This is a genomic window from Erythrobacter sp. (assembly GCF_023653175.1).
GTDB lineage: Bacteria > Pseudomonadota > Alphaproteobacteria > Sphingomonadales > Sphingomonadaceae > Erythrobacter.
The window spans coordinates 1-47,843 of sequence record NZ_JAMNXL010000008.1; the positions used below are offsets into that span (position 1 = coordinate 1).

At 68.0% G+C, this 47,843-nt stretch carries 41 protein-coding genes, 2 tRNA genes and 1 pseudogene; 22 read left to right on the plus strand and 22 right to left on the minus strand.

Going from position 1 to position 47,843, the window contains the following annotated elements; translation table 11 throughout:
- The 4 genes from NBV68_RS01890 to NBV68_RS01905 form a co-directional block, all read left to right on the plus strand.
- A partial coding sequence (locus NBV68_RS01890) for a polysaccharide biosynthesis tyrosine autokinase (protein ID WP_296306745.1) occupies positions 1-1,896 on the plus strand: 1,896 nt, incomplete at its 5' end.
- Positions 1,893-2,489, plus strand: coding sequence for a hypothetical protein (locus NBV68_RS01895; protein WP_296306746.1), 597 nt, complete (start codon positions 1,893-1,895; stop codon positions 2,487-2,489). The genes NBV68_RS01890 and NBV68_RS01895, both read left to right, overlap by 4 nt.
- Entirely contained in the window at positions 2,486-4,297 is a 1,812-nt protein-coding gene (locus NBV68_RS01900; protein ID WP_296306747.1) for an ABC transporter ATP-binding protein, read from the plus strand. Before NBV68_RS01895 ends, NBV68_RS01900 begins: the two co-directional genes overlap by 4 nt.
- On the plus strand, positions 4,294-6,222 hold the full coding sequence (locus tag NBV68_RS01905; protein WP_296306749.1) for an acyltransferase family protein: 1,929 nt from the start codon (positions 4,294-4,296) through the stop codon (positions 6,220-6,222). Before NBV68_RS01900 ends, NBV68_RS01905 begins: the two co-directional genes overlap by 4 nt.
- On the opposite strand, the gene NBV68_RS01910 is transcribed toward NBV68_RS01905, so the two are convergent.
- Positions 6,207-7,157, minus strand: coding sequence for a glycosyltransferase family A protein (locus tag NBV68_RS01910; RefSeq protein WP_296306751.1), 951 nt, complete (start codon positions 7,155-7,157; stop codon positions 6,207-6,209). The two genes, NBV68_RS01905 and NBV68_RS01910, sit on opposite strands and share 16 nt — an antisense overlap.
- A 71-nt stretch (positions 7,158-7,228) precedes the next feature.
- On the opposite strand from NBV68_RS01910, the gene NBV68_RS01915 reads away from it, so the two are divergent.
- Positions 7,229-8,308, plus strand: a complete 1,080-nt coding sequence (locus tag NBV68_RS01915; protein ID WP_296306752.1) for a glycosyltransferase family 4 protein — start codon at positions 7,229-7,231, stop codon at positions 8,306-8,308.
- Here NBV68_RS01915 and NBV68_RS01920 read toward each other — a convergent pair.
- The 3 genes from NBV68_RS01920 to NBV68_RS01930 are packed head-to-tail and all read right to left on the minus strand — an operon-like array spanning position 8,284 to position 11,242.
- Positions 8,284-9,408 carry a glycosyltransferase family 1 protein gene (locus tag NBV68_RS01920; RefSeq protein WP_296306755.1) on the minus strand — a complete coding sequence of 375 codons (1,125 nt, stop codon included), beginning with the start codon at positions 9,406-9,408 and terminating at the stop codon, positions 8,284-8,286. The genes NBV68_RS01915 and NBV68_RS01920 overlap by 25 nt on opposite strands.
- Positions 9,405-10,490 (minus strand): glycosyltransferase, encoded by a 1,086-nt coding sequence (locus tag NBV68_RS01925; RefSeq protein ID WP_296306757.1) that lies wholly within the window; start codon positions 10,488-10,490, stop codon positions 9,405-9,407. Before NBV68_RS01925 ends, NBV68_RS01920 begins: the two co-directional genes overlap by 4 nt.
- Entirely contained in the window at positions 10,487-11,242 is a 756-nt protein-coding gene (locus NBV68_RS01930) for an FkbM family methyltransferase (protein ID WP_296306808.1), read from the minus strand. Before NBV68_RS01930 ends, NBV68_RS01925 begins: the two co-directional genes overlap by 4 nt.
- Before the next feature lie 165 nt (positions 11,243-11,407).
- Between NBV68_RS01930 and asnB the strand changes: the two genes are divergently transcribed.
- The 5 genes from asnB to NBV68_RS01955 all read left to right on the plus strand — a co-directional run bounded on the left by asnB (position 11,408) and on the right by NBV68_RS01955 (position 18,208).
- Positions 11,408-13,351 carry an asparagine synthase (glutamine-hydrolyzing) gene (asnB, locus tag NBV68_RS01935; protein ID WP_296306759.1) on the plus strand — a complete coding sequence of 648 codons (1,944 nt, stop codon included), beginning with the start codon at positions 11,408-11,410 and terminating at the stop codon, positions 13,349-13,351.
- Positions 13,345-14,442, plus strand: coding sequence for an EpsG family protein (locus tag NBV68_RS01940; protein WP_296306760.1), 1,098 nt, complete (start codon positions 13,345-13,347; stop codon positions 14,440-14,442). The genes asnB and NBV68_RS01940 overlap by 7 nt, the downstream gene beginning before the upstream one ends.
- Positions 14,436-15,542 (plus strand): glycosyltransferase family 4 protein, encoded by a 1,107-nt coding sequence (locus tag NBV68_RS01945; protein WP_296306763.1) that lies wholly within the window; start codon positions 14,436-14,438, stop codon positions 15,540-15,542. Before NBV68_RS01940 ends, NBV68_RS01945 begins: the two co-directional genes overlap by 7 nt.
- A 63-nt stretch (positions 15,543-15,605) precedes the next feature.
- The gene (locus tag NBV68_RS01950; protein WP_296306765.1) at positions 15,606-16,904 is read left to right on the plus strand and encodes a nucleotide sugar dehydrogenase; all 1,299 of its coding nucleotides are present in this window, start codon (positions 15,606-15,608) and stop codon (positions 16,902-16,904) included.
- Complete coding sequence (locus tag NBV68_RS01955; protein ID WP_296306767.1) at positions 16,901-18,208, plus strand: sugar transferase; 1,308 nt, start codon at positions 16,901-16,903, stop codon at positions 18,206-18,208. Before NBV68_RS01950 ends, NBV68_RS01955 begins: the two co-directional genes overlap by 4 nt.
- An 88-nt stretch (positions 18,209-18,296) precedes the next feature.
- Here the strand turns inward: NBV68_RS01955 and NBV68_RS01960 are convergent.
- Together NBV68_RS01960 and sppA are read right to left on the minus strand one after the other, a co-directional pair.
- Positions 18,297-18,371: transfer RNA gene (locus NBV68_RS01960), tRNA-Val, on the minus strand.
- 87 nt (positions 18,372-18,458) lie between these two features.
- A complete protein-coding gene (gene sppA / locus NBV68_RS01965) occupies positions 18,459-20,366 on the minus strand; it encodes a signal peptide peptidase SppA (protein ID WP_296306769.1) in 1,908 nt (635 codons plus the stop codon).
- Between the two features lie 119 nt (positions 20,367-20,485).
- Between sppA and NBV68_RS01970 the strand changes: the two genes are divergently transcribed.
- Together NBV68_RS01970 and NBV68_RS01975 are read left to right on the plus strand one after the other, a co-directional pair.
- Positions 20,486-21,502: an aspartate carbamoyltransferase catalytic subunit gene (locus NBV68_RS01970; RefSeq protein WP_296306771.1), complete on the plus strand. Its 1,017-nt coding sequence runs from the start codon at positions 20,486-20,488 to the stop codon at positions 21,500-21,502.
- The gene (locus NBV68_RS01975; protein WP_296306773.1) at positions 21,499-22,734 is read left to right on the plus strand and encodes a dihydroorotase; all 1,236 of its coding nucleotides are present in this window, start codon (positions 21,499-21,501) and stop codon (positions 22,732-22,734) included. Before NBV68_RS01970 ends, NBV68_RS01975 begins: the two co-directional genes overlap by 4 nt.
- Positions 22,735-22,802: 68 nt before the next feature.
- Here NBV68_RS01975 and NBV68_RS01980 read toward each other — a convergent pair whose 3' ends face one another.
- The 3 genes from NBV68_RS01980 to NBV68_RS01990 are packed head-to-tail and all read right to left on the minus strand — an operon-like array spanning position 22,803 to position 25,750.
- Positions 22,803-24,221 (minus strand): SPOR domain-containing protein, encoded by a 1,419-nt coding sequence (locus tag NBV68_RS01980; RefSeq protein ID WP_296306775.1) that lies wholly within the window; start codon positions 24,219-24,221, stop codon positions 22,803-22,805.
- A 56-nt stretch (positions 24,222-24,277) separates the two neighbouring features.
- On the minus strand, positions 24,278-25,006 hold the full coding sequence (locus NBV68_RS01985) for a hypothetical protein (protein WP_296306777.1): 729 nt from the start codon (positions 25,004-25,006) through the stop codon (positions 24,278-24,280).
- Between the two features lie 18 nt (positions 25,007-25,024).
- Positions 25,025-25,750 (minus strand): ParA family protein, encoded by a 726-nt coding sequence (locus NBV68_RS01990; RefSeq protein ID WP_296306779.1) that lies wholly within the window; start codon positions 25,748-25,750, stop codon positions 25,025-25,027.
- A 285-nt stretch (positions 25,751-26,035) separates the two neighbouring features.
- Between NBV68_RS01990 and NBV68_RS01995 the strand changes: the two genes are divergently transcribed.
- The 4 genes from NBV68_RS01995 to bfr all read left to right on the plus strand — a co-directional run bounded on the left by NBV68_RS01995 (position 26,036) and on the right by bfr (position 29,756).
- On the plus strand, positions 26,036-27,133 hold the full coding sequence (locus NBV68_RS01995) for an SPOR domain-containing protein (RefSeq protein WP_296306781.1): 1,098 nt from the start codon (positions 26,036-26,038) through the stop codon (positions 27,131-27,133).
- A gap of 97 nt (positions 27,134-27,230) precedes the next feature.
- Entirely contained in the window at positions 27,231-28,517 is a 1,287-nt protein-coding gene (locus NBV68_RS02000) for a DUF418 domain-containing protein (protein ID WP_296306783.1), read from the plus strand.
- 418 nt (positions 28,518-28,935) lie between these two features.
- Positions 28,936-29,136, plus strand: a complete 201-nt coding sequence (locus NBV68_RS02005) for a hypothetical protein (protein ID WP_017663857.1) — start codon at positions 28,936-28,938, stop codon at positions 29,134-29,136.
- A 137-nt stretch (positions 29,137-29,273) separates the two neighbouring features.
- Positions 29,274-29,756 (plus strand): bacterioferritin, encoded by a 483-nt coding sequence (gene bfr / locus NBV68_RS02010; protein WP_296306786.1) that lies wholly within the window; start codon positions 29,274-29,276, stop codon positions 29,754-29,756.
- 66 nt (positions 29,757-29,822) lie between these two features.
- Here the strand turns inward: bfr and NBV68_RS02015 are convergent, their stop codons facing one another.
- From NBV68_RS02015 to NBV68_RS02030, 4 genes are all read right to left on the minus strand, one after another.
- Entirely contained in the window at positions 29,823-30,314 is a 492-nt protein-coding gene (locus NBV68_RS02015) for a DUF2721 domain-containing protein (protein WP_296306788.1), read from the minus strand.
- Positions 30,311-30,898: a hypothetical protein gene (locus NBV68_RS02020; RefSeq protein WP_296306789.1), complete on the minus strand. Its 588-nt coding sequence runs from the start codon at positions 30,896-30,898 to the stop codon at positions 30,311-30,313. The genes NBV68_RS02015 and NBV68_RS02020 overlap by 4 nt, the downstream gene beginning before the upstream one ends.
- Before the next feature lie 8 nt (positions 30,899-30,906).
- Positions 30,907-32,319, minus strand: a complete 1,413-nt coding sequence (gene der / locus NBV68_RS02025; protein ID WP_296306791.1) for a ribosome biogenesis GTPase Der — start codon at positions 32,317-32,319, stop codon at positions 30,907-30,909.
- Between the two features lie 64 nt (positions 32,320-32,383).
- On the minus strand, positions 32,384-32,695 hold the full coding sequence (locus NBV68_RS02030) for a DUF3297 family protein (RefSeq protein WP_296306792.1): 312 nt from the start codon (positions 32,693-32,695) through the stop codon (positions 32,384-32,386).
- Between the two features lie 136 nt (positions 32,696-32,831).
- Between NBV68_RS02030 and NBV68_RS02035 the strand changes: the two genes are divergently transcribed.
- Together NBV68_RS02035 and tig are read left to right on the plus strand one after the other, a co-directional pair.
- A tRNA-Leu gene (locus NBV68_RS02035) sits at positions 32,832-32,916 on the plus strand.
- A gap of 63 nt (positions 32,917-32,979) precedes the next feature.
- Positions 32,980-34,548, plus strand: a complete 1,569-nt coding sequence (gene tig / locus NBV68_RS02040) for a trigger factor (protein WP_296306793.1) — start codon at positions 32,980-32,982, stop codon at positions 34,546-34,548.
- A gap of 137 nt (positions 34,549-34,685) precedes the next feature.
- On the opposite strand, the gene NBV68_RS02045 is transcribed toward tig, so the two are convergent.
- Entirely contained in the window at positions 34,686-36,209 is a 1,524-nt protein-coding gene (locus tag NBV68_RS02045) for an amidase (protein ID WP_296306794.1), read from the minus strand.
- 161 nt (positions 36,210-36,370) lie between these two features.
- Between NBV68_RS02045 and NBV68_RS02050 the strand changes: the two genes are divergently transcribed.
- The 3 genes from NBV68_RS02050 (at position 36,371) to NBV68_RS02060 (ending at position 39,127) form a co-directional block, all read left to right on the plus strand.
- Positions 36,371-37,075 (plus strand): ATP-dependent Clp protease proteolytic subunit, encoded by a 705-nt coding sequence (locus NBV68_RS02050; protein WP_296306796.1) that lies wholly within the window; start codon positions 36,371-36,373, stop codon positions 37,073-37,075.
- A gap of 197 nt (positions 37,076-37,272) precedes the next feature.
- Positions 37,273-38,541 (plus strand): ATP-dependent Clp protease ATP-binding subunit ClpX, encoded by a 1,269-nt coding sequence (gene clpX, locus NBV68_RS02055; protein ID WP_296306798.1) that lies wholly within the window; start codon positions 37,273-37,275, stop codon positions 38,539-38,541.
- 52 nt (positions 38,542-38,593) lie between these two features.
- A complete protein-coding gene (locus NBV68_RS02060; protein ID WP_296306800.1) occupies positions 38,594-39,127 on the plus strand; it encodes a DUF2939 domain-containing protein in 534 nt (177 codons plus the stop codon).
- 135 nt (positions 39,128-39,262) lie between these two features.
- Here the strand turns inward: NBV68_RS02060 and NBV68_RS02065 are convergent, their stop codons facing one another.
- The 6 genes from NBV68_RS02065 to mtgA all read right to left on the minus strand — a co-directional run bounded on the left by NBV68_RS02065 (position 39,263) and on the right by mtgA (position 43,892).
- Complete coding sequence (locus tag NBV68_RS02065) at positions 39,263-39,820, minus strand: fasciclin domain-containing protein (RefSeq protein WP_296306801.1); 558 nt, start codon at positions 39,818-39,820, stop codon at positions 39,263-39,265.
- 254 nt (positions 39,821-40,074) lie between these two features.
- Positions 40,075-40,572 carry a fasciclin domain-containing protein gene (locus NBV68_RS02070; protein ID WP_296306811.1) on the minus strand — a complete coding sequence of 166 codons (498 nt, stop codon included), beginning with the start codon at positions 40,570-40,572 and terminating at the stop codon, positions 40,075-40,077.
- 232 nt (positions 40,573-40,804) lie between these two features.
- Entirely contained in the window at positions 40,805-41,584 is a 780-nt protein-coding gene (locus NBV68_RS02075) for an anti-sigma factor (RefSeq protein ID WP_296306803.1), read from the minus strand.
- Positions 41,581-42,168, minus strand: a complete 588-nt coding sequence (locus NBV68_RS02080) for a sigma-70 family RNA polymerase sigma factor (RefSeq protein ID WP_296306804.1) — start codon at positions 42,166-42,168, stop codon at positions 41,581-41,583. The genes NBV68_RS02075 and NBV68_RS02080 overlap by 4 nt, the downstream gene beginning before the upstream one ends.
- Positions 42,168-43,130 (minus strand): cation diffusion facilitator family transporter, encoded by a 963-nt coding sequence (locus NBV68_RS02085; protein ID WP_296306805.1) that lies wholly within the window; start codon positions 43,128-43,130, stop codon positions 42,168-42,170. The genes NBV68_RS02080 and NBV68_RS02085 overlap by 1 nt, the downstream gene beginning before the upstream one ends.
- 90 nt (positions 43,131-43,220) lie before the next feature.
- Positions 43,221-43,892, minus strand: a complete 672-nt coding sequence (gene mtgA, locus NBV68_RS02090; protein WP_296306806.1) for a monofunctional biosynthetic peptidoglycan transglycosylase — start codon at positions 43,890-43,892, stop codon at positions 43,221-43,223.
- 407 nt (positions 43,893-44,299) lie between these two features.
- Between mtgA and NBV68_RS02095 the strand changes: the two are divergent.
- A pseudogene (locus NBV68_RS02095) lies at positions 44,300-45,329 on the plus strand (amidohydrolase).
- Positions 45,330-45,871: 542 nt separating this feature from the next.
- Here the strand turns inward: NBV68_RS02095 and rpoH are convergent.
- Both rpoH and NBV68_RS02105 read right to left on the minus strand, forming a co-directional pair.
- Entirely contained in the window at positions 45,872-46,777 is a 906-nt protein-coding gene (gene rpoH / locus NBV68_RS02100; RefSeq protein ID WP_296306807.1) for an RNA polymerase sigma factor RpoH, read from the minus strand.
- A gap of 114 nt (positions 46,778-46,891) precedes the next feature.
- Positions 46,892-47,830 (minus strand): RluA family pseudouridine synthase, encoded by a 939-nt coding sequence (locus tag NBV68_RS02105; protein ID WP_296306812.1) that lies wholly within the window; start codon positions 47,828-47,830, stop codon positions 46,892-46,894.
- Between the last annotated feature and the right edge of the window lie 13 nt (positions 47,831-47,843).

Here is a 47,843-nt window from a genome sequence, read left to right on the forward strand (position 1 = left end):
GCCGAACGGGTGGCGCGCGATCTGAAGCTGGCCGAAGACCCCGCCTTTCTCGATCCGGCCACGCCGCCCGCCCAGCGCGCCCGCGCCGCGGCCGCCCGGCTCGCGCGCAATCTCGAGGTCGGCCCGCAGCGCGGCAGCGATCTGGTGACGCTCGCCTACACCGATCCCGATCCGGCCCGCGCCGCGCGCATCGCCAACGGCTTTGCCGAGGGGTTCATCGCCGCGACCACCGAGAACCGCTACAACACCACCAATTATGCCCGCGGCTTCCTGCAGGACCAGCTCGCGGTGGCGCGCGAACGGCTGGAGAATTCCGAACGGGCGCTGGTCGCCTATGCGCAGCGGCAGGGCATCGTCCAGCTCGACACCGGCAGCGCCCGCGGCAGTGGCGGCCGCGAGGGCGACGGGCCGAGCGCGGCCGGCGGCGACACGCTCTCGAGCCAGGCGCTGCTGGGCCTCAACAGCGCGCTCTCGCAGGCGACGGCGGAGCGGATCGCTGCCGAGCAGGCCTATCGCCAGACCGGCGGGGCAGGGTTCTCGGGCGAGCAGATCGCCGATCCCGCGCTGCAAGCCCTGCGCGCCGAGCGTTCGCGGCTGGAGGCGGACTACAGCGAGCGGCTGAAGACCTTCAAGCCCGACTATCCCGAGATGCTCGCGCTCCAGGCCAAGATCGCCGAAGTGAAGGCGGCCATCACGCGCGAGACCGGCGCAATCGCCAGCTCGCTCGCCAGCCGCTACCGGGCCGCCGCCGGGCGCGAGCGCGAGTTGCAGGCGGAGGTGGCTGAGCTGCGTGCGCAGGTGCTCGACCTGCGCAGCCGCGGGATCGGCTACAATTTCCTCCAGCGCGAGGTCGATACCAACCGCGAGCTCTATGACGCGCTGCTGCAGCGCTACAAGGAGATCGGCGTCGTCGGCGAGCTGGGCGAGAATCAGGCGACCGTGATCGACCGTGCGCTCGCGCCGATGAGCCCCTACCGCCCGCAGCCGCTGCGCAATCTCGGCATCGCGCTGGTGCTCGGGCTGATCGCGGGGCTCGGCCTTGCCTTCCTCGTCGAGTTCGTCGACGACACGGTCAAGTCGCCCGAGGAAATCTCGGACATGCTCGGCCTGCCGGTGCTCGGCGTGGTGCCGCGTCCGGGCAAGGGCGAGAAGCTGTCAGAGCAGCTCGAGGATGCCAAGTCCCCGGTCACCGAAAGCTATCAGTCGATCACCGCCGCGCTGCGGTTCATCGGCGATGGCGGCACCCCGCGCTCGATCCTCGTCACCAGTTCGCGCGCCGCGGAGGGCAAGTCCACTTCCTCGCTGGCGATCGCGCAGAGCCTGGCGCGGGTGGGCAAGCGGGTGCTGCTGATCGATGCGGACATGCGCAATCCCTCCTTCCTGTCGGAGACGGCAAGGCTGTGGGGGCTGAGCACGCTGCTGGCCAACACGTCCAAGCTGGAGGACATGGTCGTGCCGACCCGGTTCGAGACCTTGTGGCTGCTGCCCGCAGGGCCGATCCCCGCAGCGCCCGCGCATCTGCTGGCGACCTTGCGGATCCACGAGGTCATCGCCGAGGCGTCGGCAGGTTATGACGTGGTGGTTGTCGACGCGCCGCCTGTTCTTGGCCTTGCCGATGCGCCGACGCTCGCCTCGATCTGCGAGGCGACCGTGCTGATCGTCGAGGCGGGTTCGGCGCGCCGCGCGGCAATCCGGCGGACGCTGCGTCGCCTGCTCGATGCCAAGGCCAGTGTGGTCGGCACGGTGCTGACCAAGTTCCAGCCCAAGACCGGCTCGGATCACGAAAGCTATGGCTACGGCTATGGTGCGGGGGCGGAAGCGGCGCATTCCGGCCTGCTGGGCAAGCTGCGGCGGCGCCCGAAGGTCGAAGGCAAGACGCTGGATATCGGCGCATGATGAAGGGTGCGCGCGCGATGCTGATCGCGCTGGTGCTGGCAGGAATGTGGATCTCGCTGCGCACGGCGGTCGGTGCGCAATCCGATGCGCTGCGGCCCGAGGCCTCGGCCTGGGCGGTGCCGCGCAGCGGCAATGCGCTTGCAACGCTCGCCGCGCAGCGGATTGTCGCGCAGGACGGTACGATCGACGCGCCCGCCCGCGCGCTGATCGCCGATGCCATGGCGCGGGTGCCGGCGGCAGGTCAGCCGCTCGCGCTGGCGGGCCTTGCCGCGAGCGCCGAGGGCGATCTGCCCCGCGCCACGCAGCTGATGGAGGCCGCGCGCCGCCGCGCCCCGCGCTTCCCGCTCGCGCGCAACTGGCTGCTCAACGAATATGCCCGCACCGCCCGCTATGACGCGGCGCTGGTGGAGGCGGGCGTGCTGATGCGCCTTGCGCCCGAGACCCGGCCGCAGGTCTACACGCTGATCGCGGCGATGGCCGCGCGCGCGGACGCTGCCCCGGCGGTGCGCCGCGCGCTCGCCCGCCAGCCCGACTGGGCCGAGCCCTACGCCGCCTGGGCCCGCCCGCATAAGCGGGCCGACGAAGCGACATGAGGGCGGGGCAACCGGGCCCGGCTCCGGCGCCGGCTTCGGTCGTGGCATCGGTGCGGCTGATCCACGCCCAGCTCACCCCCCACCGCCAGCGGCAATTGCTGCTGCTCTTCGCTCTGATGCTGGCCGGCGCGCTCGCCGAGACCGCCACCGTCGGCGCGGTGCTGCCGTTCCTCGCGATCGTGTCCCCCGGAGCCGAACTCGGGCAATATGGCGCCGTGGTCGAGCCTGTCGCCGGGCTTGCCGCGGTCTTCGGCGTCAGCACGCTGGTGATGGCGGCGCTGCTGCTGGTTGCGCTTGCAGTGATTGCCGCGGTGATCCGGCTCGTGCTGCTGTGGAACAGCCAGAAGATCTTCTTCGCGATCGGCCACGACCTGTCGATGGGCGTCTATGCCCGCGTGCTTCACCGCCCCTATGCCCGACACGTGATGGAGAACAGCGCGACCACGCAGGCCGCGATGCAGAAGGTGCAGTTCGTGCTCGGCAATGTGCTGCTGCCCGCCATTGCCGGGCTGACGGCGGCGGCGGTGGCGCTGTTCATCCTGGCCGCGCTGATTGCCATCGACGCCCGCACAGCCCTGATCGCGGCCGCCTGTTTCGGGGTGATCTACGCGCTGGTGAGCCGCCTCACGCGCCGCCGCCTCTATGCCAACAGCGATCTGGTTTCGAGCGCGATGAAGGGGCGGGTCCAGGTTCTGCAGGAAGGGTTGGGAGGGATCCGCGACGTGCTGCTCGATCATTCGCAGCCGCTGTTCCTCGCCAAGTTCGCCGCGGTCGATCGCCAATTCACCCGTTCGCAGGCCACCAACCAGTTCCTCGCTGCCGCGCCGCGCTTCGTGGTCGAGGCGGCAGGGGTGCTGATGATCGCGGTCATCGCGGTGTTCGTGTCCGGCCGTCCGGGGGGCATTGCCGCCGCGCTGCCGATGCTCGGCGCGCTGGCGCTGGGGGCGCAGCGTCTGCTGCCGCTGATCCAGCAGACCTATTTCAGCTGGGCGCAGATCTATGGCCACCGCGCCGCGCTGGTCGAGGTCGCGCGCCTGCTGGCCGAGCCGCTCCCGGCCGCCACCGACCCTGCCGCGGCGCACCCAGCCGCAGCGGGGACGGGGACGGTCACCTTCCGCGAGGTCACCTTCGCCTATCCGGGCAACCGCGGCACGGCGCTCTCGGACATCGACCTTGCCATCGCGCCCGGCGCGCGGATCGGCCTCGTCGGGCCTTCGGGCAGCGGCAAGAGCACCTTCGTCGACCTTCTCCTCGGCCTGCTCGAGCCGACGGCAGGCGAAGTGCTGATCGACGGCGTGCCGCTGGACGAGACGACCCGCGCTGCATGGCAGGCCGCGGTCGCGCATGTGCCGCAGGCGATCTTCCTCGCCGATGGCAGCATTGCTGAGAACATCGCCTTCGGCCGCTCGGGCGCGGCAATCGATCAGGAGCGCGTGCGCGAGGCGGCGCGGCTGGCCGAGCTTGACACCTTCATCGCCACGCTGCCGCAGGGCTACGACACCTTCGTCGGTGAGCGCGGCGTGCGCCTCTCGGGCGGCCAGCGGCAACGCATCGGGATTGCCCGCGCGCTCTACAAGCAGGCCCGCGTGCTGGTGCTGGACGAGGCGACCAGCGCGCTCGACGAGGCGACCGAGGCGGCTGTGATGCAGGCGGTCTCGCAGCTCCCGCGTGAACTCACGCTGGTGATCGTCGCGCACCGTCTCTCGACGCTCAAGCTGTGCGAGCAGATCGTGCGGCTGGAGGCAGGGCGGGTGGCCGAGCAGGGCAGCTATGCCCAAGTGATCGGGCCGGCGCGAGGGCACGGATGAGCCTTGCGCCGGGGGCGGGGGAGACGCGCGGGGACATTCAGGCGCTGCGCGGTTTCGCCGTACTTGCCGTCATCATCTATCATGCGGGCCTGCCGATCGCTGAAGGCGGCTTCCTCGGCGTGGACGTGTTCTTCGTCGTCTCGGGCTTCCTCATCGGCGGGCATGTGCTGCGCGCGCTGGAGGAGGGGCGCTTTGCCTTCGGCACCTTCTACTTGCGGCGCATCCGGCGGTTGATCCCGGCGGCCTATGCCATGCTGCTGCTGACGGTGCTCGCCGCAGCGGCGCTGCTGACGACGGACGCCCATGCCCGTTTCACCGCGCAGGCGCTGGGATCGCTCGTCTATGCCACCAACATCGTGCTGTGGCGGCAGATCAACTACTTCAACGACCAGTCGGACAGCGAGCCGCTGCTGCACATGTGGTCGCTGGCGGTGGAGGAGCAGTTCTATCTGCTGCTGCCGCTCGCGCTGTGGCTGCTGCCGCGCCGCTGGCGCGCGGGCGGGGTGACGGTTGCGACCGTGGTGAGCCTTGCGCTCTATCTCTGGCTCTACCCCCGCTCGCCGGGCGCGGCGTTCTATCTGTTGCCGACCCGCGCGTGGGAGCTGGGGCTGGGCGTGCTGGCGGCGATGCTGGCTGCGCGCGGCCTCGGTCAAAACGGGATGCGGTGGCTGGCTTTGCCGCTGGTGGCGGTGATGGCGCTGCCGGTGATCCTGCCGCCTTCTGGCGTGCCGCTGCACTGGCTCGCGATCCCGGTGTGTCTCACCACCGCCGCACTGCTGCTCGTCGCGCTGCCGAGCCCCCGCGCGCTCGCGCCGCTGGAGCGGATCGGCGATGCCTCCTATTCGCTCTACCTCGTCCATTGGCCGCTGTTCGCCTTTGCCCATGTGATCTGGCTGGGAGCGACCCCGCCGCTTGGCGTGCGGCTCGGACTTGTGGCGGCAACCTTCGTGCTCGGCTGGCTCTCATGGCGCTGGATCGAGCAGCCCGGGCGCTTCGCCCCGCTTGCGGCGCGCCGGGTGGTGGCGCTCTATGCCGGGGTGACGCTGGTGCTGGCCGGAGCGGTGCTCGCCGCCGCCGCTCTGGTCAAGGCGCGCCCCGAGCCTATCGACCTTGCCGGGGTCACAGGCCTCGACCTCGCCGGCTGCGATGCCGATGCGGCGCGGTTCGACGGAGCCTGTGCGCAAGGCTCCGCGCCCGATCTGCTGGTGTGGGGCGATTCCTTCTCGCAGCAGCTGATCCCCGCGCTGCTTGCCGATGGGGAGCGCAATCTGGCGCAGGCGAGCAAGGGGCAATGCGCGCCGCTGCCGGGCCTTGCGCCGGCCGACCGCGATGCCACGGCCGCCTTCGCGCGCGATTGTCTGGCCTATAATGCCAGCGTGCTCGACTATCTCGGCCGCACGCCATCGATCCGGGTGGTGGTGCTGTCGGGCAATTATGCCCGCTTCGCGCAGGCCGGCACCAAGGCGCTGCGGCCCGATGGGCGGCTTGCCACTGCAAGCCTGTCCGAGATGATCGCGGCCCAGCAGCGTACCGCCGCAACGATCCGGGCGATGGGCAAAGCGGTGGCGATCGTGACCGGGCCGGTCGCGGCGCGCTTCGATGCCGGACAGTGCCGGGCGCGGGCGATCGGCGGCTTACCCAGCGCCGCGCCCGCTCCCGATTGCGCGATCCCGTCTGACGCCAGAGCCGTGCCGATGGCATGGCAGGAGGCGCTCTTCACCGGATTTGCGCGCGACGGGCAGACGCCGGTCTTGCGGCTCGACCGGATGCTTTGCCCCGATCCTGCACTATGTCCGACGGCGCTGGACGGCGTGGCGCTGTATCGCGACGCACATCATCTGAGCGCGTCCGGCAGCGCGCTGGTGGGGAAGCGCTTCAGGCTGGGCGAGGCGGCGCGTGCGGCGGCCGCTCAGCGCAGCCGGTGACGCAGGCGCCACACTCGCGCCCCGAGACGCAGCAAGGTGCGCGGGACGAAGCTGACTGTCCACCACAGCCACCATCTGCGGCTCCGGGAGGTCGCTCCGCCCAGCATGTCGCGTGCTGCCGCTCCGTGGCCGTGATAGACCATCTGGCGCGCAAAGCGCACGCGCAGCATGTCGCCATAGGCCCGCAGCATCGCATGGCGCGCATGGTGCGCAGGATCGCCGAGCAGCGCGGCGATCGCCGCGAGGTTGGGCGAGGGCGGTGGCGGGGCGCGGCGCAGCTCGGCCTGGCGGGCCTCCATGATCCCGCCATTGCCCCGGACATAAATCGCGGTCAGCGCCTCGCTCACCGCGAAGTGCCCCGAGAGCGCGAGGTGGATCCACAGGTCGGTGTCTTCTCCGGCCGGATAATCCCCGAACCCGCCCGCCGCGATCACCGCGCTGCGCTGCGCCGCGACCGCCGAGGTCCAGACCCGGTCGCAGTTTGTCCCGGCGAAGAAATCGATCTCCCGGCTCGGCGCGCCGGCGGCGGCAGGGTCTGCCGGCGGAGGCGAGACCGGCAGCGTCGCCCAGCGGAAACCGGATCCGACCAACGCGCAATCCGGGTGCCGCGCGATCAGAGCATCCAGCACTTCGAGATGATTGGGCGCCCACAGGTCATCGGCATCAATGAAGGCGATCCACTCCCCGCTCGCCTCGGCGATCCCGCGGTTGCGCGCCGGGCCGGGGCCGCGCCGCGCCTCGTGCAGCAGCCGCACGCGGGGATCGGCGATGGCCTGCACCGCTTCCACACTGCCGTCAGTGCTGCCATTGTCGATCACGATCACTTCGCGCGGAGGATGCGTCTGCGACAGCACGCTGTCCAGCGTGGCGGTGACTTCGCCAACCTTGTTGTAGAGCGGGACGACGACCGAGAAGCCTGTGTTTTCGCCCGGCATTATCGTGGTTCGCCCGCGTTAGACATCGCGGAGGAATAACGCTAAGTGCCCGATCTGGCAAAGGTTTTGTGATGGTGGATGGCAGAGTGCTGTTACTTACCGGTTATGACGGAACCCGCGCCGGTGCCGGGCGCGAGGGGCTCTCGCGGCTGATCGAGACCGTGCTGGCCGATCTGGCGGGCTCGCTTGAAGTCATGCGGCTTGCGGGGCGCACTGCGCCGCTCGACGGCTTGCGCGGGCGGCTCGGCGGGCTGGACGGGGCGGCAGCGGCTGAGCTGCGCGCGCGCGTCGCCGATCCCGCGACCGCGGTTCTGGTGTGCGACGGATCGCAGCTCGGCGGAGCAGCGGCGCTCGCCCGCGCGGCGCAGCCCGATCTGCCGATCATCACCTTCTGCCACAATTGCGAGACGCAGTTCTTCGCCGATGCGCTGCGGGCGGCGCCGGGGCTCAAGGCCGCGGGCGTGCTTGCCGGGCACTGGCAGGCCGAGCGGCTGGCGATGCGGCACAGCACGCAGGTCGTCACGCTCAGCCAGCGCGACAGCGCCGAACTCGTCCGTCGCTTCGGTCGCGGGGGCGAGAGGATCGTGCCGCTCGCGCTCGAGGATGCTCGCGACCCTGCGGCGGTGCCGTCGGTACCGGGCGAGCCCTATGCCCTGTTCGTCGGCGGCGGGTTCTTCGGCAATCTCGAAGGCCTGCGCTGGTATGCCCGCGCCGTCGCCCCTTCGCTCGCGATACGAACACTGGTGGTGGGGCGCGGGCTGGAGGGGCTTGGGCCCTTGCCTGCCAATATCGAGCTGGTCGGGCCGGTCGACGACCTCTCGCCGTGGTATGCGGGCGCCGCGCTGGTGGTCGCGCCGATTCTGTCCGGATCGGGGATGAAGACCAAGGTCGCCGAGGCGCTGATGCACGGCAAGCGCGTGGTCGGCACTGCCGAGGGCTTTGCGGGCTATGACGCGGCGGTGGTGGCGGCGAACCACCTGTGCGACGATCCGCAGGACTTCGCCGCCGCGATCAACGCCGCGCTGGCGCAGCCGCCGCCCGCTTTCGATCCGGCGATGAGGGCACTTTACGAAGCCCGCCATTCGCGCACAGCCTTCCGCGACGGGCTGGCGGCGGTGCTGGCCGACTACGACCCGGTCACCTCGCGGTAGATCGCAGCAAGCTCGTCTGCCAGCACGGTGAAGTCGTGGCGGGCGAGCCGCGCGCGCCCGGCCTCGGCCAGTGCGGCGCGCTCGGCGGGGTCGTCCCACAGCATCGCGATGGCGGCGGCGGTGCCTGCGGGATCGCCGAGCGCGAAAAACCTTGCCGCGCCGCCTGCCAGCTCGCGGAACACCGGCGCGTCGCTCGCCGCAACCGGCAGCCCGGCGGCCATCGCCTCGACCAGCGGAATGCCGAACCCCTCGTATGCCGAAGGGAACAGCAGGAGGTCGGCAAGGTGGTACATCGCCCGCAAATCATCGCCGCCCACGCCGCTCAGCAGCCGCACCGACGCGCCGAGGCCGTGGCGGGCGATCGCGGCCTGCAATGCGGCTTCGCTCCCGCCGGGATTGCCCACCACCACCAGCGGCACGTCGCGCTGCTGCGCGCGCAGCACCGCGATGGCGTCGATGGCCTGCGCGAAGTTCTTGCGCGGCTCGAGATGCCCGACGCTCAGCACGAAACGCTCCGGCAAGGTCCAGCGCGCGCGCACTGCGGCGCAGGCGTCCTCGCCCGGGTGCGCGAGGTCTTCGGGCCGGACGCCGTTGTAGAGCCGGCGCACCCGCGCACCGGGGTGGAAGGCGCGCAATTCCTCCGCGACGGTGTCGGACACCGCCAGCGTCAGCCGCGCACGCTTGAGCGCATGGTGCAGCACGGGCCGCGCGACCAGCCGCTCGGCCCACGTTGCATCGGGCCGCACCGGGCGCAGGTCGTGGATCGTCAGCAGGGTCGGGCAATCGGGCGCGATCACGGCGGGGAGGTGAAAGCTCTCGAACAGGTCGAGCCGGTCAGCCTGCAAGGCGCGTCGCCAATAGCCGAGCCCTGCCGCGACGCGCGCGATGCGGCCCTCGGCGGGGAGCGGGGTGACGCGCGCCTCGACATTGGAGCAGGGGGCGAACCATGCCGCCACCCGCACGTCGCGCGGTTCGTAGATGATGAAGTGCCAATCGGGCCGCAGGCGGATCAGCGCGCCCATAAGATAGCGCAGCCGCTGGTTCGCGCCCGAGGGCCGCTCGGTGAAGCAGGTCGCGTTGAGGCCGATGCGCAGGCTCAATGTTCGGCCAGCCCCAGCAGTTCGAAATGGCGGCGGATCACGCGGGTTTGTTCGAAGGGCTGCACCGCCTCGGCGAGCATTTCGGGGGCGATCGGGCGGGCAAGGGCCTCGCGCAAGGCGGCCGCGATCGACTCCGGATCGCCGACCTTGGCAAGGTAGCCGTAGCGCCCGCCTTGCAGCAGTTCGCGCGGGCCGGTCGGGCAATCGGTCGCGACCGGGGTGCAGCCGCACATCATCGCTTCGACCAGCACGTTGGGCATGCCCTCGACATGGCTCGACAGCGCCGAGACCCGCGCGCGGGCGAAATAGCGCAGCGGATTGTCGACCCTGCCCGGCAGGCGCACGCGCTCGGCGAGGCCGAGCCCGGCCACCAGCGCTTCGAGCGCGCCGCGCTCGGGCCCCTCGCCAAGGATCAGCAGCCGCGCGTCCGGCACCAGCGGAATGGCGCGGATCAGGTCAGCAAAGCCCTTCCACGGCGCCAGCGAGCCGGCGGCGACAATCGGCGGGGGCAGACCATCTGCGAACCACGGGTCCTCCACCGGCTCGCCCATGCGTGCGCGGGCGGCGGGGGAATCGACGATGTTGTAAACGCAGACATGGCCCATGCGCGGGAACAGCGTCCGGTATTGCGCGACCATATCCTGCGACACGCAGGTCAGCGCCTGCGCGCGCGGGGCGAGGGCACGCATCGCCTGTTTCAGCACCCAGCGCTTGTTGAAGGGCTTGGAGGAATAGGTGTCGAACGGGGTCACGCGCGAGGAACCGCTGATCCGCGCCTTGGAGCCTGCCAGCAGCGCGGCGGCAAGCACGATGCAGTTGAGGTGATCCTCGGCCGAAAACACCACCTCGGGCTGCGCGCGGCGCAGGTGGCGCACCAGCGGGGCGATCATGCCGCGCACCTGCCGCGCGCCGAGCACCAGCGTGGTGACGCCGGGGGCGGCGGGCACGGTCAGATCGGCATCGCAATTGCCGACCATGAAGGTGACATCATGTCCCCGCTCGGCAAGCGCCGCGGCAAAGCGCGCCTGCGCCAGCGGCACCCCTGAAATCGCATAGCGCGGGGTGACGACGAGGATTTTCACGCTGCTCCTCTCGCAAGGACGCCCGCATACTCCCCGCGGGCGATGCGGCTTTCGGCGAGGAAGATGAAGTTGTTGCAATAGGGCCGGCCGCGCGCGGCGAAGTCCTGATGCTGGCTTGCATCGAAGGCCTCGAGCGGCAGCAGCGCGCCGCTGCACAGGAACCAGCCGCGATAGCCCATGGCCTGCACCTCGGCGAAAGCCTCGCTGATCGGGCGGGCGATGTGGCGCTGCTCGATCTCCACGATCAGCGCCGGGCTGCTGGCGGCGATGGTGGCCGCCGCGCCGCGCAGCACCGCGGCCTCGTGCCCTTCGACGTCGATCTTGATCAGCGCGGCATCGGTGATCCCCATGCTGTCGAGCGGCGCGAGCGGCACCGAGACCCGCCGGCCCTGCGCAACCGCGCCCCCGGCCAGCGCGGCTGAGCTGTCATGCTCCACCCCGCCTTCGCCGGGGATCACCAGTTCGGCGGTGCCCTCGCGATCGGACAGGGCGAGCGCGTGGACCGTAACCCCGCTGCGCCCTTTTGCCCAGGCGGCGAGCACTGCGGCGATGGCGGGGTTGGGTTCGAACAGGTCGACCCGCGCACCCAGCCTTGCGAGCGTCAGCGCATAGGTGCCGTAATTGGCCCCGATATCGAGCGCGCGCTCGCCCGGGCGGATCAGCTGGGGGAGCAGGGAGAGCTCGGCCTCCAGTCCGCCCGCCATCTTCAGGAAAAGGTGCTTGGCCGGCACCTGCCAGCGCGCCGGCAGCATGTCGCGCACCAGTCCCTTGATTTGCGCTAATCCCCTCATTCTGTAGGCGGATAGGTCTGGGGGAGGGGCTTGTCCACTGGCGACTTCCCCTCGCGCGCCTGCTGTTGTAGCCGTGTCGCTCTGCCCTGCCGGTTCGGGGGCGCGAGGCGCGAAAGGCGGAAAGGCATGTGCGGAGTTGCGGGGCTGTGGTCAGGCTCCGGAAGGTTGGCGGGGGCCGAGCTGGAGCGTCGCGCTGAGGCGATGGCCGCCACCCTCGCCTCGCGCGGGCCCGATGGCGCAGGGGTCTGGAGCGACGCGGAAGCGGGGCTGGCGCTCTCCCATCGCCGCCTTGCGGTTGTCGACCTCTCCGACGCGGGCGCGCAGCCGATGGCGAGCGCCTGCGGACGCTATGTGCTGAGCTTCAACGGCGAGATCTACAACCACCGCGAGTTGCGCCGTGCGCTCGAGGCGCGCGGGATGGGCGGCTGGCGCGGGACGTCGGACACCGAGACGCTGCTCGCGCTGATCGCCGCCGACGGACTCGAGCTTGCGCTCCGGCAATGCGTGGGGGCCTTCGCCATCGCCCTGTGGGATCGCCGCGAGCGCCGCCTGCAGCTGGCGCGCGACCGGCTGGGAGAAAAGCCGCTCCATTACGGCTGGAGCGGGCCGGCGGGCGAGCGGTGCCTCGTATTTGCCTCGGAACTGAAGGCGCTCCACGCCATCCCCGGCTTTGCGGCGGGGGTCGACCGGCAAGCGCTGTCGCTCTATCTGCGCGCCAATGCCGTGCCCGCGCCGCACACGATCTACCGCGATGTCTGGAAGGTGCGCCCGGGCCATGTCGTCACGCTGGGCGAGGACACGCTTCGGGCAGGCGCAGGGGCGGGGCAATCGCAGGCCTATTGGGATTTGGCCGCAGTGATCGCCCGGCCGCTCGCCACGCTGGACGAAGCCGAGGCCGAGGCGCGGCTTGAGGCGCTCCTGCTTGAGGCGGTCGGCCAGCAGGTGCTTGCCGATGTGCCGGTCGGGGCGTTCCTGTCGGGCGGGATCGACAGCTCGCTGATCACCGCGCTGATGACGCGGGTCTCGGCGGCGCGGGTGAAGACCTTCACCATCGGTTTCGACCACGCCGGGTTCGACGAAGCCCCCCACGCGCGCGCCGTGGCGCAGCACCTCGGCACCGAGCATACCGAGCTCTATGTCGGCCCCGAAGCCGTGCGCGCCGAGATCCCCGCGCTCGCCGACATCTATGACGAGCCCTTCGCCGACAGCTCGCAGCTCCCGACGTTGCTGGTGAGCCGGTTGGCGCGCAGCGAGGTCACCGTCGCCTTGTCGGGGGATGCGGGGGACGAGCTGTTCTGCGGCTACAACCGCTATCTCCTTTCCCAGCGCTCCTATGCCGCGATGCGCGCGCTGCCCGGCCCGCTTCGCCAGCTGGCGGCGGCCGGGATTGGTGCCGTGCCGCCGGGGGCATGGGATCAGGTCGGCCCGGTGCCGATGTTCGGCGTCAAGCTTGCCAAGGTCGCGCGGATGCTGCGCTCCCCCCTCGATACCCGCGCGATCTATCGGGCCAGCAGCGAGGAATGGGGGGAGGGCCTGCCGCTCATGGGGGGCGGCGATCCGGTCGCATCGCCCGTCGACCTCACCCCTGCGGTGCGCGACACGCCCGAAGAGGCGATGATGCAGTGGGACATGACCGGCTATCTCACCGACGACATTCTGGTGAAGGTCGACCGCGCATCGATGGCGAGCAGCCTTGAGGTGCGGGTGCCGCTGCTCGATCACCGGCTGGTGGAATTCGCCTGGACTCTGCCGCTCGATCTGAAGAAGCGCGACGGGCGCGGCAAGTGGCTGCTGCGCCGGGTGCTGTCGCGGCATGTGCCCGATGCGCTGATCGACCGGCCCAAGGCAGGCTTCGCGGTGCCGGTCGGAGCGTGGCTGCGCGGGGAATTGCGCGATTGGGCAGAGGACTTGCTGTCGCCCGATGCGCTCAACGCCGCGGCCCCCTTTGATGCGGCGGCGATCCGCGCCCGCTGGGGCCAGCACCTTGCGGGCACGCATGACTGGGCGGGATCGCTGTGGGGCGTGCTGATGTTCCAGGCCTGGGCCCGGCGCTGGGGCGCTTCATGCTGATCTACTGGGCCATGTTCGCCGTGCCGGCGGTGTTCGCGCTGCTCGAGCCGCCGGGCGCGCAGGCGCGCGCTGCCTCTTCGGCGCGGCTACGCGGGCGGGCGGGCTTCCTCTGGCTGCTGATCGCCTTCGCTCTGGTGACGATCATCGGCCTCAGATGGGAGACCGGCGGCGACTGGGGCAGCTACGACCGCATTGTGCAATCGGCGCTGTGGACCGACAATCCCTACGGCCTGCTGGGCGATCCCGGGTTCCGCCTGATCACCCGGGTTGCGGCGCAAAGCGCTTACGGGATGCTGGTGGTGACCATGGTCAGCGCGCTGGTGGTCACTGCCGGGCTGGTGCGGTTCTGCCTTGCCCAGCCGCGCCCGTGGCTGTGTCTGGCTGTGGCCGTGCCTTACTTCGTTGTGGTGATGGGGATGGGCTATATCCGCCAGGGCATGGCGGTCTCGCTCTTGCTGATGGCGCTGATCGCGGTGCAGCAGGGCAGCGCGGTGCGCTTTGTCGGCTGGGTGCTGGCGGCAGTGATGTTCCATTCGACCGCGCTGATCTTTCTCCCGCTGGCGGTGTTCATGGCCCGCATCCACCCCTTTGCGCGCCTGCTGCTCCTGCTGGGCGCGGGCGCGGTTCTGGCCGTGGCCGCCACCGGCGAGCGCACCGGGCTGCTGCTGACCAATTATGTCGAACAGGAGATGACCTCCTCGGGCGCGCTGGTGCGCCTCGCAATGACCGCGCTGCCCGGCGCGATCCTGCTCTACTGGCGCTCGCGCTTTGACCTTGCGCCTTCCGAGCGCTGGATCTGGATGATGCTGTCGGCCGCCGGGCTGGTGGCGCTGGCGCTGGTGCTGGTGTTCCCGACCTCGACCGCGATCGACCGTCTCGGGCTCTATCTGCTGCCGCTGCAGCTGTTCGTCTATGCGCGCCTGCCCGATGCGCTGGCCGGCAACGAGCGCACCGCGCGGGTGCTCGCGACGGCGGTGGTCGCGCTGTATGCAGCAGCCTTCTACGTGTGGCTCAACTACGCCGTGAACGTCGAGTTCTGGCTGCCCTACCGCTTCTTCCTGTTCGAGGACGGCGTGTGTCTCGAGTGCTGATCTCGATCAACGCGGCCTGGAACGTCGTCAATTTCCGCGCCGGGCTGGTGAGGGCGCTGGTGGCCGACGGGCACGAGGTGATCGCTGCGGTCCCTGACGACGGCGCGCTCGCCGCAGTCGAGGCCTTGGGCGCGCGGGTGGCGGTGCTGCCGATGACCAGCGCAAGCACCTCGGTGACCGGCGACCTTGCCCTGCTGTGGCGCTATGTCCGCCTGATCCGGCGCGAGCGGCCCGATGCCTATCTCGGCTGGACGATCAAGCCCAACACCTACGGCGCGCTCGCCGCGCGGCTGGCGGGCGTGCCGCGGATCGCCAATGTCTCGGGGCTCGGCACAGCCTTCATCCGCGAGACCTGGCTGACGCGGGTGGCAGAGGCCTTGTACCGGCTCGGGCTGGGCGGGGCTGCCACGGTGTTCTTCCAGAACCACGACGACCGCGCCGAATTTATCGCGCGGCGGTTGGTCGCGCCTTCATGCGTCGAGGTGCTGCCCGGATCGGGGATCGACGCGGTGCATTACGATCCGGCCCCTTGGCCGCGTGTCGAGGACGGCACCTTCCGTTTCCTGATGGTGGCGCGGTTGATCCGCGACAAGGGCGTGAGCGAGTTCGTCGAGGCCGCCCGGATCGTGCGCGCCCGCCATCCGGAGGCGCGTTTTGCGCTGCTCGGCTTTCTTGATGTCGACAATGCCACCGCCATTTCCCGCGCCGAGCTGGAGGGTTGGGTGGCCGAAGGCGCGGTCGAATATTGGGGCGCGGCCGAGGATGTCCGCCCGTTCCTCGGCAATGCCGATTGCGTGGTGCTGCCAAGCTATCGCGAGGGCCTGTCGCGGGTGCTGCTCGAAGCGGGCGCGATGGCGCGGCCCGCAATCGCAACCGACGTGCCGGGCTGCCGCGACGTGATTGTGCCGGGCGAGACCGGGCTGCTGTGCGCGGTCCGCGACGCGCAGAGTCTGGCGGCACGCATGACCGAGATGATCGCACTCCCGGCAGCGCAGCGCGCCGCAATGGGCCGCGCCGCGCGGGCGCACATCATTGAACGATTTGCCGAAACGCATGTCATATCAGCCTATCGCGCAGTGCTTGCGCGGGCTATCGAGTAGCCGATTCGGGAGTTGGCGGCGGCGTCCTGCCCCCGCACGGGTGCATCGCGGGGGGATTGGCAGTTGACGGCGGGACACGAGGGGACTGTTCCGGACATCGTCGTCGTCGGCCTGGGCTATGTCGGACTGCCGCTGGCGCTGCGGCTGTCGAAGGCCTTCCCGGTGCGCGGGTTCGATATCGACGCTGGCCGGATCGCCGAACTGCGCGAGGGCTATGACCGCACCCACGAGGTCGACAGCGCGCTGCTGCTCGCCGCGCTCGAAACCAGCGCCCTGCGGCTCGAACAGGATGTCGCCGCGTGCCGGGGGGCGCAGGCCTATATCGTCACCGTGCCGACCCCGGTCGATGCCGACAATCGCCCCGATCTGGCGCTGGTGGAACGCGCCTGCGCGTCGGTCGCCGCCATGCTCGAAGCCGCGGCCCGGCCCGTGGTGGTGTTCGAGAGCACGGTCTATCCCGGCGTGACCGAGGACGTGTGCGGCCCGATCCTCGCGCAGGCATCGGGGCTGGAGCGCGGGCGCGATTTCTTCCTCGGCTATTCGCCCGAACGCATCAATCCGGGCGACCGCGAGCACACCGTCGACCGCATCACCAAGGTGGTGGCGGGCGAGAACCCCGAAGTCACCGCAAGGCTCTGCGCGATCTACGGCGAGGTCACCAGCGGCGGGGTGTTCGCCGCCCGCTCGATCCGGGTGGCCGAGGCCGCCAAGGTGATCGAGAACGCCCAGCGCGACATCAACATCGCCTTCATCAACGAAGTCGCGCAGATCACCCGCAAGCTGGGCATCTCGATCTACGACGTGCTCGATGCAGCCAAGACAAAGTGGAACTTCCTGCCCTTCCAGCCGGGCATGGTCGGCGGGCACTGCATCGGGGTCGATCCCTATTATCTCAGCCACTGCGCGCAAGGGCTGGGGCATGACCCGCAGGTGATCCTCGCCGGGCGGTCGATCAATGACGGCATGGCCAGCTGGCTGGCAGGCGAGCTCGACCGCGCGCTGGCGCCCTCCTCGCGGGTGCTGGTGCTGGGCCTCGCCTTCAAGGAGAACGTCCCCGACCTGCGCAACAGCAAGGTCGCCGAACTGATCGCGTCGCTGTGCGCGCGCGGGCACACGGTCGCCGTCCACGACCCGCTGGTCGACAGGCACGAGGCGCATCACGAATACGGGATCGATCTGCTTGCCGATCTGCCGCAGGAACCGTGGGACGCGGTGATCATGGCGGTGCCGCACGCCGCCTATCACGCGCTGCCCCAGGCGCGCCTTGCCGCGCTGCTGCATGAAGGTGGCCTGTTCGCCGACATCAAGAACGCCTTCCCGGGCCTGGACGAAGTGCCGGGCGTCAGGCGCTGGCGGATATGAAATCGGTCGCCAGCCCCCTGAGCACGGTGCTGACCGCGCCGCGCCGGGCGCAGGTGATCTGGGTGCGGCCGCTGTTCCAGCTGCTGGGTTCGCTGCTCGCCGCTGTCGCGCTCCCCTATGCGCTGGCGGCGGGGATCACGCCCGAGCTGCTGGGGCTCGATCTCTACTACGTCTCGCTCGCCGCCTCGGTGTCCGCGATCGCGCTGGCGTTCTGGACCTATCGCAACCTTGCCGCCTTTCCGGGGATCCGGTCGAGCTACTACATCCTGCCGGTCTTCCTATCGAGCTTCGTTGCCGTGTTCACCGTGCTGTTCCTCGCCCGCCTCGGCTATAGCCGCCCGCTGCTGGTGGTGAGCTTCGTGGTCGCGCTCGCATGGTTCTACCTCGTCTATTTCATGATCCAGCGCAGCCAGACGCTTAAGATAGCGGTGGTGCCCTTCGGCCGGGTCGACTGTCTCTACGACATTGAGCAGGTGGAGTGGGCGGTGCTCGGGCAGCCGGTGATCCCGCCCTCGGCCGATCTGCTCACTGCCGACTTCGACACCGACCTGCCGCGCGAATGGCTCAACTTCCTTGCCGAATGCGCGCTGCAGGGGGTCACGGTGCTGCACTTCAAGCAGCTGCGCCAGTCGCTCACCGGGCAGGTCCAGACCGAGCACCTCTCCGAGAACGCCGATGGCGCGCTGGCGCCGAGCGCGAATTACATCGCCATCAAGCGCTTTGCCGATACCCTGCTGGCGCTTGCCCTGCTGCCGGTGCTGCTTCCGCTGTTCGTGATCGTGGCCGCGGCGATCCGGCTGGATTCGCCCGGCCCGGTGTTCTTCCGCCAGATCCGGATCGGTTATCGCGGCAGGGCTTTTGCGGTCTGGAAGTTCCGCACCATGCGCGTCGCCGCGCCCGCCGTGCCTACGAGCGGCGACCCGCGCGAGCGCGCCATCACCCGCGAGGACGACCCGCGCATCACCCCGCTCGGCCGCTGGCTGCGCCGCAGCCGGATCGACGAGCTGCCGCAGGTCTTCAACGTGCTGCGCGGCGAGATGAGCTGGATCGGCCCGCGCCCCGAAGCGCTCGAACTGTCGCGCTGGTACGAGACCGAGCTGCCCTTCTACCGCTACCGCCACGTGGTGCGCCCGGGCATCTCGGGCTGGGCGCAGGTCAGCCAGGGCCACGTTGCCGATCTCGACAGCGTGCTGAAGAAGCTCAACTACGATTTCTTCTACATCAGCCGCTTCAGCCTGTGGCTCGACGTGCTGATCGTCCTGCGCACGATCAAGACAATGCTGACCGGCTTCGGCTCGCGCTGAGGGGCGCAGGCTCGCCGCGCGGCCGGGCCCGGATTTTCATGTTTTTTGCAGAAGACCTGCCGTCATCTTCCCCAGTTGCCGGAAAAGATGGTGGGCGCGACAGGGATTGAACCTGTGACCCCACCCGTGTGAAGGGTGTGCTCTACCGCTGAGCTACGCGCCCGTCCCTATGGCCTGTGGCCCGGACAGGGGCGCGCCATTAATGGGGTCGGGCGCACTTGGCAAGCGCCTAGGGTGATCCGGGTTCGATTTAGCTGCCCGCCAGCCAGGTGAGCAGCGCCAGCATTCCTTCGGGCCGCGCGGCGACGGCTGCGGGCGATGCCGCTGCCGGGGGGCTGAGCGGCGCGGGGCAGGCGAGGCAATAGGCCTGCGCGCCGCGCGTGCCCAGCAGCCGCTCGGCATCGCGGGCGATGCGCGTGCCGAGCGCCTGCGAGCGCATGGCGGTCAGCGCGAAGATATCGCCGACCGGCGCTGTGCGCGCCTTGGCCGCTTCGCCCGCGACCAGCTGGCGGATCAGCGAATCGTAATTCGCATCCTTCTCGCCAAGATACACCGCGTGCCACTCGCCCTTCTCGGCGCCCGCCTTGGCCGCCGCCCATTCGAGCGCCTCGGTGAGCCCGCCGAATTCGTCGACGAGGCCAATCTGGCGCGCCGTGCCGCCGTCCCACACCTGGCCTTGCGCGATCTGGTCGACGCGTGAGACCGGCAGGCGCCGCGCGCCCGAGACCAGCCTGAGGAAGTCCTGATAGGTGCCCCCAATCGAGGTCTGGAGCAGCGCGTCCATCGCCGGCGAGAAACCGCCGATCATGTCCGGCTGGCCCGAAAGCTCGGTGGTGCGATAACCGTCCGCCGTCACCCCGAGGCGCGCGGCGGCGTTTTCGAAGGTCGGCACCACGGCATAGACCCCGATCGATCCGGTGATCGTCTCGGGCTCGGCGAAGATGCGCTCGCCCGGGGTCGCGACCCAGTAGCCGCCGCTCGCGGCGATGTTGCCCATCGACACCGCGACCGGAATCTTGCGGTCGCGGAAACGCTGGATCGCGCGGCGGATTTCCTCCGATGCGGTAACCGAACCGCCCGGCGAATCCACCCGCACCACCAGCGCGGCAAGATCATCGTCAAGCGCCTCGTCGAGCAGGTCGGCGATGCGCGTGCCGCCCGCCGTGCCCGGACCCGCTTCGCCATCGACGATCTCGCCGGCGATGGTGACGACGCCGATCGCCTTGCCCTTGCGGATCTGGCCGAGGTCGGCGAGGTAAGCGGAAAGGTCGCTCGCGGCATAGGCGCCGGGGAGCTTGCTCCACGGGTCCTCGCCCGCCAGCTCTGCCACCCGCGCGCCGAACGCCGCCCGGTCGCCGAGCTTGTCGACCATCCCGGCATCGAGCGCCGCCTTGGCCATGTCGCCGCCCGAACTGGCGATCCACGCCGCCGGATCGCCGGTGATCTTCGCCAGCTGCAGCTTGGGCCGCGCGCGGGTGACGCCCGCCTTGTATTCCTCCCACAAAGCCCCGTAGAGCCCGCCGATATTGGCGCGCGCCTCGTCCGACATCCCGTTGCGGGTATAGGGTTCGACCCCGGACTTGAACGCGCCCACGCGGTAGACCCGCGCATTGACGCTGAGCTTTTCGAGCAGGCCGGCGTAATAGAGATTGCTGCCGCCCGGTCCGGCGATCACCGCCATGCCCTGCGGATCGAGCCACACCTCGCTGGCGTGCGCGGCCAGCAGCATCTGGTCGTCGGCATAGGCAAAGGCGAAGGTCAGCACCGGCTTCTTGGCCTTGCGCACCCGGTCCATCGCCTCGGCGATGTCCTTCAGATGCACCTGCCCGCCGCCGAGGAAGGTGGTCATGTCGAGCACCACCGTCTTGATGCGATCATCGGTCGCGGCGGCATCGAGCGCGCGAACCACGTCGCGCGCGCGGGTCTCCTCGAGCGGCGCCTCGCTCGCGAGCAGCGCGGCGAGCGGATCGAGCGCGCTTTTCTCCTCGACGACGATGCCCGCAAGGTCGATCAGCAGCGCTCCGTCGCGCACCTGCCCGGGGTTGGGCCGGGCCGAGAGCACGCCGAACAGCGCGATGAAGAACAAGAGCATGAACAGGAGGACAAGCCCGTCCTTGATCCCCACGAGGATCTTCCAAACCTTGCCCACGAAGTTCATTGCATATCCCTTATGATCGGCCCCGACCGCGATGTAGGGTCTTTGCCAGCTTAGTTCTATCGGAAACCTTACGGCGCGGGTTGAGTGATAGACGCGGTTCGACTAAGCGCATCGCTTTAATGGCCAGCACCGATCTCTCCGCCCCTCCGGGCCGCTTTCCGCCCGGAAGGCTTGCCTTCCCGCACCGCGATCTCACCGGCATCGGCAAGCTGGCGCGGCACGAGATCCTTTATCTTCTGGATCAGGCCGAGCAGTGGGTCGCGCTTAACCGCCAGAGCGCCAAGCACACCGATCTGCTCGGCGGGCTCACCATCATCAACGCCTTCTTCGAGAACTCGACGCGCACGCTGCTGAGCTTCGAGATCGCGGGCAAGCGGCTGGGGGCGGACGTGGTCAACATGCACGCCGCGACCTCGAGTGTGAAGAAGGGCGAGACGCTGATCGACACCGCGATCACATTGAACGCAATGCGCGCCGATGCGATCGTGATCCGGCATGGCTCCTCGGGAGCGACCGGGCTGATCGCGGACAAGGTCGATTGTCCGGTGCTCAACGCGGGCGACGGGCAGCACGAACACCCCACCCAGGCGCTGCTCGATGCGCTGACGCTGCGCCACGCTCTGGCCGAACGGGGCGAGGGGGCGGAGGACTTCACCGGCCTCAACGTCGTGATCTGCGGCGACATCCTCCACAGCCGGGTGGCGCGTTCGAACATCCTGTGCCTGACCGCGCTGGGCGCGAGGGTGCGCGTCTGCGCGCCGCCCGCACTGATGCCGCAGGGTGTCGAGGCGATGGGGGTGGAGGTACACCACCGCTTCGACGATGCGCTCGATGGCGCGGAGGTTGTGATGATGCTGCGCCTGCAATCGGAGCGCATGACCGGGCAGTTCATCCCGTCCCCACGCGAATATCGCCATCTCTACGGGCTGACCACCAAGCGTCTCGCGCTCGCCCGGCCGGGTGCCTTGGTGATGCACCCGGGCCCCATGAACCGCGGCGTCGAGATCGACAGCGAGGTCGCCGATCTGGCAGGCCGCTCGCTGATCACGCGGCAGGTCGAGATGGGCGTGGCGATCCGCATGGCGTGTCTCGATGTGCTAACGCGCGGTGCGCGCGGGCTGGAGGGCTGGGCATGAGGCAAGCGCAGGCCCTCGCCATCACCAACGCGCAGTTGGTCACTCGTGCGGGGGTGGTTGACGGTGCATTGCGCTGTCGTGACGGGGTCATTGACGCGGTCGGTGCCGACGTTGCCCCGCAAGATGGCGACGAAGTGATTGATGCGCGCGGCAAGCTGCTCGCCCCCGGCCTCGTCGATCTCGGGGTTTTCGCGGTCGACAAGCCCGCCTTCCATTTCGGCGGGATCACCCGCGCCGCGCTGATGCCCGACCAGTCGCCCCCGCTCGATCTGCCGAGCCGCGTCGGCTTCATCGCCAAGAGCGGCAAGCCCGATCTGTGGGTGCATCCGCTGGCCGCCGCCACGCGCGGGCTAGAAGGGCGCGAGCTTGCCGAACTGGCGCTGATGCAGGATGCGGGCGCGCGCGGGATCGCCACCGGGCGGCGCTGGATCGCCGATAGCGGCGTGATGCTGAGGCTGCTGCAATATGCCGCGATGCTCGGCCTTGTGGTTGTGACCCATGCCGAGGACGGGGGGCTGGCCGGAGACGCCGCCGCCACCGCGGGCGAGATCGCGACCCGGCTCGGCCTCCCCGCCGCGCCCGCCGAGGCCGAGGCGCTCGCCATCGCCCGCGACATCGCGCTTGCGGAACTTGCCGGGGCGCGGCTGCATATCCGGCAGGTGACCACCACACGCGGCTTCGATCTGGTGCGCGAGGCGAAGGCGCGGGGGCTGCCCGTGACCTGCGGGATCACGCCGGCGCACTTCATGCTTTCCGACCTCGCCACCGCCGATTTCCGCACCTTCACCCGCCTCTCGCCCCCCTTGCGCACCGAGGCCGACCGGCAGGCGGCGCTCGCGGCAATCGCCGATGGCACGGTGGACGTGATCGCCAGCGGCCACGATCCGCGCGGGCCCGAGGACAAGCGCCTGCCCTTCGCCGATGCCGCCCCCGGTATGGCCGGGGCCGAGACGCTGCTCGCGATGACATTGGGTCTGGTGCGCGACGGCGTGATCGATACGGCGCACGCCTTCGCGCTGCTGGCGACCAATCCTGCAAAGCTCCTCGGGGTGCCGGCAGGCGCGCTTGCCGAAGGTCTGGAGGCCGACCTCGTCCTCATCGACGCGCAAGCGCCGTGGATCATCGACCGCCGCAAGATGGAGGCGACCGCCGACAACACGCCCTTCGACCGTCAGGGCGCACAGGGGCGGGTGCTGGGGCTGTGGAAGGGTGGCGTCAGGCTCGGCGCATAAAAGAAAACTCCCGGACAGCGCTGGGCTGTCCGGGAGCAGGGGTGCTCATTCCTGTTACGGAAATCTTCTTAGCGGCTGCGGGTTGCAACCTGCACGTCGCGCTTGACCGCACCGGCCGGCGGGGTCGAGGCGGCGTAGGCGAAGCAGCCGCGGCCCGCCGACTTCACCGTCCCGCACAGCGCGCGGGCGCTCTGCGAGGTGAAGCCGTCGGCGGCGACGCGCCAATAGGTCTTGCCGCTCACCACCGCTTCGGTGATCACCGGCTTGCGGTCCTTCAATTGCGGGAACTTGGCCTGCAGCGTGCTCCAGCCGCGCTGGGCTTCGGCCTTGCTGACATAGGAGCCGAGCTGGACGAGGTGCGTGGCAGGGCCCTTCTCGACCGGCGCCGGCGCCGGAGCAGCGGCGGCCGTGGTCGCGGCCATGCGGCGCTGCGATGCGGCAGGGACCACGCGCGGGGCGGCAGGTGGAACAGGCGCGCGCACTGCCGCAGGAGCGGCGGCGGGCAGCGGCTGAACCACCGGGTTGGAGACGAACTGGATCCCCGTTGCGACGGGTGCAGCCGCGGCGAAGGTCACAATCGGCTGTTCGGTTGCCGCTTCGGGCGCAGGCGCAGGCGCAGTGAAGGCGGCGGTGAAGGTCGCGGAAGGGGCCGGATCGATCACCTGCACCGGCTCGGGCGCCGGCTCGGCCGCGGCCAGCGCCACGTCGGCGTCGACATCGGCTTCGGCAACCATCATGTCCTGCGCCAGGAAATTGGCGAGCGCGAGGTGCTGCGGCTGTCCGGCATCGGCGCGCGGCGCCACGTCGAGCAGTGCGGCAACCCGCTGCGGTGCCATTTCCGGGGCGCTCATCTGGGCCCATTCGCCAAGCCGCGTTTCGAGCTGGTCGGCAGGCACGTCCTCGGCCGCCATCACCCGCGCCGCGCGCCAGTTGCCGGCGAGTGCATAGGTATAAGCGAGGTTCTGGCGCAGCTTGGGGGTCGCTTCCTCGGCGCTGCGCACCGCGCCCACCAGCACGCCCACGCCGCGTTCGGGCTGCCCGGCGAGTGCCAGCGCAAGGCCGAGATCGGCCGGATCGATCGCGGCCGAATAGCCGTCGAGCATCCCGATGGCCGCCTGCGAATCGCCAATGGCGATCTTGGCGAGTGCAAAGCTCAGCACGGTGCGCGGGTTGCTGTCACCAAGTTCGATCGCGTCGCCGAAGGTGATTGCGGCCGCTTCGAAGCGGCCCGCCTCGAGATAGGCAGCGCCCAGCAGCGCGCGGTAGCCGGAATTGCGCCCGTCGGCCTGCACCGCCGCTTCGGCGTGCTTGATGGCCTTTTCGACCTTGCCCTTGGCGAGCGCTTCCTGCGCGTTTGCGAAGGAGGTCTCGGCGCGCGGTGCGGCCGAGGCCGGCGTGCCAACGAAGGCCAGCCCCGCGATCGCAGTGGTGACGGCCAGCGCAAGCCGCGGCGAGTTCTTCCGTCCGGTTTTGATGCTGCGGTCCATGGTCAAAGTCCCCCGTAGATCCTGTTGGTTCACGTTGTGGTGGTGGTTGCGGGCGCTCAGTGGCGCTTCAGGTGATTGGCGATGACGTCGAGCTCGTCATACTCGGCGAGCAGACGGTCGAGCGCCTCGGTCACGAGCACCTGGGCGCTGACGCCCTGCATGGTCGCGGCGAGGCGCAGCTTGAGATGGCGGTCGGCGTCGAGTCGCAGAGTGAAGGCGGCGCGGCGGGCAGATTGCGGCGCGACCACGCGCACTCTCACGGCAGCGCGAGGCGCTGCGGCGGGCATGGGCGCAGGCTGCGGCTCGGGAAGGGTGATGTGCGGGGCGAGCGGCGAGTAGATCGCGGTGTCCGCTTCCTCGCCCTCTTCATCCTCATCGTAACCCGCAGAACCGTAATTGGCACCGTCGAGGGCTTCGTCGTAGAGCGTTTCGCCGTCTTCGTAGTCGTCGTATTCGTCGGTCTCGGGGCCGGTCATCGCCGCATCGGCAAGCACGCGCTCTTCGAGGCGGCGCTGCTGACGACGGATTATCGGACCGGGTCCCGCAGTGGTCGGACCGGCGGCGAGGTCGGCGCTGATCGGCACGATGTCCGCGCCGCCTTCACCTTCCGAATCGCCCCCCATGTCGTGGCCCATGTCGTTCCAGCCGAGATCCTCGAGCTTGTCTTCGGGCACGACCGATTCCTCGGTAACCAGCGGCGCGACCTGCGGACGCATCGCGGGCTTGGCGCCGCCCTTGCGTGCCAGCAGCGAGGGGCCGAGCGAGGCGAAACCGGAATCCGACATGGCCGTCAGCGCCTTCGCTTACTGCGCCACCCGGCGGCCGAAGCCCCCGGCGGGACGCGGCACGCCGCCCATGTGCTGGTGACCCGCACCATTGGGAGCAGGCGCGAACACGGTGCGGCGGAAATTCTTCTCGAGGCGGTCGGCAATATAGCGCCACAGCGCGGCGATCTCGGCGGCCGAGCGGCTTTCGGGGTCGACCTCCATCACTGTCCGGCCATCGATCATCGAGGCGGCGAAATCGGTGCGGTGGTGCAGCGTGATCGGCGCGACGGTGCCGTGCTGCGACAGCGCGACCGCGGCTTCCGAGGTGATCTTGGCCTTGGGCGTGGCCGCGTTGACGACGAACACCAGTGGCTTGCCCGCACGCTCGCACAGGTCGACCGTGGCGCCCACGGCGCGCAGATCGTGCGGCGACGGACGGGTCGGCACGACGATCAGTTCGGCGACCGAGATCACCGACTGGATCGCCATGGTGATCGCGGGCGGCGTGTCGATCACCGCCAGCTTGAAGCCCTGCTGGCGCAGGACGGCAAGGTCATTGGCAAGGCGCGCGACGGTGGTCTGGGCGAAGGCGGGATATTCCGCCTCGCGCTCGTTCCACCAGTCCGCGAGGGAGCCTTGCGGGTCGATATCGATCAGCACCACCGGGCCGGCGCCTGCGCGCTGGGCCTGGACGGCGAGATGTCCGGACAGGGTGGTCTTGCCCGATCCACCTTTCTGCGATGCCAAAGCGAGTACACGCAACGCCTGGGTCCCCCATGGATTGATCCGTTGCGCCGCTGCCCCATTGCAGCGCCCGACAACGGCTGGATGGACACGGGATCGCAGGATACCCCTAATTTAGGGTTAACATGCTGGCCCTGCTCGGAATGGTAGTTGCGGCAAGGCGGGTGGTCGGCGGCGTGCCGCGCTTGGCCTGAGCGCTGTGCAACCATTTGCTAACCGTGTTCGGCTAAGCAGCGATCGGCTTTATGTACGCTTACGCTGCTCCCAGCACCAACAGGCGAGACTCGATCGATGGCACGGTTCATGACGGCAGGATCCAAGAAGGCGATGATGGCAGGCGCGGCCCTGGTCGGTGCGGCAGGGGCGCTGCTGGCGGCGGCGCCCGCGCTCGCGGACGTCAAGGCCGGGGTCGATGCATGGACGGCGGGCGACTTTGCGCGCGCCGTAGTCGAATGGCAGGGCCCGGCTGCGGCCGGCGATCCCGATGCGCTGTTCAACCTCGCGCAGGCCTATCGACTCGGACGCGGGGTCGAGATCGACAATGCCCGCGCCCGCCAGCTCTATGAACAGGCCGCGGCGCTCGGCCATGTCAAGGCCGCCGACAATTTCGGGCTGATGCTGTTCCAGGAAGGCGAGCAACAGAAGGCCATGCCGCTGATCCAGGCTGCCGCCGACCGCGGCGATCCGCGCGCGCAATATGTGCTGGGCCTGTCGCACTTCAACGCCGATTACGCCCCGCGCGACTGGACGCGCGCCTATGCGCTGATGACGCTGGCCAACAGCTCCGGCCTGCCGCAGGCGCGCGAGGCGCTGGCGCAGATGGACAAATATGTGCCCCAGGCCCAGCGCGCCCAGGCCCAGTCGCTGGCCCGCGAGCTCGAGGCCGGAGCGCGGTCGCAGCGCCAGGCCGAGCTCGCCGCTGCCGAACTCGCTACCCGACCGGCCGCTTCGGTGGTTCCGGCAGTTGCCGCCGCGCCCACGCCGAAGCCCGCCACCAAACCGCCGGTCGTGACGGTCGCTGCCGCCGCGCCCAAGCCGATGGGCCTGCCGCCCGCACCCAAGCCAATCACTTCGGCTCCGGCTCCGGCGCCAGCGCAAGTCACGCTCGCCTCCGCCCCCAAGGGCTCGACCGTCACCCCCGTTCCGGCCGCGCTTGCTCCCCGCAAGCAGGGCAGCTGGCGCGTGCAGCTCGGCGCCTTCGGGGTCGCGGGCAATGCCGACAAGCTGTGGAGCCAGCTCGGCGGCCATGCCGCGCTGGCGGGCACGCGCAAGACGCTGGTGCCGAGCGGCAATCTCACCCGCCTGCTTGCCACCGGCTTTGCCAGCGAAGCCGAAGCGGGCCGCGCCTGCGCTGCCCTCAAGCGCGAGGGCAAGGCCTGCGTCGTCGCCGGGCAGGGCTGAGCTTGCGCCCGGGATCCGGCGCCGCCTGACGCACCGCCTTTCCCAAGCTGGCGGGAGTCGCTAAGCTCGCCCCGTTCAGTCGGACCGGGGATCAGCCATGGATACACCGCTGTCGCCGGGCGCGGCCGAGCAAGGCGCCCCAGGGCTCGCCCCGACTGAGAGCGGCGCGCGCATCGACACGCTCGATTTCATCCGCGGCATCGCTGTGATGGGCATCCTCGCCGCCAACATCATCGCCTTCGGTCAGCCGTTCGAGGCCTATATCTATCCGGGTGCGTTCCGCACCGATCCGGCCGACCCGGGCGGATGGCTGTGGATCACGCAGTTCGTTCTGATCGACGGCAAGATGCGCGGGCTCTTCACCCTGCTGTTCGGGGCTGGCCTGTATCTCTTCATGGAGAAGGCGTGGGCGCGCGGGGCAAGCGTGGGACTTCAGGCATGGCGGCTGGCCATCCTGATGCTTTTCGGCCTGATCCACTTCTTCCTGATCTGGAACGGCGACATCCTGTTTTCCTACGCGCTGTTCGGCTTTGTCACGCTCGCTTGCCTCGGGTGGAGCGCGCGGGCGCAGGCGACGGTCGCGCTCGCAGGCTACATCACCGGCGTGGCGTTTTGTGCGGTCACCTACACTTTCCCGTGGCTGATCCTGGACACGCCCTTCGGCCAGTCGAGTCCGGCACTGACGGAGCAGCGGGAGCCGCTTTCGGCCGTGGTCGATGCGGCGCTGGCGAGCGGCGAAGTTCCCGCCAACATGATCGCCGCCGGCGATTACGCGGCGCTGGTCGCGTATCGCGTGACAACGGAATGGATGGAACCCCTGAACAATGCGCTGCTGTTCGGGTGGGAAACCCTGCCGCTGATGGTCCTTGGCGTGGCGCTGTACCGGCTCGGGTTCTTCCATGGCGCCTTCGGCCGACGCCGGATGGTGGTCTGGGGCTGGATCGGAGTGATCGCGGGCGGGGTCGGCCACCTTGCCATCGGGCTCGTCATGAAGGCGGGGGGCTTCACCTATTTCGGCGGCGTCGCGGCGTTTCTGGGCCTCAGCCCGCTGCCGAGGCTGTGGATGGTGGTGGGGCTGGCCGCCCTGCTGGTCGCCTATGCGCCTTCCGCGACCGGCTGGCTGGGCGACCGCGTGCGCGCCGCGGGCCGCGCGGCCTTCACCAATTATCTGGGCACCTCGATCGTGATGATGTTCGTCTTCCAGGGTTGGGCGCTGGGGCTGTTCGGCCAGTTGAACCGTCCGCAACTCTACATCGTGGTGGCGCTGGCGTGTATCGTGATGCTGGCGTGGTCGAAGCCGTGGCTCGATCGCTACAACTACGGCCCGCTGGAGTGGCTGTGGCGGTGCCTGACCTACCGGCGGGTGTTTCCGCTGCGGAAATGAGTGCAAAGCACATCCATCTTTGCTTAGTACGGAGAGGCAGGGGAATACCGAAGCGTAAGCCACTAGGTTTCGGTCGTAATGGACTGACGATGCGTCCACCGCCGGCTACAACTCTCGGATCTTCACCAGCATTCCGGGCCGAACTAAGAGCCCAGCGAGCTAAGGAGGCATCTGAGCTTGCCGAACGATCAGAGCGTAAGTGGTACCGATCAGTCATCAAAAAATTTGGGATCGAGAGAGCAGCCCATTTTGGCGTGCCCCGGTCGATGATTGACGCAGCTAGGCGCGGCGCCAAGCACCACGTCAAAAGGACCGGATGGGCGATTGATCTCTGCCAGCAGCCAAACACCCTTGCTATTAAGAATGGTTCGCATACATTGCCTCCTGCAAACGCTTCGCAGGAAAGATTCGCACGCCCATGTACATCTGCATTTGCAATGCCATCCGTGAGAATGATTTGCGCAAAGCCGCGCTCGCCTGCGACGGCGACGCGGAGGCGACCTATGCCTGCCTCGGCAAGCGCCCCAATTGCGGCCAGTGCCTTGAAGAGGCGCAGGAAATCATCGACGCCGAGCGCGCGGCGGCGCGTTGCGATTTCCTCGCAGTAGAAGCCGCCTGACCCGCGATTGCGAACGGATCGCAAGCGACTGATTCGCAAAGAAAAATCCTCTACCGCCCTTGCGGACAGGCCCCGGCACCGTCTACAATGACGGTAATGCCGCAACCCGGCTTTGACATTTCGCAAAGGACAAACCCATGAAGGGCGACCAGAAGGTCATCGATTTCCTCAACCAGGCGCTCACTAACGAGTTGACCGCGATCAACCAGTACTGGCTGCACTACCGCGTGCTCGACAACTGGGGCCTCAAGAAGCTCGCCGCCTATGAGCGCCACGAGAGCATCGAGGAGATGGAGCACGCCGACAAGCTGGCCGAGCGTATCCTGTTCCTCGAGGCGCTGCCCAATTTTCAGGCAATCCACAAGCTCAAGGTCGGCGAGAATGTCGAGGAAGTGCTCAAGGCCGACCTCGCGCTCGAGCATGAGGCGATCCCGCTGCTGCGCGATGCGATCGAGCATTGCGAAAGCGTGCGCGACTATGTCAGCCGCGACCTGTTCGCCTACATCCTCAAGAACGAGGAGGAGCATGTCGACTTCCTCGAAACCCAGTTCGAGCTAATCGAGCGCATGGGGCTGCACAATTATTGCCAGCTCCAGAGCGCGCCCGCCGGCGACAAGTAAGGGCCGCCCGCAAGGGGTGCACAAAAAGGGGGCAGGGCCGGATGCGGCGCCTGCCCCTTTTTGCGTCTACTCCTTGGGCGCAGTCGCGCCGATCGCCGCGAGCCGGGTCTCGAACAGGAAGAAGCCGAGGCCGGTCACCAGCAGCAGCATCGTCAGCACCCACAGGCCTGCGATCACGGTGCCGATCTGGGCGGTGATATAGGCGGAGATGAACAGCAGCATGATGACCGCGCTGATCATCACCGCGGATGCGGTCGAGAACATGATAGCGCCCTGCATCAGCCGCCGCCGCCGCATCAGCCAACCGAACTCGCGCACCTGACGCGGGGTGCGGTGTTCCTCCATCTTGTCCTCGATGGTCTCGATCCGCTTGGCGATCCAGATCATGCGGCTCATGATGACGTTCATGATTGCGCCGATGCCGGAGAGCAGGAAGGCGGGCGCAAGGCTCAGCTGCACCACCTGCTGGACGCGCGGGGTGGAGGCGGTGCGCTCAAGGATCTCGAGCGCGAAGGGCGCCTGCGGGGCGGCAGCGGCCAGGGTGTCGATGAGGGTCACGGGGCCTCCTTGAACGCGGTCTTGCCCACCAGCGCGGGCGCGCGGGGGGCATCGATCGGCTCCCACTTAAGCCGCGTGAAGCTGATGCGGTAGGCGCGGCCATCGCCGGTGAGGGCATGGACCAGATCATGCTCGGTATCGCCCTCGGGCACGTAGATCTTGGCGAGGGTGCCGGGGGCGAGGCCTTTGGGCGCGATGCCGGCAGGCACGGCGATGACGCCCACCGCCTCGGGGTTCCTGCCTTCAAGCGCGATCTTCATCGGGTAATGCAGGTAATTGACGAGGTAGAATGCGGTGTCGCTGTCGATCGGCCGCGTCCACGTGATTTGCTGCGGCCCCTCCGCCGGGGCGGCGAGCTGGACGGTGTCGGGCGCGAGGTCATACATCTTCGCAAAATCGGCAAGGATGCGGCGGGTTTCGGCGGCGCTCCAGCCGGTGACGAGGATTCGCCCCGAGGGCAGATCAGGCTCGGGGGCCGCCGCCTTCTTCCGCAATCCGGAGCCGGGGCCATAGCGAATCTTGAGGATCACCATGCCGAGAACGAAGAGGAAGCAGGCCGCAACGAACAGGTGCTTGCTTTCCATGGCCGCGCTCAGTCCTTGGCGTAGGGGTTCTTGTTGGCCTTGAGCGTGACGCGCACCGGCACCGCGTCGAAGCCGAGCTTGGCGCGGATGCCGTTCACCAGATAGCGCTCGTAGCTCGTCGGCAGCAGCTCGAGGCGCGTGCCGAAGATCACGAAGCGCGGCGGGCGCGTTCCCGCCTGGGTGATGTAGCGCAGCTTGATGCGCTTGCCGCCCGGTGCAGGCGGCGGGTTGGCTTCCAGCGCGTCGTCGAACCAGCGGTTTAGCGCGGAGGTGGAGACGCGCTTCGACCAGGCATCGCGAATCTCGAAGGCCCCGGAGAGCATCTGGTCGAGACCTTTGCCGGTCTTGGCGGAGACCGCGAACAGCGGCAGCCCGCGCACCTGAGCAAGGCCATCGTCCAAGGCACCCCGAATGCCGTTGAACAGCTTGCTTGCGTCTTCGGCCACGTCCCATTTGTTGATCGCGATCATCAGTGCGCGGCCTTCTTCGAGGACGAGACTGGCGATCTTGAGGTCCTGGTGTTCAAGGCCCTGGGTCGCATCGAGCAGCAGCACCACGACTTCGGCAAAATCCACCGCCCGGCGCGCGTCGGCAACCGAGAGCTTCTCGAGCTTCTCGGTGACGTTCTTCTTCTTGCGCATGCCCGCCGTGTCGATCAGGCGGATCTCGCGGGTCTCGCCCGATTTGGGATCGGTCCATTCCCAGTCGATCGCAATCGAATCGCGGGTGATGCCGGCCTCGGGGCCGGTCAGCAGGCGGTCTTCGCCGAGCAGGCGGTTGATCAGCGTCGACTTGCCCGCATTGGGCCGCCCGACGATGGCGAGTTTCAGCGGGCCGGAGGGGCGGTCATCCTCGTCCATCGCGGCATATTCCGCGCGTTCGATGTCGTTCGCCTCTTCCCATTCCTCGGCCTTGGCGCCGATGATTGGCCACAGCCCGCCGAACAGGTCGGCAATGCCCTCGCCATGCTCGGCCGACATGGCGAGCGGCTCGCCAAGCCCCAGCGCATAGGCTTCCATGGCGCCTGCCTCGCCGCCCTTGCCTTCGGCCTTGTTGGCGACCACCACGACGGGGACTTCCTGTTCGCGCAGGTAGCGGGCGATTTCCTCGTCCAGCGGCGTGAGGCCCGCGCGCGCGTCGATCACAAACACCGCCGCATCTGCGCCAGCCAAACTGGCCTCGGTCTGCTTGCGCATCCGGCCGGGGAGGCTGAGTTCGTCCTCGTCCTCCCACCCGGCGGTGTCGACAATGGTGAAATGCAGCCCGGCAATGTTGGCATCGCCCATCCGCCGGTCACGCGTCACCCCGGGCTGATCGTCGACCAGCGCGAGCTTCTTGCCCACCAGCCGGTTGAACAGCGTGGACTTGCCGACATTGGGTCGGCCGATGATGACGACTTCGGGTTTTTTGACGGGGGACATAACCCGCGCCAAGTGGGCGCAAATCGTGGTTTTGGCAACCCGCGAGCCGGATCAGCCCTGGGCCCTAGTCTTTCCGGGCGACTGGCGGGTTCTCGCCGAGGTCTTCGTACCACGCCTCGACCGGGCCGGTCAGCTTGAGCGTGAGCGGCTGGCCCTTGCGGTCGACCGCCTTGCCCGCCTGCACCCGAACCCAGCCTTCGGAGATCGAATATTCCTCGATATCGGTGCGCACCCGGTCCTTGAACCGAATGCCGACCCCGCGCTGGAGCTTCTCGGCATCGAAGAACGGGCTGCGCGGATTGACCGACAGGTGATCGGGGGGCACGTCTGCGCCGGAAGTGGCGGCAGGGGTGGTTTCGGGGGTTTCTTCGGTCATGCGCGGGCCCTTATCCGCCAATCCGCAAGCCTTCAAGCGTGTTGCGCTTGCCCTTTTGGGCGAGGGGGGATAAGGGCCCACGCTGATACGCGCGGGGTACCTTAGCCGGTTTCCCCGCGCGGCTTCGTTCGGGCATGCGGGCGTGGCGAAATTGGTAGACGCACCAGATTTAGGTTCTGGCATCGCAAGATGTGGGGGTTCGAGTCCCTTCGCCCGCACCAATTCGCCAACCCGATGGCCCGGCCTTACGGAATTCTAGCATAGAAGGCTCCAGACCAGTTCCCATGCAGACCCAGCAGACCGTCAACGAAGGGCTCAAGCGCGCCTATCTGATCACCATCACCGCAGGCGAAATCGCCGCGAAGATCGATGCCGAGATCAAGAAGGTCGCTCCGCAGGTGCGCATGCCCGGCTTCCGTCCGGGCAAGGTGCCCGCCAACCTCGTCAAGAAGATGCACGGCGAGGCGCTGCATGGCCAGGTGGTGAGCGACACGATCCGCGAATCGGTCGACATGCTGATCCGCAACGAAGCACTGCGTCCGGCGATGCAGCCCGAAGTCGGCCTCAACGAGGACTATGCGGAAGGCAAGGACGCGGCGATCACCGTCGCGCTCGAAGTCCTGCCGACCATCGAGGCGCCGAGCATCGCAGGCCTCAAGCTTGAACGTCTCGTCGTGCCGGTGACGGATGAACAGATCGACGAGGCGCTCGGCAACATCGCCTCGCAGAACAAGAGCTACAAGGACGCCGCCAAGACGAAGAAGGCGGCGGACGGCGACCAGCTGATCATCGACTTCGTCGGCAAGCTCGACGGCGTCGAGTTCGATGGCGGCAAGGCGGAAGACGCAGCGCTGGTGCTCGGCTCGAACACCTTCATCCCGGGCTTCGAAGACCAGCTGGTCGGCGTGAAGACCGGCCAGGAAAAGACCATCACCGTCACCTTCCCGGCCGATTATCAGGCCGAGCACCTCGCGGGCAAGGAAGCCACCTTCGACATCACCGTGAAGGCGGTGAAGGTCGAGAGCGAGACCACGCTGGACGAGGATTTCGCCAAGAGCCTCGGGCTCGACAGCCTCGAGAAGCTGCGCGAGATCATGAAGGCGCAGCTCGAACAGCAGACCGCTGGCCTCACCCGCACCCAGATGAAGCGCGCGCTGCTCGATCAGCTCGCCGCGGGCCACAGCTTCGAAGTCCCCGGCACGATGGTCGAGGCGGAATTCCAGCAGATCTGGGCCCAGCTCCAGCAGGAAGCCGCGCGCGAGGAAGACCCTGCCGAGGCGCTCAAGCAGATCGAGGACGAGAAGGACGAGTATCGTTCGATCGCCGAACGCCGCGTGCGTCTGGGGCTGCTGCTTTCGGAGATCGGCCAGTCCAATGGCGTGGAAGTGACCAGCCAGGAAATGGGCATGCTGATCCAGCAGGCCGCGATGCAGTACCGCGCCGAAGACCGCGAGCGCTTCGTGCAGTACATCCAGTCCGAGCCGATGGCCGCCGCCCAGCTGCGCGCACCGCTCTATGAAGACAAGGTCGTCGACTTCCTGTTCGACAAGGCCGAAGTCACGGAGCGGGAAGTGACCGTCGAGGAGCTTCAGGCCGCGATCGAAGCCGAAGAGGGTGCGGAAGCGGCCCCGGCGCCGAAGAAGGCTCCCGCCAAGAAGAAGGCCCCGGCAAAGAAGGAAGCGGCTGCCGACGAGGCTCCGGCTACCGAGGAAGCGCCGGCTGCGGAAGACAAGCCCGCCAAGAAGGCGCCCGCCAAGAAGCCGGCTGCCAAGAAGGAAGCGGCTCCGGCTGAGGAAGCCGAAGCCAAGCCCGCCAAGAAGGCTCCGGCCAAGAAGGCGGCTGCCAAGAAGTAAGGCTTGCGCCTGCTTCTTGTGACAGGCTTGACCTGTTGATCGACCCCCGGCCGCTGCAACGGCTGGGGGTCATTCGTTTGGGGGCTCAGATGCTTCAGTGCCCCTCCCCAGAGGGGAAGGACGAATCCAAGCCCAGCTTACTCCCCTGCCGGTTTCCACCGCTCGAAGGTCGGCGCGGGCAGCTTGGCTGTTCGCGCCTTTTCGTAGGCTGCGCCTGCTTTCAGCACATCATGATCCTGCCACTGCCCGCCCATGATGCTGAGGCCGACCGGCAGCCCCTCGACCCCGCCCATCGGCACGGTGATATGCGGATAGCCCGCGATCGCCGCGAGATAGCCCGCGCCGATCCCGCCCGCGTAGTTGTCGCCGTTGACGAGGTCCGTGCTCCACGCCGGGCCGGTCGTGGGCGCGACGAGGAAGCTCACTTTGTTGTCGGCGAGCAGCTTGTCGATCCCCTCGGCGCGGGTCAGGCGGCGCAGGGTGGCGAGGTTTTTCGCATAGGCCTCCGCGTCGGTCGTCGCGAGCGCCTGTTCGAACAGGCCTTGGTCGAACCAGCGCATCTCCGCTGCCGCGTTCGCCTTGTTGAAGGCGACGACGTCGGCAAGGCTGCGCGGGCCGCCGGTGCCGGGGCGGGTGCTCAGATACTTGTCCATCTCGACCCGCAGCTCGAACAGCAGCACCGGGAGCGCGGCCTGCCACAGATCGCCGGGCGCTTCGTATTCGACATCGACCAGCACCGCACCTGCGCGGGTCAGGTCGGCGAGCGCGGCGTCGAACAGCGCCTTCACGTCAGCGCGGCTCCCCACCGCGCCGCGCAGCACGCCGACGCGTACCCCCTTCAAGGAAGCGGTGTCGAGCCCGGCGGTGTAGTCGGCAACGCGCCTTGCCTCCAGCGTCACCGGATCGGCTGCGTCCGGCCCGGCGATGGCGGTGAGCAGCAGGGCTGCGTCCGCAACGGTCTTGGTCATTGGTCCGGCGGTGTCCTGTGTACTCGAGATCGGCACCACGTGGGTGCGGCTGACGATCCCGACGCTCGGCTTGAAGCCGACCAGGCCGTTGATACTTGCGGGGCAGGTGATCGAGCCATTGGTCTCAGTCCCGATCGCGCCCCAGGAGAAGCCCGCGGCAATCGCTGCCCCGCTGCCGCTGGAAGAGCCGCAGGTGTTGCGGTCGATGGCATAGGGGTTGCGCGTCAGGCCCCCGACCGCGCTCCACCCGCTGGTCGAATTGTTCGAGCGGATATTGGCCCATTCGCTGAGGTTGGTCTTGCCCAGCACCACACCGCCGCCCGCGCGCAAAGCCGCGATCATCGGCGCGTCGCGGCCTGTGGCGTTGTCGGCAAGCGCGAGGCTGCCCGCCGTGGTTGGCCACTCGGCGGTCTCGACATTGTCCTTCACCAGCACGGTGCGCCCGCCAAGCGGCTTCTCGGTCTGGGTGACCGCCACCGCGGCCGCATCGGGATTAAAGGTGATGACCGCATTGAGCATCGGCCCGGCATCGTCGAGCGTCCTGATCCGCTCGATCTGCGCAGCGGTCTCGGCGATCGCGGCGGACGGGGCCTCTTTCAGCGCGATCGTGTCATCGGCCTGCGCCAGCGCGGGCACGGCAGTGGTGGCGAGCAGGAGGGCGAGCGCCGGGCGGGCGAGGTTCTTGCGGTTCATACCCCCGGTTTGCCACGTACGCGGCAAGGCTCAAGGGCAAAATGCTCCCGCCGCCCGCACGCCATCTTCCGGCAATTCACATCAACAAGGTAAACGCTCTTGAAATTGCCCCTGACACTCCGACATAGCCAGTTCGACAGCAGCAAGGGCAAAGGCACCACATGATCGATCTGTTCGGCAACATCGGCGAGACTTACGGCACCCAGGGTCAATTCACCCGCGATCCGGTGACGGGCGCGCTGGTGCCCGTGGTGGTCGAGCAGACCAGCCGCGGCGAACGCAGCTTCGACATCTTCAGCCGGCTGCTGCGCGAACGCATCGTCTTCGTCACCGGCCAGGTCGAGGACGGCATGGCCTCGCTGATCACTGCCCAGTTGCTGTTCCTCGAATCCGAGAACCCCTCCAAGCCGATCAGCATGTACATCAACTCGCCCGGCGGGGTGGTGACGGCCGGTCTCGCGATCTTCGACACCATGCAATACATCAAGCCGCGCGTGTCGACCGTGTGCATGGGGCAGGCCGCATCGATGGGCAGCTTCCTGCTCGCCGCGGGTGAGCCGGGCATGCGCATCGCGCTCCCCAATGCGCGGATCATGATCCACCAGCCTTCGGGCGGGGCGCGCGGGATGGCGTCGGACATCGAGATCCAGGCGCGCGAGATCCTGCGCATCCGCAGCCGGATGAACGATCTTTACGTCAAGTTCACCGGCCGCAGCCTCGAGGAAATCGAGAAGGCGATGGACCGCGACACCTTCCTTGAGGCCGAGGAAGCGCGCGCCTTCGGGCTTGTCGACAAGGTGTTCGAAACCCGGCCCGACAATGATGAAACCGGCCTTGAGGACGGTTCGGGCGGCGCGCCTGAATAAGGCTTTCGCCCCGATCTGGCCCCGCACGGGACAGCATGCTGCAAAGCGTGCCTTTTCCACGCTCTGGCGAGGGCAGGCATTATGGTAACATCACGAAATCGCGCACCATGTGTTGATTCATGGGGGCCACGCGATACACTTGACGAATCCGCCCGGGGTGTTCCGGCAAGGTCTTACGCGGATTCGAGGACACAGGAATGACCAAATTGAGCGGATCCGATAGCAAGAGCACCCTCTACTGCAGCTTCTGCGGGAAGTCGCAGCACGAGGTGCGCAAGCTCATCGCCGGCCCCACCGTGTTCATCTGCGATGAATGCGTCGAGCTGTGCAACGACATCATCCGCGAGGAAACCAAGGCAGGGATCGCCGGCAAGAAAGACGGCGAGATCCCCACGCCGATGGACATCTTCACCACCCTGAACGACTACGTGATCGGTCAGGATCGGGCCAAGCGCGTGCTCTCGGTGGCGGTGCACAACCACTACAAGCGGCTGAAGCACTCGGGCAAATCTGGCGATGTCGAACTCGCCAAGTCGAACATCCTGCTCGTCGGCCCCACCGGCTCGGGCAAGACGCTGCTCGCCCAGACGCTGGCGCGCACCTTCGATGTGCCCTTCACCATGGCCGATGCGACCACGCTGACCGAAGCGGGTTACGTGGGCGAGGACGTGGAGAACATCATCCTCAAGCTGCTGCAATCCTCCGACTACAATGTCGAGAAGGCCCAGCACGGGATCGTCTATATCGACGAGATCGACAAGATCACCCGGAAGGCCGAAAACCCGTCGATCACCCGCGACGTTTCGGGTGAGGGCGTGCAGCAGGCGCTGCTCAAGCTGATGGAAGGCACCACCGCCTCCGTCCCGCCGCAGGGCGGGCGCAAGCATCCGCAGCAGGAATTCCTGCAGGTCGACACCACCAACATCCTGTTCATCTGCGGCGGCGCCTTCGCGGGCCTCGACAAGATCATCGCCGACCGCCTGCAGAAGCGCTCGATCGGCTTCGGCGCGCATGTCGCCGATCCCGACAAGCGCCGCGTGGGCGAGCTGCTCGAAAAGTCCGAGCCCGAGGATCTGCTCAAGTTCGGTCTGATCCCCGAATTCGTCGGCCGTCTGCCGGTGATCGCCACGCTGCACGACCTTGATGTGCCCGCGCTGGTCACCATCCTGCAGGAGCCCAAGAACGCGCTCGTCAAGCAGTACAAGAAGCTGTTCGAGCTCGAGGATGTCGAACTCACCTTCACCGACGACGCCCTCCAGGCGATCGCCGAGCGCGCGATCAAGCGCAAGACCGGTGCCCGCGGGCTTCGCTCGATCGTCGAAGGCCTGCTGCTCGACACGATGTTCGACCTGCCCGACATGGAAGGCGTGACCGAAATCGTGCTCGACGCCGATGTGGTCGCCGGCAAGAAAGACCCGATCCGCGTGCATGGCGGCGAGGCGGCGAAGAAGGAAGAGGCGGCCTAGGTTGCCGCCCTCCTGATTTTCTGACATCCTCCCATGAATTCAGGGAGGTGTCGTGAAAAACAGGGTTTTCTTTGGGAGCTTGATTGCTCTGCTGATCGCGGGCGCGGGCGGTTGGTATTTCTTCTCGCCCGGCTATGCCATGACGCAGCTTGCTGATGCAGCCCGTGAAGGCGATGAAGGCCAACTGCGCCAGCGGGTCGATTTCCCGCGGGTACGAGAAGCTCTCAAGGCTGATTTGCGCGCGAAGCTGGCATCGACCTTTGCTTCCGAGGAGACCGAAGGCTTCGGAAAGCTAGGCGCTGCGTTGGGAATGGCTATGATCGACCCCATGGTCGAAGGTTTTGTCACCCCGGAAAGCATCGGATCAATGGTGCGAAACGGAAAGCTGACTCGTCCGGGCGAGAAGCCAGATGCTCAAGCAAAGGCGTCTCCCGAAGAGGCTGACTGGGCCATTGAACGCGAGGGCATCTCGAGGTTCAAGGCAATGCCGGTCGCCAAGAACGTCGAGAACCCCCCAGCGCTTGTCTTTGAACGCGATGGCATCGGGTGGAGGCTGGTCGAGATCGACCTTCCCGACGACAAGTAACTCTAAATATTCGATCCCCCATGCCCTGAAACCCCGCCCGGCCCAAGAGGAAGGCCGGACGGGGTCGCAAGCAGCGTTGCCCCCCTCGGGTGGGGGATGGGGAAGGCGAAGGGCAGCGCCAGCTTGTCAGGGCAATTAGGCGGGCAGGAACACGCCGTCGGTCACGTGGATCACGCCGTTCGACGTCACGACGTCGGCCTGCGTCACGGCGGTGGCGCGGCCCTTTTCATCGGTGATGATAATCTTGTCGCCCGCAAGGCGCGCGGTCAGCTCGCCGCCGGCGAGGGTTTCGATCACCGCCTCGCCGTGGCCCTGCTTGATCAGCGCGACCAGGTCCCGGCTCGTCACCTTGCCGGCGACCGCGTGGTAGGTGAGGATCCCGGTCAGTGTGCCCTTGTTGGCGGGCTTCACCAGCGTGGCCACGGTGCCGTCAGGCAGCTTGGCGAAGGCGGTGTCGGTGGGGGCGAAGACGGTAAAGGGGCCGGGGCCCTGCAGGGTGTCGACGAGGCCAGCGGCCTTGACGGCGGCGACCAGCGTGTTGTGGACCCCGGTGCTCATTGCGACCTGGACGATGTTCGGCGCGGCGGGCGCAGTGGCGTGATGGGGATGGGCAAGAACAGGCAGGGATGCAAACCCGGTGGTGGCACCAATGGTGGCTGCGGCGAGGGCGAGAAGGGCATATTTCGACTTCATCAGATCATCTCCTTATTCAGTTGAACGCAAGAGCAAGCCCTCCCGCTTGCAATTTTAAATACGCGGGCTGTTCGAAGGTAGATGAAGTCTGACAAAATATTTTACCGCGTTCGTCGATTTCAGTAATTCGATGGCAAATGCCAAAGAAAAACCCCGCCCGGCCCTGGAGGAAGGCCGGACGGGGTCGGAGAAGCGCTGGCCCCCGCGGGAATGGGGGGTGGGAGCGAGGGCCAGCGCCAAAGCGTTCCAGCGGATCAGCCCGGCAGCGAGACGCTGTCGGTCACGTGGATCACGCCGTTGGACTGGAAAACGTCGGCCTGGGTGACGGTGGCGGCGCCGCCCGCAGCGTCGGTCAGCACGACCTTGCCGCCGACCACGCGCGCGGTCAGGATGCCGCCGTTCAGGGTCTTGAGTTCAGCCTTGCCGCCGCCCTTGGTGATCATCCCGATCAGTTCGCCCGCGGCCACCTTGCCCGGGACCACGTGATAGGTGAGGATGCTGGCGAGGGTCGCCTTGTTCTCGGGCTTCACCAGCGTCTCGACCGTGCCGGCGGGAAGCTTGGCGAAGGCGGCGTTGGTCGGCGCGAAAACAGTGAACGGGCCGGGGCCCGACAGCGCTTCGACCAGACCGGCCGCCTTGACTGCGGCGACCAGGGTGGTGTGATCGGCCGAAGCGACCGCGTTCTCGACGATGGTCTTGGTCGGATACATCGGCGCGCCGCCGACGGTGGGCACGTCCGCCTTCTTCTCCATGTGGTGATCGGCCAGCGCCGGGGCGGCAGTGAGGCCGGTGGTCGCAGCCAGTGCAGCGGCGAGCGCGATCAGATTGGTCTTGGGGGTCACGTGGGGTTCTCCGTCGAATTGTGTCACGTTGGCAAGCAGGGGGCGCTTGCACGAACAGTTACGGCGGGGAGAGCGTGTCGGACGGAGGGCGGGTCGGGATAGGGGCTGAAGCGCCACTTTCCCGCGCCGAAGTGAAGGGCGCTCAGACCCGGCTGAAGGCGCCCTTGGCGACCACGGGCCCGGCATCCTTGTCGGCGGGCTTGCCGCCGATCGGCTCGCGGGTGAGGACGAGGCTGGCCCCTGCACCCAGCTTGGCGACCGCGGCGGCGGGCAGCGTCATGCTGCGCACCGCGCCGGGCTCGACCACGCCCAGCGATTGCAGCGGCGTGCCGTCGGCGGGCACCAGCCACAGCTCGTGATCGTGGACGCCATCGGGGGTGAGCCCGATCGCTGCGACCACCATGCGCTCGCTTTCAGGGATATAGGTGACGTCGAGCCTGAGCCCCGTCTCGCCGATCGGGACGGTGGCGACCATGGGAGCTGCGGCGGCGATCTGGGCAGGGGGCGCATCGGGCGCGCGCGCAGGCGTCAGCGCGACCCATGCCAGCAGCGCCGCAGCCGCAATCGAGGACAGGCCCGCCACCCGCTGCCACAGTCGCACCCGCGCCTCGAGCGCTACGACATTCGCGCCAGCCGCGCCTTCTGCTGCGGGAGCGCCCGCCGCGGCCTGCGCGGCTGTCACGCGCGCGGTGATGCCGGTCCAGACATGCTCGCCCGGCTCGGCACCCGGCATGGCGTCGGAGAGCGGGGCGAACCAGCCGTCCCACCATTCCTTGCGCCAGGCGAAGTTCGGATCGGTCGCATACTTCCCGCGCGCGGCGAGCAGCTCCTCGCCCTCGAGCAGGCCAAGCGCCCATTCGGCGGCGATCATCGGATCGTCGCGGGTCACGCCCTCTTCGGGGGTCTGTTCGGTGCCGCTCATGCCGCCTCGCTCGCTTCAAGGCAGGCGCGCAGGCGCTGGAGGCCGCGGCGGATCCAGCTCTTCATCGTGCCGAGGGGAACGTCGGCGGCTTCGGCGAGCTGCGCATAGGTCTTGCCTTCGAAGAAAGCCGCGCGGATGTGACCCTGCGTGCGCGCGTCGAGTACACCGAGGCACTTGTGGATCTGCGCGGCCTGCTCGGCATCGACCAGCAGCGCATCGGCCAGCGGGGTCTCGTCGGCGAGCGGTGCGGCCTCCTCGACCGGCACCGCGCCGCCGCGCACCTTGCCGGTGCGCAGCCGGTCGATCGCACGGTTGCGCGCAAACGCCGCCAACCACGCGATCGGGCTCGCGCGGGTCGGGTCATAGCGGTCGGCCCGCTGCCAGAGATTGACATAGACGTCTTGCAAGGCGTCCTCGGCTTCCTTTCGATCTCCCAAGATACGCAGGCAAATGCCGAAGAGCTTCACGCGGGTCGCGCGATAGATTTCCTCGAGCGCCGCCTGATCGCCAGCCGCCAGCCGCGCCATCGCATCGCGCAGCGCCTCGCGCGCTTCGTCGGAGGAGGGGCGGGGGCGGGCGGCCATCAGCAATCCGCTCCGCAAGGGTGGGCGCAAGGCTCCTCGCCGCTCTCGATCTGGAGAGTCGCGTGGTGGACGCCGAAATGCGCCTCGAGGCTCGCGGCGATCTCGCGCAGGAAGCTGTCGCTGGCCGGGCGGCCGGGCATGACAAGGTGCGCGGTCAGCGCGACCTCGGTGGTCGACATCGGCCAGACATGGAGGTCGTGGACCGCGGCGACGCCCTCGAAGCTGGCGAGGTGCCGCTTCACTTCGTCAAGAGCGATGCCCGCAGGTGCCGCCAGCAGCCCCATCGCGACGGAATCGCGCGCAAGGCCCCAGGTTCCCCATGCGATCACCGCAAGGATGACCAGGCTCACTGCCGGATCGACCCACGCCCAGCCGGTGAACAGGATCGCCAGCCCCGCCAGCACGACGCCAAGCGACACCAGCGCATCGGCGGCCATGTGGAGATAGGCGCCGCGGATGTTGAGGTCGCCCTGCCCCTTCATGAACAGCATCGCGGTGGCACCATTGATCGCGATCCCCACCCCCGCGACGGCCGCCATCGCGAGGCCCTGCGGCTCGACCGGGTTCGCCATGCGGTGCAACGTCTCGAACAAAATCGCCCCGATCGCCACCGCCAGCAGCAGCGCATTGGCGAGGGCTGCGAGGATGGTCGAGCTCTTGTAGCCATAGGTGAAGCGGCCCGAGGCAGGCTGGCGCGCGGCAATGCTGGCGATCCAGGCGAGCGCGAGGGCGAGCACGTCGGACAGGTTGTGCCCCGCATCGGCAATCAGCGCCATCGAGCCGTAGATCAGCCCCGCCGCCGCCTCGAGCAGGACGAAGCCGGTGTTGAGGGCGATGCCGATCGCGAAGGCGCGGCCGAAGTCGGCGGGCGCGTGGCTGTGCCCGTGCCCCCCATGGCCATGCCCGTGCCTGTGGTGTCCATGGCCATGATCGTGGTGGTTATGGGCGTGCGCGTGAGCCATCGTCAGGCGCTTGTAGCTGCAAGCTTGGCCCGCGTCACGCGCGACGATGATCGCGTTCTGGTTGCATGAGGATCCACCACCAGACAACCGTCAATTGTAGACGCAGGCATCCAGCCCGTCGCGCCGCACCGTGGCGATCCGCCGCTCGATGCGGTTGCCGTGGCGTGCCAGCCAGCCGCCGGGGCTCTTGACCGAGCGCTTCTTGGGGCTGGGGAGAGCGGCGGCCATGCGGCTCGCCTCGTCGCGGCTGAGGCGCGCAGCGGAGTGCCCGAAATAGCGCTGCGATCCGGCCTCGGCGCCAAAGGTGCCGATCCCGGTCTCGGCGACGTTTAGGTAGACCTCCATGATCCGCCGCTTGCCCCAGACCAGCTCGATCCAGAAGGTGAACCACGCCTCCACGCCCTTGCGGAAATAACCGCCGCCCTGCCACAGGAAGACGTTCTTGGCGGTCTGCTGGCTGATCGAGGAGCCGCCGCGGATCTTGTTGCCTTCGAGGTTCTCGCGCATCGCCTGCTCGATCGCCTCGGTGTCGAAGCCCGAATGCTGGCAGAACCGCTGATCCTCCGACGCGATCACCGCGCTGACCAGATTGCGGTCGATATTGTCGAGCGATTCCCAGTCCTTGGTGATCCCGTTTCCGTCCATCAGCATGGTCGCGGTGACGGGCACGGGGAGCCACTTGAAGGCCACCACCAGCACCAGCGTCAGCCCGATGAAGGCAGCGATCGCTTTGGCGGTGTAGCGCAGGATCAGGGAAAGCATGGGCTCGCTCTAGCGCAGCGTGGGGGACGTGGGAAGCATCCGCGCTTGCCTGTGCGCGCTACGGGGGGCAAGCTTGCGGTCAAACATCAGGGGAGACTTCACACATGCGCCTGTTCCACCTCGCCGCGAGCGCCCTCGCGCTCGCCGCCGCCGCCGCCCAGCCTGTGCTTGCCGAGGATGAGGCGACGAAGCAGGCGATCGAGGCGGAATACGACAATTACCTCGCGCCGCTTTTCCTCGACTTCCACCAGAACCCCGAACTCGGCTTCCTCGAAAACCGCACCGCGGCCAAGATGGCGGCCGAGCTCAAGGCGGCCGGGCTCGAGGTGACGACCGGCGTGGGCGGCACCGGGGTGGTCGCGATCCTCAAGAACGGCAAGGGGCCGCTGATCCTGATCCGCGCCGACATGGACGGGCTGCCGGTCGAGGAGAAATCGGGCCTCGCCTATGCTTCGCGCGCCAAGCAGATCGGCGAGGACGGCAAGGAATATCCCACCATGCATGCCTGCGGGCACGACACGCACATCACCGCGATGATCGCCACCGCGCGCCGGCTGGCGGCCACGAAGGGCCAGTGGAGCGGCACGCTGATGTTCGTCGTCCAGCCCGCCGAGGAAGGGGTGCGGGGCCAAGGCGATGATGGAGGACGGGCTCTACCAGCGCTTCGGCAAGCCCGACTATGCGCTTGCTTTCCATGTCGCCGCGGAGCTGGAAACCGGCAAGGTTTCGGCCGCCGAGGGCATCCAGTATTCGAGCTCGGACACGCTCGATGTGCGGGTGCCCGGGATCGGTACCCACGGCGCCTCGCCGCATCTCGGCAAGGACCCGGTCTACATCGCCTCGCAGATCGTGACTGCGCTGCAATCGATTGATTCGCGAGAGATTTCTCCGCTGAAGCCGGTGGTGGTGACGGTCGGCGCCTTCCATGCGGGGTCGGCCTACAACATCATCTCGGACGAGGCGAACCTCAAGCTGACGGTGCGCGCCAATGACGAGGAAACCCGCGCGAAAGTGATCGCGCTGGTCGAGCGGATCGCGGTCAATATAGGCAAGGCGCATGGGCTGCCGGATAGCATGCCGGTGACGGTCAAGCACTTCTCCGGCACGCCCACCACCATCAACGACCCCGCGCTCGCCCGCCGTCTCAACGCGGTGATGAAGCGCGCGCTGGGCGAGGGCGCGGTGGTGCCCTACGAGCAGCAGAACATGGGCGCGGAGGATTTCACCTATTTCGTCGCCCCGGGGCTCAACGTTCCGGGCTACTACTTCGCGGTCGGCGGAACGACGCCCGAACGGATCGCGGCGGCCAAGGCAGGCGGGCCGGCGATTGCCGGGCACCACTCCCCGCTGTTCCAGATCGCCCCGCGCGAAAGCATCACGGTCGGCGCGCGGGCGATGGTCGCGGCGGTGCTGGATCTGGCGGGGAAGAAGAAATAATGTTCCCGAAATGTTTCACGTGAAACATTGCGGGGCCAGAGGGTCTTGAAAGTGGGCGCTGCGGAGAGGCTCGCAGCGCCCGCCCGTGTTGGGAAATGCAGGAAGGGCCCATCGCGGACCATGCGCGACCGGGCGCTACGCCTGCCTGCCCGCGTGTAGGGCGCGCCCGAATAATCGCCGCCGCTTCAGCATCCTGCCGGTCGCCATCCAACCGGCTCCGCGTGCTTTCATCGCCGTCAACTGGCCCTGTGAGGGACAGACGGCGCGGCGAGGGCTGCACCCCCGATCCAACCGCCGTTCCCCGCTTTACTGCCCGGTGACAAAGCGGAGATGAATGAAGCTGCCCCGCCGACTGCCGGGCCACCATATTCGACCACCCGCATACGGCCTTGCGATGAAGCGACCCCAACAATGCGGGCGGGCAAAGCAAGACGCCCCCGGTCACTTGGGTGTGACCGGGGGCGCCGATGGGGTGATGTATCTGGCGGAGTCTACTGCGGCGTGTCGATGCCCGCGTCAGACGAGGCGCTCAGGCGATGCGCTTAAGCAATCCCCGGCAACAACCGCTCACCCGCGATCCGCTGCATCGCCTTCTGGAGCTTCTCGAAGGCGCGCACTTCGATCTGACGGATGCGTTCGCGGCTGACGTCGTATTCCTGGCTGAGCTCTTCCAGCGTCTGGGGCTTCTCGGTCAGGCGGCGTTCGGTGAGGATGTGGCGCTCACGCTCGTTGAGGCTTTCCATCGCCTCGCTGAGCATCGCCATGCGCATCTGCGATTCCTCGGCATCGGCAACGGTTTCGTCCTGCAGCGGGCGGTCATCCGCCAGCCAGTCCTGCCATTCGCCCGAGCCTTCCTCGGCCCCGCGCAAGCTGACGTTGAGCGAGGCATCGCCGCCCATCATCATGCGCCGGTTCATGTTGATCACTTCCTGCTCGGGCACGCCGAGATCGGTGGCGATCTTGGTCACGTCCTCGGGGCGCAGGTCGCTGTCCTCATAGGCCTCGAGCTGCTTCTTCATCCGGCGAAGGTTGAAGAACAGCTTCTTCTGGGCCGCGGTGGTGCCCATCTTCACGAGGCTCCACGAGCGCAGGATGAATTCCTGAATGCTCGCCTTGATCCACCACATCGCGTAGGTCGCGAGGCGGAAGCCGCGATCGGGTTCGAACTTCTTGACGCCCTGCATCAGACCGACGTTCCCTTCGGAAATCAGGTCGGAGACGGGCAGGCCATAGCCGCGGTAACCCATCGCGATCTTGGCGACGAGCCGCAGGTGGCTGGAAACGAGCTGGGCGGCGGCTTCGGGATCCTGGTGTTCCTGATAGCGCTTGGCGAGCATGTATTCCTGCTCGGCAGTGAGCACCGGGAACTTGCGGATCTCGGCGAGATAGCGGTTGAGGCTCTGCTCACCGCTAAGGGCCGGGACAGAAGGCGATTTTGACTTTACCACTGGTTACCTAACCTTTCTAGCGTCGACCGCTTGCGCAGGACCCCTGATGGGCATCCCGCGAACTGGGCCACGGGTTTGGGTTATACGCGATAATCCCTCGGATGTATGCGCGTTTCATCGATCACTACCGCTGAGTTGGTCGATCAGTTCCGCCATGTCTTGCGGCAAATTGCTTCGGAACTGGACCATTTCGCCGGTGAGCGGGTGCTGGAAGCCCAGCTCGGCGGCGTGGAGAGCCTGCCGCGCGAAACCGAGTCGCTCGAGAAGCGGGCGAAGCTGGCGGGGTGTTCGGCCATAGGCAGGGTCTCCCAATAGCGGATGGCCGATTGACGCACAGTGAACGCGGACCTGGTGGGTGCGCCCGGTCTCCAGCCGGCATTCGATCTGTGCGGCCTCATCGAGCCGCTGGATCACCTTGTAATGGGTGATCGCCGATTTCCCGCGCGAGGAATTGTTGGGGAGCACCGTCATTTTCTTTCGGTCCGCGTCGGAACGGCCGACCCGCGCGTCGATGGTGCCTTCGGCGGCCGAGGGGTGCCCGGCGCAGACCGCGATATAGCGGCGGTGGACGGTGTGCGCGGCGAATTGCGCGGCCAGCCCTTCATGCGCGGCGTCGGACTTGGCGACCACGAGGAGCCCGGAGGTGTCCTTGTCGATGCGGTGGACGATCCCCGGCCGCGCGACCCCGTTGATGCCGCTGAGATTGCCCCGGCAATGGTGGAGCAGCGCATTGACCAGCGTGCCGGTGATGTTGCCCACCGCCGGGTGGACGACCATGCCCGCGGGCTTGTCGACCACGATCAGATGCTGGTCCTCGAAGGCGATGACGAGCGGGATATCTTCGGGCTGCGCCGCAGCGGGCATGGCGGCGGCTAGGATGATGCGGAACGCGGCGCCTGCTGCGACCTTGGCCGAAGCCGAGGTGACGGTCTTGCCGGCGACATCGACGCGGCCTTCCTCGATCAACCCCTGCACCCGCGCGCGGGAGAGGCCGGTCGCCTCAGCCAGCGCCTTGTCGAGGCGTCCTGCGCTCTCGATGCTGCCGGTGATGATTTCGTGCTCGGAC

What these genes read in the sequence shown, in the direction of transcription:
- NBV68_RS01985 (WP_296306777.1), bottom strand. Translation starts at nt 25,006, where the DNA reads ATGTCGGATTCCGGTTTCGCCTCGCTCGGCCCCTCGCTGCTGGCACGC.
- NBV68_RS01905 (WP_296306749.1), top strand. Translation starts at nt 4,294, where the DNA reads ATGAGCCTTGCGCCGGGGGCGGGGGAGACGCGCGGGGACATTCAGGCG.
- NBV68_RS02005 (WP_017663857.1), top strand. Translation starts at nt 28,936, where the DNA reads ATGTACATCTGCATTTGCAATGCCATCCGTGAGAATGATTTGCGCAAA.
- NBV68_RS01975 (WP_296306773.1), top strand. Translation starts at nt 21,499, where the DNA reads ATGAGGCAAGCGCAGGCCCTCGCCATCACCAACGCGCAGTTGGTCACT.
- NBV68_RS01940 (WP_296306760.1), top strand. Translation starts at nt 13,345, where the DNA reads ATGCTGATCTACTGGGCCATGTTCGCCGTGCCGGCGGTGTTCGCGCTG.
- NBV68_RS02070 (WP_296306811.1), bottom strand. Translation starts at nt 40,572, where the DNA reads ATGGAGAAGAAGGCGGACGTGCCCACCGTCGGCGGCGCGCCGATGTAT.
- NBV68_RS02080 (WP_296306804.1), bottom strand. Translation starts at nt 42,168, where the DNA reads ATGGCCGCCCGCCCCCGCCCCTCCTCCGACGAAGCGCGCGAGGCGCTG.
- tig (WP_296306793.1), top strand. Translation starts at nt 32,980, where the DNA reads ATGCAGACCCAGCAGACCGTCAACGAAGGGCTCAAGCGCGCCTATCTG.
- NBV68_RS01995 (WP_296306781.1), top strand. Translation starts at nt 26,036, where the DNA reads ATGACGGCAGGATCCAAGAAGGCGATGATGGCAGGCGCGGCCCTGGTC.
- NBV68_RS02085 (WP_296306805.1), bottom strand. Translation starts at nt 43,130, where the DNA reads ATGGCTCACGCGCACGCCCATAACCACCACGATCATGGCCATGGACAC.
- mtgA (WP_296306806.1), bottom strand. Translation starts at nt 43,892, where the DNA reads ATGCTTTCCCTGATCCTGCGCTACACCGCCAAAGCGATCGCTGCCTTC.
- NBV68_RS01900 (WP_296306747.1), top strand. Translation starts at nt 2,486, where the DNA reads ATGAGGGCGGGGCAACCGGGCCCGGCTCCGGCGCCGGCTTCGGTCGTG.
- NBV68_RS02075 (WP_296306803.1), bottom strand. Translation starts at nt 41,584, where the DNA reads ATGAGCGGCACCGAACAGACCCCCGAAGAGGGCGTGACCCGCGACGAT.
- NBV68_RS02020 (WP_296306789.1), bottom strand. Translation starts at nt 30,898, where the DNA reads ATGGAAAGCAAGCACCTGTTCGTTGCGGCCTGCTTCCTCTTCGTTCTC.
- NBV68_RS02045 (WP_296306794.1), bottom strand. Translation starts at nt 36,209, where the DNA reads ATGAACCGCAAGAACCTCGCCCGCCCGGCGCTCGCCCTCCTGCTCGCC.
- asnB (WP_296306759.1), top strand. Translation starts at nt 11,408, where the DNA reads ATGTGCGGAGTTGCGGGGCTGTGGTCAGGCTCCGGAAGGTTGGCGGGG.
- NBV68_RS01980 (WP_296306775.1), bottom strand. Translation starts at nt 24,221, where the DNA reads ATGGACCGCAGCATCAAAACCGGACGGAAGAACTCGCCGCGGCTTGCG.
- NBV68_RS02050 (WP_296306796.1), top strand. Translation starts at nt 36,371, where the DNA reads ATGATCGATCTGTTCGGCAACATCGGCGAGACTTACGGCACCCAGGGT.
- NBV68_RS01970 (WP_296306771.1), top strand. Translation starts at nt 20,486, where the DNA reads ATGGCCAGCACCGATCTCTCCGCCCCTCCGGGCCGCTTTCCGCCCGGA.
- NBV68_RS01930 (WP_296306808.1), bottom strand. Translation starts at nt 11,242, where the DNA reads ATGCTGCCGGCGCGCTGGCAGGTGCCGGCCAAGCACCTTTTCCTGAAG.
- NBV68_RS01955 (WP_296306767.1), top strand. Translation starts at nt 16,901, where the DNA reads ATGAAATCGGTCGCCAGCCCCCTGAGCACGGTGCTGACCGCGCCGCGC.
- NBV68_RS01915 (WP_296306752.1), top strand. Translation starts at nt 7,229, where the DNA reads ATGGTGGATGGCAGAGTGCTGTTACTTACCGGTTATGACGGAACCCGC.
- bfr (WP_296306786.1), top strand. Translation starts at nt 29,274, where the DNA reads ATGAAGGGCGACCAGAAGGTCATCGATTTCCTCAACCAGGCGCTCACT.
- clpX (WP_296306798.1), top strand. Translation starts at nt 37,273, where the DNA reads ATGACCAAATTGAGCGGATCCGATAGCAAGAGCACCCTCTACTGCAGC.
- sppA (WP_296306769.1), bottom strand. Translation starts at nt 20,366, where the DNA reads ATGAACTTCGTGGGCAAGGTTTGGAAGATCCTCGTGGGGATCAAGGAC.
- NBV68_RS01910 (WP_296306751.1), bottom strand. Translation starts at nt 7,157, where the DNA reads ATGCCGGGCGAAAACACAGGCTTCTCGGTCGTCGTCCCGCTCTACAAC.
- der (WP_296306791.1), bottom strand. Translation starts at nt 32,319, where the DNA reads ATGTCCCCCGTCAAAAAACCCGAAGTCGTCATCATCGGCCGACCCAAT.
- NBV68_RS02030 (WP_296306792.1), bottom strand. Translation starts at nt 32,695, where the DNA reads ATGACCGAAGAAACCCCCGAAACCACCCCTGCCGCCACTTCCGGCGCA.
- NBV68_RS02065 (WP_296306801.1), bottom strand. Translation starts at nt 39,820, where the DNA reads ATGAAGTCGAAATATGCCCTTCTCGCCCTCGCCGCAGCCACCATTGGT.
- NBV68_RS02000 (WP_296306783.1), top strand. Translation starts at nt 27,231, where the DNA reads ATGGATACACCGCTGTCGCCGGGCGCGGCCGAGCAAGGCGCCCCAGGG.
- NBV68_RS01895 (WP_296306746.1), top strand. Translation starts at nt 1,893, where the DNA reads ATGATGAAGGGTGCGCGCGCGATGCTGATCGCGCTGGTGCTGGCAGGA.